At 71.3% G+C, this 57,507-nt stretch carries 49 protein-coding genes and 2 pseudogenes (2 of these 51 only partly in view); 19 read left to right on the forward strand and 32 right to left on the reverse strand.

The window, feature by feature from the left end; all coding sequences use genetic code 11:
* The 4 genes and pseudogenes from ACZ4EF_RS07650 to ACZ4EF_RS07665 all read left to right on the forward strand — a co-directional run.
* Window positions 1-813, forward strand: partial view of a peptidoglycan-binding protein gene (locus ACZ4EF_RS07650; RefSeq protein ID WP_467503299.1) — the 3' portion only. Its footprint begins 645 nt before the window's first position; 813 of the gene's 1,458 nt are visible here — the last part of the coding sequence; its start codon lies off the left edge, out of view; it ends in the stop codon at window positions 811-813.
* Window positions 810-1,496 carry an ABC transporter ATP-binding protein gene (locus ACZ4EF_RS07655; protein WP_355332945.1) on the forward strand — a complete coding sequence of 229 codons (687 nt, stop codon included), beginning with the start codon at window positions 810-812 and terminating at the stop codon, window positions 1,494-1,496. Before ACZ4EF_RS07650 ends, ACZ4EF_RS07655 begins: the two co-directional genes overlap by 4 nt.
* A gap of 158 nt (window positions 1,497-1,654) precedes the next feature.
* The gene (locus ACZ4EF_RS07660) at window positions 1,655-2,833 is read left to right on the forward strand and encodes an ABC transporter permease (RefSeq protein WP_355332948.1); all 1,179 of its coding nucleotides are present in this window, start codon (window positions 1,655-1,657) and stop codon (window positions 2,831-2,833) included.
* A gap of 35 nt (window positions 2,834-2,868) precedes the next feature.
* Window positions 2,869-3,032 (forward strand): annotated as a pseudogene (locus ACZ4EF_RS07665) (diadenosine tetraphosphate hydrolase); the annotation flags it as partial.
* 128 nt (window positions 3,033-3,160) lie between these two features.
* On the opposite strand, the gene ACZ4EF_RS07670 reads toward ACZ4EF_RS07665, so the two are convergent.
* Entirely contained in the window at window positions 3,161-3,700 is a 540-nt protein-coding gene (locus ACZ4EF_RS07670; RefSeq protein WP_401306796.1) for a GNAT family N-acetyltransferase, read from the reverse strand.
* Between the two features lie 135 nt (window positions 3,701-3,835).
* On the opposite strand from ACZ4EF_RS07670, the gene ACZ4EF_RS07675 reads away from it, so the two are divergent.
* The gene (locus ACZ4EF_RS07675) at window positions 3,836-4,081 is read left to right on the forward strand and encodes a hypothetical protein (protein WP_401306793.1); all 246 of its coding nucleotides are present in this window, start codon (window positions 3,836-3,838) and stop codon (window positions 4,079-4,081) included.
* A gap of 67 nt (window positions 4,082-4,148) precedes the next feature.
* Here ACZ4EF_RS07675 and ACZ4EF_RS07680 read toward each other — a convergent pair whose 3' ends face one another.
* Together ACZ4EF_RS07680 and ACZ4EF_RS07685 are read right to left on the reverse strand one after the other, a co-directional pair.
* A complete protein-coding gene (locus ACZ4EF_RS07680; protein ID WP_401306790.1) occupies window positions 4,149-4,928 on the reverse strand; it encodes an SDR family NAD(P)-dependent oxidoreductase in 780 nt (259 codons plus the stop codon).
* Between the two features lie 64 nt (window positions 4,929-4,992).
* A pseudogene (locus tag ACZ4EF_RS07685) lies at window positions 4,993-5,688 on the reverse strand (DUF1731 domain-containing protein); the annotation flags it as partial.
* 146 nt (window positions 5,689-5,834) lie between these two features.
* On the opposite strand from ACZ4EF_RS07685, the gene ACZ4EF_RS07690 reads away from it, so the two are divergent.
* Window positions 5,835-6,275, forward strand: a complete 441-nt coding sequence (locus ACZ4EF_RS07690; protein WP_391046260.1) for a VOC family protein — start codon at window positions 5,835-5,837, stop codon at window positions 6,273-6,275.
* 42 nt (window positions 6,276-6,317) lie between these two features.
* Here ACZ4EF_RS07690 and ACZ4EF_RS07695 read toward each other — a convergent pair whose 3' ends face one another.
* Window positions 6,318-6,890, reverse strand: a complete 573-nt coding sequence (locus ACZ4EF_RS07695) for a TetR/AcrR family transcriptional regulator (RefSeq protein ID WP_401307280.1) — start codon at window positions 6,888-6,890, stop codon at window positions 6,318-6,320.
* 233 nt (window positions 6,891-7,123) lie between these two features.
* Here ACZ4EF_RS07695 and ACZ4EF_RS07700 point away from each other — a divergent pair, with 233 nt between their 5' ends.
* The 5 genes from ACZ4EF_RS07700 (at window position 7,124) to ACZ4EF_RS07720 (ending at window position 14,931) form a co-directional block, all read left to right on the forward strand.
* Window positions 7,124-7,993, forward strand: a complete 870-nt coding sequence (locus ACZ4EF_RS07700; RefSeq protein ID WP_467503303.1) for an urea amidolyase associated protein UAAP1 — start codon at window positions 7,124-7,126, stop codon at window positions 7,991-7,993.
* Window positions 7,990-8,742, forward strand: a complete 753-nt coding sequence (locus tag ACZ4EF_RS07705) for an urea amidolyase associated protein UAAP2 (protein WP_467503305.1) — start codon at window positions 7,990-7,992, stop codon at window positions 8,740-8,742. Before ACZ4EF_RS07700 ends, ACZ4EF_RS07705 begins: the two co-directional genes overlap by 4 nt.
* A complete protein-coding gene (gene uca / locus ACZ4EF_RS07710; protein WP_467503307.1) occupies window positions 8,739-12,335 on the forward strand; it encodes an urea carboxylase in 3,597 nt (1,198 codons plus the stop codon). The genes ACZ4EF_RS07705 and uca overlap by 4 nt, the downstream gene beginning before the upstream one ends.
* A gap of 315 nt (window positions 12,336-12,650) precedes the next feature.
* On the forward strand, window positions 12,651-14,291 hold the full coding sequence (gene atzF, locus ACZ4EF_RS07715; protein WP_467503309.1) for an allophanate hydrolase: 1,641 nt from the start codon (window positions 12,651-12,653) through the stop codon (window positions 14,289-14,291).
* A 76-nt stretch (window positions 14,292-14,367) separates the two neighbouring features.
* Entirely contained in the window at window positions 14,368-14,931 is a 564-nt protein-coding gene (locus ACZ4EF_RS07720) for a hypothetical protein (RefSeq protein ID WP_467503311.1), read from the forward strand.
* Between the two features lie 147 nt (window positions 14,932-15,078).
* Here ACZ4EF_RS07720 and ACZ4EF_RS07725 read toward each other — a convergent pair whose 3' ends face one another.
* The 12 genes from ACZ4EF_RS07725 to ACZ4EF_RS07780 form a co-directional block, all read right to left on the reverse strand.
* Window positions 15,079-17,934 carry a DEAD/DEAH box helicase gene (locus tag ACZ4EF_RS07725; protein ID WP_355332972.1) on the reverse strand — a complete coding sequence of 952 codons (2,856 nt, stop codon included), beginning with the start codon at window positions 17,932-17,934 and terminating at the stop codon, window positions 15,079-15,081.
* Window positions 17,935-18,145: 211 nt separating this feature from the next.
* A complete protein-coding gene (locus ACZ4EF_RS07730) occupies window positions 18,146-19,042 on the reverse strand; it encodes a diacylglycerol kinase (RefSeq protein WP_391046243.1) in 897 nt (298 codons plus the stop codon).
* An 82-nt stretch (window positions 19,043-19,124) separates the two neighbouring features.
* Window positions 19,125-20,054, reverse strand: coding sequence for a twin-arginine translocase subunit TatC (gene tatC, locus ACZ4EF_RS07735; RefSeq protein WP_355332976.1), 930 nt, complete (start codon window positions 20,052-20,054; stop codon window positions 19,125-19,127).
* Between the two features lie 68 nt (window positions 20,055-20,122).
* A complete protein-coding gene (gene tatA, locus ACZ4EF_RS07740) occupies window positions 20,123-20,410 on the reverse strand; it encodes a Sec-independent protein translocase subunit TatA (RefSeq protein WP_188282996.1) in 288 nt (95 codons plus the stop codon).
* 247 nt (window positions 20,411-20,657) lie between these two features.
* Complete coding sequence (locus ACZ4EF_RS07745; protein ID WP_355332978.1) at window positions 20,658-20,861, reverse strand: hypothetical protein; 204 nt, start codon at window positions 20,859-20,861, stop codon at window positions 20,658-20,660.
* 128 nt (window positions 20,862-20,989) lie between these two features.
* Window positions 20,990-21,244, reverse strand: coding sequence for a hypothetical protein (locus ACZ4EF_RS07750; protein ID WP_355332980.1), 255 nt, complete (start codon window positions 21,242-21,244; stop codon window positions 20,990-20,992).
* A gap of 12 nt (window positions 21,245-21,256) precedes the next feature.
* Window positions 21,257-22,183 (reverse strand): helix-turn-helix transcriptional regulator, encoded by a 927-nt coding sequence (locus ACZ4EF_RS07755; protein WP_467503395.1) that lies wholly within the window; start codon window positions 22,181-22,183, stop codon window positions 21,257-21,259.
* Window positions 22,184-22,324: 141 nt separating this feature from the next.
* The gene (locus ACZ4EF_RS07760) at window positions 22,325-23,263 is read right to left on the reverse strand and encodes a helix-turn-helix transcriptional regulator (protein ID WP_355332982.1); all 939 of its coding nucleotides are present in this window, start codon (window positions 23,261-23,263) and stop codon (window positions 22,325-22,327) included.
* A gap of 120 nt (window positions 23,264-23,383) precedes the next feature.
* Complete coding sequence (locus ACZ4EF_RS07765) at window positions 23,384-23,755, reverse strand: FKBP-type peptidyl-prolyl cis-trans isomerase (RefSeq protein ID WP_188282992.1); 372 nt, start codon at window positions 23,753-23,755, stop codon at window positions 23,384-23,386.
* A gap of 39 nt (window positions 23,756-23,794) precedes the next feature.
* Window positions 23,795-24,805 (reverse strand): FKBP-type peptidyl-prolyl cis-trans isomerase, encoded by a 1,011-nt coding sequence (locus tag ACZ4EF_RS07770; protein ID WP_355332984.1) that lies wholly within the window; start codon window positions 24,803-24,805, stop codon window positions 23,795-23,797.
* 205 nt (window positions 24,806-25,010) lie between these two features.
* Entirely contained in the window at window positions 25,011-26,372 is a 1,362-nt protein-coding gene (gene pafA, locus ACZ4EF_RS07775; protein ID WP_355332986.1) for a Pup--protein ligase, read from the reverse strand.
* A gap of 9 nt (window positions 26,373-26,381) precedes the next feature.
* A complete protein-coding gene (locus ACZ4EF_RS07780) occupies window positions 26,382-27,638 on the reverse strand; it encodes an MFS transporter (RefSeq protein WP_401306763.1) in 1,257 nt (418 codons plus the stop codon).
* A gap of 133 nt (window positions 27,639-27,771) precedes the next feature.
* Here ACZ4EF_RS07780 and ACZ4EF_RS07785 point away from each other — a divergent pair, with 133 nt between their 5' ends.
* The gene (locus ACZ4EF_RS07785; protein ID WP_391046236.1) at window positions 27,772-28,836 is read left to right on the forward strand and encodes a LacI family DNA-binding transcriptional regulator; all 1,065 of its coding nucleotides are present in this window, start codon (window positions 27,772-27,774) and stop codon (window positions 28,834-28,836) included.
* 60 nt (window positions 28,837-28,896) lie between these two features.
* On the opposite strand, the gene prcA is transcribed toward ACZ4EF_RS07785, so the two are convergent.
* From prcA to arc, 5 genes are all read right to left on the reverse strand, one after another.
* The gene (gene prcA / locus ACZ4EF_RS07790) at window positions 28,897-29,643 is read right to left on the reverse strand and encodes a proteasome subunit alpha (RefSeq protein ID WP_188282987.1); all 747 of its coding nucleotides are present in this window, start codon (window positions 29,641-29,643) and stop codon (window positions 28,897-28,899) included.
* Between the two features lie 71 nt (window positions 29,644-29,714).
* Window positions 29,715-30,560 (reverse strand): proteasome subunit beta, encoded by an 846-nt coding sequence (gene prcB, locus ACZ4EF_RS07795; protein ID WP_355332993.1) that lies wholly within the window; start codon window positions 30,558-30,560, stop codon window positions 29,715-29,717.
* Window positions 30,561-30,779 carry a ubiquitin-like protein Pup gene (locus ACZ4EF_RS07800; protein WP_188282985.1) on the reverse strand — a complete coding sequence of 73 codons (219 nt, stop codon included), beginning with the start codon at window positions 30,777-30,779 and terminating at the stop codon, window positions 30,561-30,563. It abuts the gene before it with no gap.
* A gap of 144 nt (window positions 30,780-30,923) precedes the next feature.
* Entirely contained in the window at window positions 30,924-32,435 is a 1,512-nt protein-coding gene (gene dop, locus ACZ4EF_RS07805) for a depupylase/deamidase Dop (protein WP_355332996.1), read from the reverse strand.
* A gap of 93 nt (window positions 32,436-32,528) precedes the next feature.
* Window positions 32,529-34,295, reverse strand: coding sequence for a proteasome ATPase (gene arc / locus ACZ4EF_RS07810; protein WP_355332999.1), 1,767 nt, complete (start codon window positions 34,293-34,295; stop codon window positions 32,529-32,531).
* Between the two features lie 236 nt (window positions 34,296-34,531).
* Between arc and ACZ4EF_RS07815 the strand changes: the two genes are divergently transcribed.
* Complete coding sequence (locus ACZ4EF_RS07815; RefSeq protein WP_355333001.1) at window positions 34,532-34,885, forward strand: ferredoxin; 354 nt, start codon at window positions 34,532-34,534, stop codon at window positions 34,883-34,885.
* Window positions 34,886-34,943: 58 nt separating this feature from the next.
* Here ACZ4EF_RS07815 and ACZ4EF_RS07820 read toward each other — a convergent pair whose 3' ends face one another.
* The 3 genes from ACZ4EF_RS07820 to ACZ4EF_RS07830 form a co-directional block, all read right to left on the reverse strand.
* Entirely contained in the window at window positions 34,944-35,510 is a 567-nt protein-coding gene (locus ACZ4EF_RS07820) for a hypothetical protein (protein ID WP_401857685.1), read from the reverse strand.
* Between the two features lie 231 nt (window positions 35,511-35,741).
* Complete coding sequence (locus tag ACZ4EF_RS07825) at window positions 35,742-36,662, reverse strand: tRNA (adenine-N1)-methyltransferase (RefSeq protein ID WP_355333006.1); 921 nt, start codon at window positions 36,660-36,662, stop codon at window positions 35,742-35,744.
* A gap of 100 nt (window positions 36,663-36,762) precedes the next feature.
* Window positions 36,763-38,031 carry a site-2 protease family protein gene (locus ACZ4EF_RS07830; RefSeq protein WP_391161052.1) on the reverse strand — a complete coding sequence of 423 codons (1,269 nt, stop codon included), beginning with the start codon at window positions 38,029-38,031 and terminating at the stop codon, window positions 36,763-36,765.
* A gap of 91 nt (window positions 38,032-38,122) precedes the next feature.
* On the opposite strand from ACZ4EF_RS07830, the gene ACZ4EF_RS07835 reads away from it, so the two are divergent.
* Window positions 38,123-39,007, forward strand: coding sequence for a RecB family exonuclease (locus ACZ4EF_RS07835; protein ID WP_355333010.1), 885 nt, complete (start codon window positions 38,123-38,125; stop codon window positions 39,005-39,007).
* Between the two features lie 19 nt (window positions 39,008-39,026).
* Entirely contained in the window at window positions 39,027-39,698 is a 672-nt protein-coding gene (locus ACZ4EF_RS07840) for a response regulator (RefSeq protein WP_188282977.1), read from the forward strand.
* A gap of 113 nt (window positions 39,699-39,811) precedes the next feature.
* Here ACZ4EF_RS07840 and ACZ4EF_RS07845 read toward each other — a convergent pair whose 3' ends face one another.
* From ACZ4EF_RS07845 to metH, 8 genes are all read right to left on the reverse strand, one after another.
* A complete protein-coding gene (locus ACZ4EF_RS07845) occupies window positions 39,812-41,410 on the reverse strand; it encodes an ABC transporter substrate-binding protein (RefSeq protein WP_355333012.1) in 1,599 nt (532 codons plus the stop codon).
* Window positions 41,411-41,436: 26 nt separating this feature from the next.
* Complete coding sequence (locus ACZ4EF_RS07850) at window positions 41,437-42,789, reverse strand: oligopeptide/dipeptide ABC transporter ATP-binding protein (RefSeq protein ID WP_401721140.1); 1,353 nt, start codon at window positions 42,787-42,789, stop codon at window positions 41,437-41,439.
* Window positions 42,773-43,873, reverse strand: coding sequence for an ABC transporter ATP-binding protein (locus ACZ4EF_RS07855; protein WP_467503320.1), 1,101 nt, complete (start codon window positions 43,871-43,873; stop codon window positions 42,773-42,775). Before ACZ4EF_RS07855 ends, ACZ4EF_RS07850 begins: the two co-directional genes overlap by 17 nt.
* Entirely contained in the window at window positions 43,870-44,913 is a 1,044-nt protein-coding gene (locus tag ACZ4EF_RS07860) for an ABC transporter permease (protein WP_467503321.1), read from the reverse strand. Before ACZ4EF_RS07860 ends, ACZ4EF_RS07855 begins: the two co-directional genes overlap by 4 nt.
* Complete coding sequence (locus ACZ4EF_RS07865; RefSeq protein WP_355333022.1) at window positions 44,913-45,932, reverse strand: ABC transporter permease; 1,020 nt, start codon at window positions 45,930-45,932, stop codon at window positions 44,913-44,915. Before ACZ4EF_RS07865 ends, ACZ4EF_RS07860 begins: the two co-directional genes overlap by 1 nt.
* A 127-nt stretch (window positions 45,933-46,059) precedes the next feature.
* The gene (locus ACZ4EF_RS07870) at window positions 46,060-47,619 is read right to left on the reverse strand and encodes an ABC transporter substrate-binding protein (RefSeq protein WP_467503323.1); all 1,560 of its coding nucleotides are present in this window, start codon (window positions 47,617-47,619) and stop codon (window positions 46,060-46,062) included.
* Between the two features lie 332 nt (window positions 47,620-47,951).
* Window positions 47,952-48,653 (reverse strand): HAD family hydrolase, encoded by a 702-nt coding sequence (locus ACZ4EF_RS07875; RefSeq protein WP_467503325.1) that lies wholly within the window; start codon window positions 48,651-48,653, stop codon window positions 47,952-47,954.
* 155 nt (window positions 48,654-48,808) lie between these two features.
* The gene (gene metH / locus ACZ4EF_RS07880; protein ID WP_355333029.1) at window positions 48,809-52,297 is read right to left on the reverse strand and encodes a methionine synthase; all 3,489 of its coding nucleotides are present in this window, start codon (window positions 52,295-52,297) and stop codon (window positions 48,809-48,811) included.
* 329 nt (window positions 52,298-52,626) lie between these two features.
* Here metH and ACZ4EF_RS07885 point away from each other — a divergent pair, with 329 nt between their 5' ends.
* From ACZ4EF_RS07885 to ACZ4EF_RS07900, 4 genes are all read left to right on the forward strand, one after another.
* Complete coding sequence (locus ACZ4EF_RS07885; protein WP_355333031.1) at window positions 52,627-53,391, forward strand: IclR family transcriptional regulator; 765 nt, start codon at window positions 52,627-52,629, stop codon at window positions 53,389-53,391.
* Between the two features lie 189 nt (window positions 53,392-53,580).
* Window positions 53,581-54,369 carry an MIP/aquaporin family protein gene (locus ACZ4EF_RS07890; RefSeq protein ID WP_391161063.1) on the forward strand — a complete coding sequence of 263 codons (789 nt, stop codon included), beginning with the start codon at window positions 53,581-53,583 and terminating at the stop codon, window positions 54,367-54,369.
* Window positions 54,370-54,439: 70 nt separating this feature from the next.
* A complete protein-coding gene (gene glpK / locus ACZ4EF_RS07895; protein ID WP_402713058.1) occupies window positions 54,440-56,017 on the forward strand; it encodes a glycerol kinase GlpK in 1,578 nt (525 codons plus the stop codon).
* A gap of 8 nt (window positions 56,018-56,025) precedes the next feature.
* Window positions 56,026-57,507 carry the 5' portion of a glycerol-3-phosphate dehydrogenase/oxidase gene (locus ACZ4EF_RS07900; protein ID WP_355333038.1) on the forward strand. 126 nt of this gene lie beyond the right edge of the window, so only the first 1,482 of its 1,608 coding nucleotides appear in the window; it begins with the start codon at window positions 56,026-56,028; its stop codon lies beyond the right edge, outside the window.

The following is a 57,507-nucleotide window of genomic DNA, read 5'->3' on the forward strand; positions in this document are numbered from 1 at the left end:
GACGGCTCAGGACCGGGCCACGGCTCCGGCTCCGGATCGGGTGCGAGCTCGGCTCCCGGCGCCGGCTCGGGCTCCGGGCCGGCATCCGCGACCGCCGGTACGACGGCCCCGCCCGGCGACGGCCCGCCCGCGGCGCCCCCGGCGTCGCCGACGACGGTCGTCGTGCGGCGCGGGGACGGTGTGCTCACCTCGTCCCTCATGGCGGCGCTGAAGCGCTTTCAGCGGACGTTCGGCATTCCGGCCACCGGCACCCTCAGCCCGGGTGACGTGGTGGTGCTGCCCGGCAGGGTCCGGGTCAGCGGAGTGCAGGCGGCCCTCGGGGACCCCGCCGCCGAGCCGCTGATGTCCGTCACCCTGGCCGACAAGACCGTCACCGTGCCCGCCGACCCGGACGCCGTGAGCAGCATCAAGGAGAACGACCGTGTCGTCGTCACCCTGCCGGACAGCTCCACCACGCCCGGCCACGTCGCCACGGTGAGCACCACCGTCCAGGAGCAGGGTTCGGCGGGCGGCGGCTCGGGTGACGACTCCGGCAACGCGCCCCAGCAGAACGTCTCGGTGGCGCTGGACCGGCCGGCCGACGTACGGAACCTGGACTCCGCCCCCGTGCAGGTCGAGTTCACCGGCAAGGTCGAGAAGGGGGTGCTGGCGGTGCCGGTCGGCGCGCTGCTGGCGCTCAGCGGCGGCGGCTACGCGGTGCAGCTGAGGAGCGGCACCCTGGTCGCGGTGCGCCTCGGGATGTTCGCCAAGGGTCTCGTCGAGATCACCGGGACGGGTATCACCGCCGGCACCCGGGTGGTGACGGCCGCGTGAGCCCGGTCCTGGCCGTACGCGGCGCCAGCATGGCCTACCCCGGCGGCGTTCTCGCCCTCGACCGGGTCTCGCTGACCATCGAGGAAGGCGAACTGCTGGGCATCGTCGGTCCCTCCGGCTCCGGCAAGTCCACGCTGCTCAACATCATGGGCACCCTGGACCGTCCCACCAGCGGCGTGGTGGAGATCGCCGGGCAGGACGCGGCGCTGCTCTCCGACCGGCGCCTGTCGGCGCTGCGCGGGCGGTGGCTCGGTTTCGTCTTCCAGCAGTTCCACCTCACCGAGGGGCTCAGCGCCGCCGAGAACGTCGCCACCGGCCTGTTGTACGCGGGGGTCCCCCGGCGCAACCGGCGGCGGCTGGCACTGGAGGCCCTGGCGCGGGTCGGCCTGGCCCGGCGGACCGCGCATCTGCCGCACCAGCTCTCGGGCGGTGAGAAGCAGCGCGTCGCCATCGCCAGGGCGCTGGTCAACGATCCCGCGCTGGTGCTGGCCGACGAACCGACCGGCGCGCTGGACACGGCCAACGGGACGGCGGTCCTGGACCTGCTGGGCCGGCTCAACGAGGAAGGCACGACCATCGCCGTCATCACACACGACCTGGGCATCGCCGCCCGGCTGCCTCGCCGGCTCCAAATCCTCGACGGCCGCCTGGTCGCCGACATCCGGCAGGGGGAGCCGGTATGAGCGGTCCCGACGCGGCCCGCCGACAGCCGCCCCGCCATGGTTCCGGTCTCGGCCTCGGTTCTGACTCGGATTCAGCCGCGGGTCCACCCGCTCGTACGGGGGCCGGGCCCGCTCCCGCGCGGGCCGCACGACCGCCCCTGCGCACGGCGCCGGTCCGATTGGCGCCCTTCGACCTGCTCGGGCTCGGCCTTCTCGGCATCCGCACCCGCAAGCTGCGCGCCGCGCTGTCCGCGCTGGGTATATCCATCGGCATCGCCACGCTCATCGTCGTGACCAGCATCCCGGCGTCCAGCCAGCGATCCCTCTTCAACCAGCTCACCGCGCTGGGGACCAACATGCTCCAGGTCAGCTACGACCCGAACGCGAAACCCGCCGTGGTCCTGCCGCCGGAGTCGGTGGCGATGGTCTCCCGGATCGGCCCGGTCACCATCGCCAGCGCGGTGGCCAACCTCAATCTGCCCGTCGAACGCTCCGACAAGATCCCGGCCACCTACGCCACCGGGCTGACCACACTCGCCACCCAGCTCAACCTGCTGCCCGCCGTCAACGGCAGCATGGCGTCCGGCACGTTCCTCACCGCGGCGACGGAGCGGTTCCCGGTGGCCGTCCTCGGTGCGACGGCAGCCAATCGGCTCGGCTTCCCCGAGGTCCTGACCGGCCGGACACCGCCGCTGATCTTCGTCGGGAAGACGTGGTTCAGCGTGGCGGGCATCCTCAAGCCGGTGCCGCTGCATCCGGACCTCGACACGTCGGTGCTGGTCGGCTGGGACATCGCGGCGACCGAGCTCGGTTTCCACCGCAGCCCCACCGTGATCTACGTCAAGGCCCCGGACGACGAGATCGACGCGGTGCACGCCGTCCTGCCCGCCACCGTCAACCCGCGGCTGCCGGGCGTCGTCCGGGTCAGCAACCCCTCGTCGGTGCTCGCCGCCAAGCAGGCGACCCGGACCACCTTCTCCGCGCTCTTCCTCGGCCTCGCGGCCGTCGCCCTGCTGGTCGGCGGTATAGGCGTGGCCAACACCATGTACATCTCCATCCTGGAGCGCCGCCGCGAGATCGGCCTGCGCCGGGCCCTCGGCGCCAACCGCGGCCAGATCCGCGCCCAGTTCCTCACCGAGTCGGCCGTGCTGTCCGGCATCGGTGGCGCGGCGGGCACGCTGATCGGGGTCGCGGCGAGCTTCGCCTACTGCGCCTACCAGGGCTGGCCGACGGTCATCCCGCCTGCGGCCCTCGCCGCGGGCCTGCTGGGCGCGGTCCTGATCGGCATGATCGCCGGCGCCTACCCGTCGGTACGGGCCTCCCGGCTGACGCCGACTCAGGCCCTCAGCGCCACCTGAGGAGCAGCCGCGGTCCCGCGCGGGTGTGAGCTCACTTGCATGCCCACGTCTGGCCGCGTTCGGGTGGGAGCCGGCCGATCTGGTGGGCAAGCCTGTGTGGCTGTATCCGGGCGACCGGTGGACCGACGAGGGCTTCAGGCTGGGGCCGCAGCATGACGTACTGCGGGACGGGATCGGGAGCGAACTGGATCGGTCGCGTCCGATGGGTGACGTGGTGCGTGTCCCGCAGGGGTCATGCTGCTGGTGGGCGCCGATACGCACGGACGTGAGCGCCCGTCACCGCCGGGCAGGCCCGGCCTCTGACGTGGATTCCGGTGTCTCTCCCGGTCAGCGATGCGCGCCGACCCGTCGGGCCAGCACTTGTCCCGGCCACGTCCCGAACAGGAAAGGATCGGTGGGAACGAATCCGTTGCGCTCATAGAACGCGACGAGTTCGCCGCCGCCGCCCGCCCAGCAGTCGACCCGCAGCAGGTCGACGCCTGCCCGCCGGGTCTCCCGCACGGCATGGGCCAGCAGCGTCGCCCCGATGCCGAAACCGGCGTGCCGTCGGTCGGAGACCAACAGCCGTACATACCGCTCGGGTTCCCCGGCCGGGGCGATCGGCATCTGGGGACTGGGCCCGGAGTCCAGCACCATGGCCCCGACCGGTGCTCCGCCCAACTCCGCTATATGTGGGGCGCCTTCGGTCATGTACCGCTCGACCCGCTCCGCACCACCGGGCTTCTTCGAATACGGTGTCGTGCCCCACTGCTCGGTATTGCCGCGATCGTTCATCCAGACCACGGCGGAGTCGAGCATGTCCAACACGGCTGGTGCGTCGGCCGGGCTGCCCGGCCTGATCCGTATCACACGCGTGTCGTCGCTCATGGCGAAAGCCTATGGGGCGGCGCCGACAGGGGGACGGTTACCGGACTCTTCCCGCGAACGTCCCGGATACCCTGGGCGGCCAATGGCTCAACTCCGCAACTCCGCCGACGCCTTGACGCGGCTTTCGCGTCGAGGATGGTGATGTTCACGGGCTGCGTCACGTGCTCGCGCATCGAACCGGGCTCGCTGTTCACAAGCTTCTTCCGCATCGACGTGGAGCAGTGGCCCTGCCTGCATGTCCGGCGCCTGGCGCTGGCGTTCCGTGACGACCCGGACTATTGCGAGGGGTGGCTGCCGGAACAGGCCCTTCATGTGTCCGGGAGGCTGTTCCGGCAGGAGAGCAGCGAAGAGTGGCCGCCCGTGCGGCCTCCCGGCGCGTGAGCGACCGCACCCGCTCGCACCGGGGCCTACCGCGTCCTGCCAGGGCCCACCCCGTCCTCCCGCCCCGTCAGTGAACGGAGAATCCGCCGTCGACGAAGACCGCCTGGCCGGTGACGTAGCCGGAGGCGCGGCTCGCGAGGAAGACCGCCGCGCCCGCGAAGTCCTCGGGCAGGCCGTTGCGCCCGACCATCGTGCGGGCGGCCAGGGCCGCCACCTTCTCGGGGTCGGACGACAGGCGCGCATTGAGGGGGGTCATGACGAATCCGGGCACCAGGGTGTTGCACGTGACGCCGTACGGCGACCACGCCTCGGCCTGCGAGCGGGCCAGTGACTCCAGCGCCCCCTTGGAGACGCCGTAGGCGCCGCTCTGGACGAAGGCCCGGTGCGCCTGCTGGGAGGTGATGTGGATGATCCGCCCGAAGCCGCGCTCCGCCATGCCGGGCCCGAAGCGCTGCCCCAGCAGGTAGGGCGCCTCCAGGTTGACCGCCATCGTGGTGTCCCACACGTCCTCGCCCAACTCGCCCATCGGGGGCCGCAGGTTGATCCCGGCGGAGTTGACGAGGATGTCGGGTTCGCCGAACGCCTCGGCCGCCTCCTCGGCGGCCACGCGCATGCCGTCACGCGTACTCAGGTCGGCGCTCACCCAGGCCGCCCGGCAGCCGTCGGCCGCCAGCTCGCCGACCGTCGCGGCCAGCTCCGCCTCCCGGCGCGCCACGACCACGACGCTCGCCCCCGCGTGCGCGAGGGCCCCGGCGACAGCGCGGCCGATGCCGGAACTGCCGCCGGTCACCACGGCGACCCGTCCCTCCAGCGAGAACAGTTCGGAGAGGTAGGTCTGTGACGTCATGCCCGGATCCTAAACGGCGGGCCCGCGGCGACAACGACCAGGCCAGCCGCAGGCCCGTGGCCGGTTACGCGGCATCGCCCGATTCACGGACCCGCTTCGTGGCAACGCGCCGCGGCCTGGCCCGCTCCACGAGGGACGTGGCGGCGCTCCCCCACTCGGGACAGGCGAAAGTGAACCCGGCCGCGAGCAGCCGCCCCGGCACCACCCGACGGCTCTTGAGCAGCAGCTCCGTGTCCGAGCGCAGCGCGAACGCCCCCAGCTCGGCCATCCAGCGCGTCGCGGGCAGCCCCAGCGGGACGCCCCAGGCCGCGCGCAGCGCCCGCATGAAGTCGCGCTGGGGAAGGGGGCCGGGCGAGGCGAGGTTCACCGGCCCCTCGATGTCGTCGCGCGCGATCAGGAACTCCACCGCCCGCACGAAGTCCTCGTCCTGGATCCAGGAGACGTACTGCGCGCCACCGGCGACCGGGCCGCCGAGCCCGAGGCGCGCCAGTCGTGACAGCACGTCGAACACACCGCCCCGGTCCGGGCTCATGACCATCGCCGAGCGCAGCGCCACCTTGCGGGTCACGGGGGTCGGCGCCTCGGTCTGCGCGCGCTCCCAGTTCTCGGCGATCGCGACGCTGTACGCCCAGTAGTCCGGCACTCCGTCCTCCGAGCCGCCGATCACTCCGGTCGCCTCGTCGTGTGCCGCGTCGAAGCGGTGGGCGTAGACCGTCGCCGTACTCATCTGGAGCCAGAGGCGCGGTGACCGCGCGGCGGCGCGGCCCCTGCCCGAAGATGTCGAGAACGAGCGATGCCGAGGGCGAGCGATGTCGGGCACGAGAGATGTCGAGAACGAGCCATCGGCTCCGTCCCAGGAACAGCGGCGGTCGCCACCGGCCGCGCGAGGACGAAGGAGAGACCAGCATGGCCATTCAGCGGATGGACAACGTCGGCATCGTCGTCGAGGACATGGACGCCGCCATCGCGTTCTTCGTGGACCTCGGTATGGAGCTGGAGGGCAGGGCCGAGGTCAAGGGCCGCTTCGCCGACCAGTGCACCGGACTCGACGGCGTCCACTGCGACATCGCGATGGTCAGGACCCCGGACGGTCACAGCCGGCTCGAACTGGCCAAGTACCGCAGCCCCGAGGCGATCAGCGGCGGACCGCGCGACCGGCCCCACAACATCCTGGGCACCCACCGCGTCATGTTCGCCGTCGACGACATCGAGGACACCGTGGCCCGCCTGCGCCCCCACGGCGCCGAAGTCCTCGGCGAGATCGCCCGGTTCGAGGACAGCTTCCTGCTCTGCTACGTCCGGGGCCCGGAGGGCATCATCGTCGGGCTGGCCGAGCAACTGAGCTGAGCGGGCAGCTCAGTTCGGCCACCTCCTCGGCGGTCCCCCGGCTCAGGGAGCGGGGATGTCCGCGATGCGCAGGGCCGCGTCGGCGGCGGCGCGGGCGAAGGCGGGGACGGGGCGGCCCGGGGTGGAGCGGTGCACGAGGATGACGCCCTCGATGAGGGCGAAGATCAGGTCGGTGCGGAGGGCCAGTTCGGGGGCGGGCAGCGCGCGCCCCGGGGCGGTGGCGGCCAGCAGGCGGGCGTAGGCGGCCTTGAGGTCGGCGCGGGCGCGGCGGAAGGCGGTGAAGCGCTCGGCGGCGACCTCGGGCAGGAGGTAGAGGGCGCCGAGATTGTACGGCCCCGCGCAGAGGAGTTCTGCGTCGTAGCGGCACAGGTCCCAGAGCCGGGCCTCGGCGGGGCGGGTGTCGTCGGCGAGCAGCGCGCGGGCCAGGTCGAGGGACGGGGTGACCGTGCCTTCGAGGAGTTCGGCGAGCAGATCCTCCTTGCCGCCGACGTAGTGGTAGATCGACGCCTGCCGCATCCCGGCCCGCTCGGCGACCGCCCGCGTGGTGGTGGCGGTATAGCCGCGCGTGGTGAAGAGTTCGGCCGCCGCCGCGAGCAGTTCCTCGCGCACGCTCATGCCGCTGTCCGGCCGCTGCTGGGCGCGCGGCCTGCCGACCCGTTTTCCGCTCGTGCTCACCCGCCGATCGTCGCACGCGGCGACGCGACGACGACGGCGGGCAGTCCGGTGAGGGGCCGGTAACCGGGCGGCAACAACCGGGCAATCGCCGTGAAGCCACCGCCGCCTAATTTCTGTCGAGCGACAGAAATTCGTGTGGAGCAGGAGCCGTGAGACGACGGAGGTGCAGCCCCGTGGCGACAGGGACGACCGGTGGAAGGAAGACCGGCCAGAGCACGGCCCGCAGGACATCCCGCAGGGCCCCGCGCCCGACCGGGACCACGTACGAGGCCAGGGAGCACGCCCGCGCCCAGGAAGGGGCCCGCGCCGCCGCGATGCCCCAAGTGCCCGCGCCCGAGGGCCTGTTGTGGTCGGAGACCGTGGCGGGCGGCGGCTACACCCACAAGGTGCTGGCCCGCGGCAGCGAACTGCGGCTCGCCGACCCGACCGGCGACGCGTGCGCGCACGTCCTGCTCTTCGTGGACGGCCGCCCCTGGGAGCGGCTGAACGCGGCCGACACCGTCAAGGTCCAGTGGAACGCGTATCTCGGCGCGGGCCGCCTCCTGCTGTCCGACCAGGGCCGTGTCCTCGCCTCCCTGGTCTCGGACACCAGCGGGCGGCACGACACGCTGTGCGGTACGTCGTCGGCTGCGCGCAACACCGCGCGGTACGGGGACGGTTCGGCGCAGGGCCGCTCCCCCGCGGGCCGCGAGCTGTTCCTGCTGGCCGCCGCCAAGAACGGGCTGGGGGCCCGCGACCTCCCGGCGTCGCTCTCCTTCTTCCAGGGACTGCGCGTGGAGCCCGACGGGGCACTGGAGTTCATCGGTTCCGCGGGGCCCGGCACGAGCGTGACCCTGCGCGCCGAGCAGCCGCTGACCGTACTGCTGGCCAATGTGCCGCACCCGCTGGACCCCCGACCGGCCTACACCTGCGGCCCGTTGGAGGTACGCGCACGGCCCGGCGCCGCCACCACGCCCGGCGACCCGCTGTGGGACACGACACCCGAGGGCCGCCGCGCCTTCCTCAACACCGCGGAACACCTCACCGCCAGGGGGATCGTATGAACGGCCAGAAGGTGACGGACGACCGGGGCCGTACGGACGACGCGGACGGCGCGGACCGGACCGGCGGCCAGGACCGTACCGAGGGCCCGTCCCCCCGGGGCGGCGCGACCTCCGTGACCGTACCGGCGCGGGCACCCTGGTCCGCGGTGATCCCGGCGGGCGGCCACCTCACCATCACCGACCTGCACGGCAACCAGGCTGTGGACTTCCTGGTCTACGACGCCCACGACACCGCCGTCCGCTACAGCGCGCCCGACACCGTACAGGCCCAGGGCAACCTCTTCCTGACCACCGGCAGCGTGCTGCTGTCCAACGCGCACACCCCGCTGATGACCGTGGTCGCCGACACCTGCGGGCGGCACGACACGATCGGCGGCGCGTGCTCCAAGGAGTCCAACACCCTGCGGTACGGCCACCACACGTGGTCGCAGCACGCCTGCGTGGACAACTTCCTGTCCGAGGGCGCGCGTTACGGCCTCGGCAAACGCGACCTGGTGAGCAACGTCAACTGGTACATGAACGTGCCTGTCGAGGAGGACGGCACCCTCGGCATCGTGGACGGCATCTCCGCGCCCGGCCTTGAGGTCGAACTGCGCGCCGAGACCGACGTGTTGGTCCTGGTCTCCAACTGCCCGCAGATCAACAACCCCTGCAACGGCTTCGATCCGACGCCGGTCCTGATGACGGTCAGGACGCCGGGCCGGGCCGGGGACACCGTCGGCGCGCCGTCCGGAGAGGCGGTCCGATGACCGACGAGCCCGTGAAGCGCGCCCCCGCGCGCTTCGACACCCTGCTGGTCGCCAACCGCGGCGAGATCGCCGCCCGGATCATCCGCACCGCCCGCCGGATGGGGCTGCGCACGGTCGCGGTCTTCTCCGAACCCGACCGCGCCGCGCCGCACGTGCACCTGGCCGACGCCGCCGTACGGCTGGGCCCCGCACCGGCCAAGTCCAGCTATCTGGACGTGGACGCGGTGCTCGCGGCGGCCCGCGAGACCGGCGCGGGCGCCGTCCACCCCGGCTACGGATTCCTGTCGGAGGACGCGGACTTCGCGCGCCGCTGCGAAGCGGCGGGGCTCGCCTTCGTCGGTCCGACCCCGGACCAGCTCGAACTCTTCGGCGCCAAGCACACCGCGCGCGCCGCGGCGGAGGCGGCCGGGGTGCCGCTGCTGCCCGGCACCGGACTGCTGCCCGACGTGGACAGCGCGTTGACGGCCGCCGCGTCGCTCGGCTACCCGGTGATGCTCAAGGCGACCGGCGGCGGTGGCGGCATCGGCATGCGCGCCTGCCACTCCCCCGCCGAACTCACCGACGCCTGGGGCTCGGTGCAGCGTGTAGCGGCGGCCAGCTTCTCCTCGGCGGGCGTCTTCCTGGAACGGCTGGTGGAGAGCGCCCGGCACGTCGAGGTGCAGGTCTTCGGCGACGGCCACGGCCGCGTCCTGACCCTCGGCGACCGCGACTGCTCCCTCCAGCGCCGCCACCAGAAGGTCCTGGAGGAGGCCCCCGCGCCCGGCCTGCCCGACGCCCTGCGGGAGCGACTGGCGCTCAGCGCGCGGGCGTTGTGCGCCTCGGTCGACTACCGCTCGGCGGGCACCGTGGAATTCGTGTACGACGCGGCGCGCGGCCAGGCGTACTTCCTGGAGGTCAACACCCGTCTCCAGGTGGAGCATCCGGTGACCGAGGAGACGTACGGTGTCGACCTCGTGGAGTGGATGCTGCGGCTCGCGCAGGGCGACACACCGCTGAGCACCGGCGACGACACGCCGATTGACCTGTCGACACAGCGAGTGGGACACGCCGTGGAGGCCCGGATCTACGCCGAGGACCCCACGCGCGGCCACCTGCCGAGCGCGGGACGGCTCACCGAGGTGGTCTTCCCGCCGGGGGTCCGCGTCGACGCCTGGATCGAGACCGGCACCGAGGTCACCACCTCCTACGATCCGATGCTCGCCAAGGTGATCGCGCACGGCGCCGACCGGGCGCAGGCCCTCTCCCGGCTCGCGGACGCCCTCGCCGCGACCAGGATCGACGGCATCGAGACCAATCTGGGGCTGCTGCGGGCCGCCGTCGCCGATCCGGCGCTGCACGCCGCGACGCACAGCACCGCGACCCTCGACGCGGTCACCGACCCCACCCGCCGGATCGACGTGGTCCGCGCGGGCACCCTGACCAGCGTCCAGGACTGGCCGGGCCGCACCGGTCTGTGGCACGTCGGCGTTCCGCCGTGCGGCCCGATGGACGACCTGTCCTTCCGGCTCGGCAACGAAGCGCTCGGCAACGACGAGGGCGCGCCCGGCCTCGAATGCACCCTCCAGGGACCGGCGTTGCGCTTCAGCCACCCCACCACCGTCTGCGTGACCGGCGCCCCCGCGACCGTCACGGTCGACGGACACCCGGTGCCGCGCTGGGAGCCGGTCACCGTACCGGCGGGCGCGCTGCTCGACATCGGCGCGCCGGAGGCGGCAGGGCTGCGCACATATCTGCTGGTCGCGGGCGGCCTCGACGTCCCCCGCTTCCTCGGCAGCGCGGCCACCTTCACGCTCGGCGGATTCGGCGGCCACGGCGGCCGGGCGCTGCGCGTCGGTGACGTCCTGCACGGCGGTACGACGACGGAGGCGAGCGGCCCCGTACCGGCCTCGCTGCGGCCGGAGTGGGGGACGCGGTGGCTGATCGGCGCCGTCGAGGGCCCGCACGCCGCGCCGGAGTTCTTCACCGAGGACGACATCCGCGACTTCTACGCCGCCGAGTGGAGCGTGCACTTCAACTCCGCGCGCACCGGCGTACGGCTCGTCGGCCCGAAGCCGCGCTGGGCGCGCTCCGACGGCGGCGAGGCGGGACTGCACCCGTCCAACATCCACGACACGCCGTACGCGGTCGGCGCCGTCGACTACACGGGCGACATGCCCGTACTGCTCGGCCCCGACGGCCCCTCGCTCGGCGGATTCGTGTGCCCCGCGACCGTCGTGACCGGTCAGCGCTGGAAGCTCGGGCAGCTCCGGCCGGGCGACACCGTACGATTCGTGCCGGTCAGCGAGGACGCCGCCGCCGGGCTGCGGCGCGCGCCCGCGACCCTGCCGACGCCATCGCGGCCCGTCATCGCCGACGGGGGTGTCCTCGGGCGCGCCGAAGCGACCGCGACACGCCCGGCCGTGACGTACCGCCGCAGCGGCGACGACAATCTGCTCGTCGAATACGGGCCCATGCAGCTCGACTTGGCGCTCCGGATGCGGGTGCACGCCCTGGCGGAACACCTCGCCGCCCAACGCCTGCCCGGCGTCGTCGACCTCACACCCGGCATCCGCTCCCTCCAGATCCACGCCGACCCGGGCGCGCTGCCCACCGCCAAACTGCTCGACGCCGTGCGCGAGGCCGAGGAGCAACTGCCGCCCACCGACCGGCTCGTGGTGCCCAGCCGGACCGTGCACCTGCCGCTGTCCTGGGACGACCCCGCCACGCGTGAGGCCATCGAGCGCTACATGGCGGGCGTCCGCGACGACGCGCCGTGGTGCCCGTGGAACATCGAGTTCATCCGCCGCGTCAACGGTCTCGACTCCGTGGACGACGTGTACCGGACCGTCTTCGACGCCGAATACCTCGTGCTCGGGCTCGGCGACGTCTACCTCGGCGCGCCCGTCGCCACGCCGCTCGACCCGCGCCACCGGCTCGTCACCACCAAGTACAACCCGGCGCGCACCTGGACAGCGGAGAACTCCGTCGGCATCGGCGGGGCCTACCTCTGTATCTACGGCATGGAAGGGCCCGGCGGCTACCAGTTCGTCGGCCGTACGATCCAGGTCTGGTCCAGCCGCGCCCGCCGACAGCCGTGGCTGCTGCGCTTCTTCGACCGCATCAAGTGGTATCCGGTCTCCGCTGGCGAACTCCTCGACCTCCGGGCCGACATGGCGGCCGGGCGCCTGCCGCTGCGGGTGGAGGACGGGAGTTTCGCCCTCGCGGACCATCAGCGGTTCCTCGCCGACAACGCGGAGTCCATCGCGGCCTTCCGCGCCCGGCAGGGCGCCGCGTTCGCCGCGGAGCGCGACGCGTGGGAAGCCGCCGGTGAGTTCGCCCGCACCGACGACTCGGCCGCCGCCGTCCCGGCCCCCGCCGCCGTCACCGTGCCGCCCGGCGGCCGTACGGTCGACGCCGAATTCGCCGCCGCCGTCTGGCACATCGCCGTCCGCCCCGGCGACTGCGTCGCGGCCGGGCAGCACCTCCTGACCCTGGAGGCCATGAAGATGGAGTCCCCCGTCACCTCCCCCACCGGCGGGACCGTCGCCCAAGTCCTCGTCTCCCCCGGCGACCAAGTCACCCCCGGCACCCCCCTCCTGACTCTCTCCCCCTAACCCACCCCCTTCCGGCTCACGCCGCCTCAATCGCCGGCGGGGCTGATTTGTGCCGCCACCGCCAATCGGCAACTCGCCCCACGTGCCCCCTCACGGGCACCAAAGGCCCGACCAGCCCGCCGGGTGTGCGACGCCAGAAGCAAAAATCAGCCCACAGGCTGAGCGGCAACCCACCCCGCATGCGGCCAGGCGTGTGCGACACGCCAGAAGCAAAAAATCAGCCCGTCCGGCGATTGAGGACTAGCCCCAGCGGCAATGAGCGGCCCCCTGCCACCGCACCCGCACCCGCACCCGCACATCAGACGGAGGAAGCCCATGGAGAGCGCTCAGGACCGCGTGCGGGCCGCGTATCGGCGGATCGCGGAGGTGGACCGCCCGGAGGTGTGGATCGCGCTGCGCGCGGAGGAGGAGGTGCGGGCGGAGGCAGCGGAGGTGGACGAGAGAAGGGCGGCCGGGGAGGCGCTGCCACTGGCGGGGCGGCTGCTGGCGGTGAAGGGGAACATCGACGTGGCGGGCCTGGAGACGACGGCGGGCTGCCCGTCGTACGCGTACGCGCCGAGGGAGGACGCCCCGGCGGTGCGGGCCCTGCGCGCGGCGGGCGCGATCGTGCTGGGCAGCACGAACATGGACCAGTTCGCGACGGGCCTGGTCGGCACGCGAAGCCCCTACGGCGCGGTGCGCAACGCCGTCACCCCGGAGCGGGTGAGCGGCGGCTCCAGCTCGGGCTCGGCCGTCGCGGTGGCACTCGGCCTCGTGGACGTGGCGCTCGGTACGGACACGGCCGGCTCCGGCCGCGTCCCGGCGGCGTTCAACGGCATCGTCGGGGTGAAGCCGACCCGCGGCCTGGTGTCGACGCGCGGCGTCGTACCGGCGTGCGCGAGCCTGGACTGCGTGTCCGTCTTCGCCAGGACACTGCCCGAGGCCCGCCGCGCGATGGCGCTCCTCGCGAGCTGCGAGGCACCGCCGCGCCGCCCTGGACCGTGGCGGGTCGCGGTGGCGGCGCGAGCGCAACTCGGCGAGATGGACGCCGGATGGGCGGCGGCCTACGAGGCGGCGGCGGACCGGCTGGCCGCCGCCGGGGCCGAGCTGCGGACACTGGACCTGACGCCGTTCACGCGGGCGGCGGCGCTGCTCTACGAGGGCGCTTTCGTCGCGGAACGCTGGTCAGCCGTGGGCGAGTTCATCGAGGCGCACCGGGACGCCCCCGACCTGGACCCGACCGTCGCGGCCGTCATCACGGCGGCCCGCGACCTGCCCGCGCACCGCCTCTTCACCGACCAGCGGCGGCTGGCCGCGCTGCGCACCGAGGCCATGGCGCGACTCGGCGACGCCGACGCCCTGTTGCTGCCGACCGCACCAGGGCACCCCACGCTCGCCGAGGTCGCCGCCGACCCGCTCGGCGCCAACGCGCGCCTCGGCCGCTTCACCAACTCGGCCAACCTGCTGGACCTTTGCGCGGTCGCGGTCCCGGCGGGCACCGTCGAGGGCCGGCCCTTCGGCGTGATGCTGCTCGGCCCCGCGCACACCGACGACCGGATCGCGGACGTCGCCGCCCTGCTGGAGCCGCCTCTCCGCGTCGCCGTGGTCGGCGCCCACCTCAGCGGCCAGCCCCTCAACCACCAACTCGTCGCGCTCGGAGGCCGGTTGACGGCCAAGACCACCACCGCCCCCGCGTACCGGCTCTACGCCCTGGACACCGAACCCGCCAAGCCAGGTCTGGTGCGGACCGAGAAGGGCGGCGCCGCCGTCGAGGCCGAGGTCTGGGAGCTGACCGCCGCCGGTCTCGGCGCACTGACCGCCGCCCTGCCGCGCCCGATGGCCCTGGGCAGCGTCGAGTTGTCCGACGGCACCAGTTGCCCCGGCTTCCTGTGCGAGCCGTCGGCCCTCGACAGCGCCGAGGACATCACGGCCTACGGCGGCTGGCGCGCGTACCTCGCCGACCGGTCCGGGGCATGAACCTCGACGGCGAACGCGGAGAAGTCGCCCCACCCGTCCCCCGCCACCCAGCGGCACCCTCCGTACACTGTGCGGATTGTTCACCGACGGGGAGGACCACGGCCGTATGCGCCGCGTCACCGCAATCACCACCGCTCTGCTGACCGTCACGCTCACCGGGACGGCCCTGGCGGGCTGTTCGTCGTCGGACTCGTCCGACGACAGCGCCAAACCGTCCGCGTCGGCCGGGACACCGTCGGCCACGCCGACGACCTCGGCGGTACCGACGAAGACCGCCAACGGCAGGCTGGACTACACCGGGGACACCACCGGGACCGCCCTGTTCACCTCGGCGATCTCCTGCGAGATCGTGGCGGGAAAGCTGGTCGGGGTGACCGCCCCCGACAGGACGGACGCGTCGGCGCCGAAGTCCCCGTCGTTCATCGCGACGACCGGCGGCCTCCAGAAGCTGGCGATGCTCCAGCCGACGGCCACCGACTCGTACTCCCAGCGGTCGTCCGGCAGCGTGACGGCCGCCAAGAGCGCCGGGACCTGGAAGGTGACGGTGAAGGACCTCGTCATCGCGGGCAACCACGGCGACGACAGGAAGTCGATCACCGTCAACGGCTCCCTGACCTGCACCAAGCTCACCGGTCAGTGAGTCGGTGCGCCGGTGCGCCGGTGCGCCGGTGCGGCCGTAATGCCGTGATGCCGTGATGCCGTGATGCCGTGAGTCAACGCGCGGACAGCCCGTGCGGCCCGTCATCCTCCGGGACCGGGCCGCACAGGTGCACGCCGCAGGGGCGGCTCACCCCACCGAGGAGTACGCGACGACCCCGCGTCGCAGCCCGTCGACCGCCCGGCGGGCGTTGCGGCGGACCGGGCTGCCCTCCGGAGCGGCGTCGCTGATCTGGCCCAGGACGTCGATGAGCTGCTTGCACCAGCGGACGAAGTCACCGGCGGGCATGTCGGCGTCGGAGAGGACCGCGTCCAGGCCGTGGCCCGAGGCCCAGCGGTAGGCGGGCCAGGCGAAGCCGAGGTCGGGCTCGCGCTGGCCGACGCCCTCAGCCTGGTTGATGTGGTGGGACTCCTCCAGCGCGTCGAGACGGCCCCAGATACGGACCATCTCGCCGAGGGCTTCCTTCGCGTTGCCGGTCGGCAGCTTGGGCGCGACGGCGTCGTCGGCCTGCCGGGTCTCGTAGACCAGCGCCGAGGCGCAGGCCGCCAGTTCGGCCGGGCCGAGGCCGTCCCAGACGCCCTCGCGCAGGCATTCGCTGGCGAGCAGGTCCAACTCGCCGTAGAGCCGGGCGAGCCGCCGCCCCTCGGGAGTGACCTTCTCGGCCTGGAGATAGCCCAGTTCGGTGAGCAGCGCGCAGATCCGGTCGAAGGTGCGGGCGATGGTGTTGGTGCGGCCCTCGATGCGCCGCTCCAACTGCTGGGTGTCGCGCCGCAGTCGGTGGTAGCGCTCAGCCCAGCGGGCGTGGTCCTCGCGCTCCTCGCAGCCGTGGCAGGGGTGCGCGCGGATCGCGGTACGCAGCCGGGAGATCTCGGTGTCGTCGGCCGCGGCGGCCCGCTGCTTGCGGTGCCGTGAGGGTGCGGCCCAGCCCGCGGTGCCCGCCTTGGAGCGCATCGCGGAGGCGAGGTCGCGCCGGGACTGCGGGCTGCGCGGATTGAAGGACTTGGGGATCCGCATCCGGTCCAGCGCCTCGACGGGAACGGGGAAGTCTATCTGCCCGAGCCGCTTGACCTGGCGCTCCGCGGTGAGCACCAACGGGCGCGGGCCGTCGGCGAATTCCTCGTTGCGATGCGGGTGGCCGTTGGAACGGCCCGCGGGGACACCGGGTTCCAGGACCAGCGCGAGCCCGGCGTATTTACCCGCGGGGACGTGGATGATGTCGCCCGGCTTCAGCTTCTCCAGCGCGTCGGAGGCCGCGGCGCGGCGCTGCATCGCGCCCTGCCTCGACAGTTCCGACTCGCGTTCCTTCAGCTCCCGCCGCAGCCGCATGTAGGCGTCGAAGTCGCCGAGGTGGCAGGTCATCGACTGCTTGTAGCCGTCGAGCCCTTCCTCGTTGCGCTGCACCTGCTTGGAGATGCCGACCACCGAGCGGTCGGCCTGGAACTGCGCGAAGGACGTCTCCAGCAGCTCGCGCGAGCGGTGCCGCCCGAACTGCCCCACGAGGTTGACCGCCATGTTGTACGACGGCTTGAAGGACGACCGCAGCGGATACGTACGGGTGCCCGCGAGTCCGGCGACCGCGCCCGGGTCGAAACCGCGCTGCCAGAGCACCACGGCGTGGCCCTCGACGTCGATGCCCCGGCGGCCCGCGCGGCCGGTGAGCTGGGTGTACTCGCCGGGGGTGATGTCGGCGTGGGTCTCGCCGTTCCACTTGACGAGCTTTTCCAGCACCACGGAGCGGGCGGGCATGTTGATGCCGAGCGCCAGCGTCTCGGTGGCGAAGACCGCCTTGACCAGGCCCTTGACGAAGAGCTCCTCGACGACCTCCTTGAAGGTCGGGAGCATGCCCGCGTGGTGGGCGGCGATGCCGCGCTCCAGGCCCTCGAGCCATTCGAAGTAGCCCAGGACGTGCAGATCCTCGTCGGGGATGGCGCGGGTGCGCTCCTCCACGATGGCGCGCACCTGGGCGCGCTTGTCCTCGGTGTTCAGCCGCAGGCCCGCGTAGAGGCATTGCTGCACGGCGGCCTCGCAGCCCGCGCGGCTGAAGATGAAGGTGATGGCGGGCAGCAGTCCTTCGTTGTCCAGCCGGTCGATGACCTCGGCGCGGCTGGGCGTCCACACCCGGCTGCGGGCGCGCCGCTCCCGCTCGCGGTCGGCCTCGCGGCCGCGCTTGGCCCGCGGGTGGTAGCTGCGCTGGTTCTCCATCCGCGCGAGCCGTTCCAGATCGGCGTTGACCTCGCGGCGGCCCTTGCCGTCGGTGGCGCCGGCCTTCTCCTCGAAGAGGTCGTACATCCGGCGGCCGGCCAGCACGTGCTGCCACAGCGGGACCGGGCGGTGCTCGGAGACGATGACCTCGGTGTCGCCGCGGACGGTGTCGAGCCAGTCGCCGAACTCCTCGGCGTTGGAGACGGTCGCGGAGAGCGACACGAGGGTGACGGACTGCGGGAGGTGGATGATCACCTCTTCCCAGACGGCGCCGCGGAAGCGGTCGGAGAGGTAGTGCACCTCGTCCATCACCACATAGCCGAGGCCGTCGAGGGCGGCGGAGCCGGCGTACAGCATGTTCCGCAGGACCTCGGTGGTCATGACGATCACCGGCGCGTCGCCGTTGACGCTGTTGTCACCCGTCAGCAGGCCGACCTTCTCTGCGCCGTAGCGCTTGGCGAGGTCGCTGTACTTCTGGTTGGACAGGGCCTTGATGGGCGTGGTGTAGAAGCACTTGCGGCCCTCGGCGAGGGCGAGGTGGACGGCGAACTCGCCGACGATGGTCTTGCCCGAGCCGGTCGGAGCGGCGACGAGGACGCCGCTGCCCGCCTCCAGCGCCTGGCACGCCTCGACCTGGAAGGGGTCGAGGCCGAACTCGTACATCTCACGGAACTGGGCGAGGGCCGTTGCGTTCTCCGCTGCGCGGCGACGGCTGGCGGCGAAGCGCTCGGCGGGCGACATCTCATCGAGCGCCATCTCATCTGCGGACTTCTCATCGGTCATCTTGGCTCCGAGCCTACCCGCCACCACTGACACGGCACGTGATCTTTATTGCCGCTATACCCGTCGAGCGGCAGGATCAGGCCCGCCGCGCCGGCCGGATCAAGCCCGCCACGCCGGCCGGATCAGGCCCGCCGCGCCGCCCGGATCAGGCCCGCCGCGCCGCCCGGATCAGGCTCCCCATGGGGCACCGCGCACCCGCGCGGCAACCGGCTCAGACCAGCAGCCGTACGGCCTTCGGCACCGTCTCGGCGACCAGCGGCAGCGGCCCGATCCGCTCGCCGTCCGCGTAGCCGGTCACGCCCTGCGCCGGGTCGACATCCAGCCGGACGCGGGCCGCGCGGTGCACGGTGACGACCGGGTGGCTCGGGTGGGTGCCCCGGTAGACGCGGGGGAAGACCCGCAGCAGGGTGGTGCGGCTGCACGGGCCGACCACGCACACGTCGAAGAGCCCGTCGTCCATCACCGCGTCCGCGCAGATCCGCATGCCGCCGCCGTACGACGAGCCGTTGCCGACGGCTATGAGCGTGGCCTCGATCTGCCGTTCCGGCGCGTCGTCGAAGGTCACCCGGTACGGGATCGGCCGCAGCGCCGCCAGCTCCGCGAGCATGGCAAGGTCGTAGCGGAAGCGGCCCACGGGCCAGCGCATACGGTTGCCGCGGTCGTTGACCCGCGAGTCGAAGCCGGAGGCGAGGACGGTGCCGAACCAGCGCTCCCCGGTCCTGCCCAGGTCCAGCGCCCGGCTGCGGCCGTCCCGCAGCGCCTCGGCGATGCCCCTACCGGCCGCCGCGGCGTCCCGGACCGGCAGGCCGTTGACCCGCGCGAAGTCGTTGCCGGTGCCGACGGCGACCACGCCGAGCGGCGTGTCGGTCCCGGCGACCGCCTGGAGGGCCAGCGAGACCATGCCGTCACCGCCGACCGCGACCAGCGCCCCCGTACCGCTGTCGACGGCCTGCCGGGCGCGGGCCAGCGCGTCGGCCGCGTCCTCGCCCACGACGGTACGGACGCCGTAACCGGCTTCGCGGAGCGCGTGGGCGGCGGGCTGGGCGGCGCGGGCGCCCCGGCCGCGTCCGGCGACGGGATTGACGAAGAGGGTGATCTCGCTGGTCACGCGCGGACCCTACCGGACAGCCGCCCCCCACCAGTAGCGGTGGGGGGCGGCGGTGTCAGGGGCCGGCCGGGCGGTCGGGCGCTCAGGTCGCGTCGTCGTAGCCGTCGTCGACGCGCTCGCCGGTCCGGTCCTCGTACGGCTCGGCGGCGATCTGCTCCGGGACGTGGTCCAGGGTGGACGCCTCGTCCGGGTCGAGGGCGTAGTCCGGGTTCGCTTCGAGTCGGCGCTTGCGGCGGCTGTCGTTGAAGAAGCAGATGCCCATGGCGACGAAGTACAGGAAGACGATCGGCGCGGCCAGCAGGCACATGGTGAGCGGGTCGCCGGTGGGCGTGGCGACCGCGGCGAAGACGGTGATGCCGATCACCATGCCGCGCCACCAACCGAGCATGCGACGGCCGCTGACCATGCCGGTGAAGTTGAGCAGCACCAGCACCAGGGGCAGTTCGAAGGCGAGACCGAAGACGATCACCATGCGGACGACGAGGTCGAGGAAGTCGTCGAGGGCCAGCAGGTTGGTGGTGTCGTCCGGCACGAAGCCGATCATGATCCTGGCGGTCTGCGGCAGGATCGCGTAGGCCAGCCAGGCACCGGCGAAGAAGAGCGGGACGCCCGCGCCGACGAAGCCGAGGGTGTACCGCTTCTCGCTGCGGTGCAGACCGGGCGCGAGGAACGCCCAGAGCTGGTAGAGCCAGACCGGCGAGGCGCAGAGGATGCCCGCCATCAGCGAGACCTTCAGCGCGATGGAGAAACCGCCGAGCAGACCGTTGACGGTCATCTGGGCGCAGGGCTGGCCGTTCTTCTGGTGCGTCGCACCGTCCACACAGCCGACCGACTTGAGGATCGGGTGCTGGAAGAAGTGAATGATGTCCTTGTAGACGAACGCCGCCACGATCGTGACGGCCAGGATCGCCAGGACGGACTTGGCCAGCCTGTTGCGCAGCTCACGCAGGTGGTCCGCGAGGGGCATCCGCCCCTCGGGGTCCTTCTCCTGCTTGCGGGCAGTCTTGAGCACCCACGTCCTCGTCTCGTGCGGCAGCCGCCCGGCTCGCGGTCGGCTTCGTCCTTCAGCAGAGGGTCAGGTCAGGCCCGGGGCGTGCGGTCCGCCGGCTCGGAGACCGGACGGGCGCTCGTGGTGTCGCCGGGCGCGGCCTGGATGGTGCGGGGTGCGGCCTGCTCCTGGGGAGCCGGGGCGGCGGTGGACTCCGCGGTGCCGGAGTCGTCGTTCTTCATCGCCTTGGCCTCGCTCTTGAGGATGCGCGCCGACTTGCCGAGCGACCGGGCCATGTCGGGCAGCTTCTTCGCGCCGAAGAGCAGGACGACGACGAGAAGGATCAGGACGATCTCTAGGGGCTTGAGATTGCCGAGCATAAAATGTCTACCTTCTCACCGGTGGGCGGCGTGTTCCGTGACTGCGAGGGCGTGGCGCTCGCGCGTCCGCTTCCGCAGGTGCACGACGATTCGGGCAGGTGCCCGGCCGCCGCGCTGGCTGTGATCGTATCGTGCACCGGTGAACACCGGGGAATGCCCCGGAATCCGCCGGATTGCGACCCTCGCCGCGCTCGTGAGTACGGGCCGCCCGGTCAGCGTACCCCGCGTTCGCGGCCTCGCGGCAGGCTCAGCTTCTGGAGATCTGCCCGGCACGCTCGCTCAACGGGCGTGCGGCGCGCTGTAGACGGTCGCCCGCGGCGGCCAGCGCGTCGGTGGCCGCGGCCACCTGCCGGGCCAGTTCCTGGACGGCGGCGAAGACCCGGACCGCCAGCACCCCGAGCACCAGGAGTCCCGCGGTCGCCAGGCCGACGCAGAGATAGAGCCACCACATGGGCCGCGAGCCTACCGGTTCCGTTTCCGCGCCGACGCCACCGGTACCGGCCTGTTCCGTACCGGCGTGTTCCGTACCGCCCCCCGTGCGCACCGGCCCCGTCCGCGGCCGCCCGACGTGAACACCCGTCAGGGGGCGTGGAGCCGCATCGTGCGGACCCCGCCGACCGTGAGCAGTTCGACGATCCGCTCCCCCGCCGGTTTGCGGACGGCGGTGTCGCACTCGGGGCAGGTGAAGGAGTAGAAGGTCGTACGCGCCGAGCCGCCGATCGCCAGCAGCAGCGCTCCCGCGGACAGTTCGAAGCTGGTGCGGCAGTGCGGGCAGCCCGCGCGGAAGAGCACGGGCATGGTCATGGGCGCGCAGCCGGACGCCGTGGCCGTCATCGTGATGTCCTCTCACTCCCCGTAGGCGGCGAGCGCCAGCACGGCGGCGTCACGCGCGTCCCCCGCCAGTTCGGGGGGCGACACGATCCGGCCGTCCTTGCCGAGCCGCAGCGCGAGCCGCCGCAGCGACCCGGGGTCGGGGGTGCGCAAGATGATGCGCAGGCCGCCGTCGGGCTGCTCCTCGGCACTGTCGTGCGGATAGTATTCCGCGACCCAGCGCCCGCCGGGGCCCACTTCGATCACTACCTCGGGGTCGTCGCCCGCGGGCTGGACCAGGCCCTGCGACAGGTCGCGCGGCTGGAGCCGCGGCGGGTCGGACGGCTCGTCCAGCAGCCGGATCTCCTCGACCCGGTCCAGCCGGAAGGTGCGCCGGTCCTCCGAGAGGCGGCACCAGCCCTCGAAGTAGGTGTGGCCGACGGCGAACAGCCGGATCGGGTCGACCTCGCGCTCGGTCAGCGCGTCCCTGGCGGGCGAGTAGTAGCGCATCCACAGCCGCCGCCGCTCGGTGATCGCCCGGTCCACGGTGGCGAACACGCTGCCCTCGGACTCGAAGGTCACCGAGAGCTGCGCGCTGGCCCCGGCCGCCTCGCCCGCGGCGGCCTCCAGCTTCGCCCCGGCGCGCAGCAGCGCCTGCCGGTCGCTGTCCCGCAGGCCCGGCAGATTGGCCACCGCGCGGGCGGCCACCAGCAGCGCGGTGGCCTCGTCCGCGGCCAGCCGCAGCGGCTGCGCCACGTCGTCCGCGGTGCCGGGGTTGTGCCACCAGATCCGTTCGCCGTCGGTGTCGATGTCCAGCAGGTCGCCGCCGCGGAAGCTGGTGCCGCACAGCGGCAGCACATTGAGGTCGCCGATCAGCTCGGCCTCGGTCACCCCGAAGGCCCGTGCCACCTCGCTGACCCGTGCTCCGGGCCGCTCCCGCAGATACGTCACCAGGGACAGCATCCTGCGCGTCTGGTCGATCGCGTTGCTCACGCCGCCGTCCCCCGCCTGTTCTTCGCTTCCGTGCCCGCCCGGCGCAAGGCCGCGGCCGTCGTCCTGGTCCGCCGCCCGGCGGCCCCGCGTGCGTCGCTCACGTCGGCCACGTCAGCCCTTCGCCACGGCGCGCAGCCGGTCCAGTACGTCCGTGCGCAGCTCCTCGGGCGCCAGGACGAGTACGTCGGGGCCGAACTCGGCCAGCCAGGCGTCGAGTCCGTGCCCGTACGGGATCTCCAGCTCGTCCCAGTCGGCGTCCACCGGGGTGGTCGTCACGGCGCGGGAGCGCAGCGGGTAGCCGCTGTCGCGGCGCAGCCGGATGCGGGCGGTGGCGGTGGCGCCCTCGCCCGCCCAGCGGGCCACCGCCTCGCGGACGTCGACGTGCGCGGGCACCTCGGTGGTGAAGGCGCCGCGGGCGCGGACCTTGCCGCTGATCCGGGAGAGCCGGAAGACGCGGACGGCGCCGCGGTCGCGGTCCCAGCCCGCCACGTACCAGTGGCCGCGCCAGCACTCCAGCGCCCACGGCTCGATCTGCCGCGGCTCCGGCCGTGCGGCGTTGGCCTTGCGGTACTCGAAGGAGACGGCGCGCCGCTCGCGGGTGGCGAGCATCAGGGCCTCGAAGGCGGGTTCCGGCGTGGGGATGCGCGGTTCGAGGGCGCTGTGGGTGTCCTCGTACGGGACGCCCGCCGCGCGCAGCTTCTGGAGCGCGCCGCTGGCGGCCTCGGCGAATCTGGCCTGCTGCCAGACCTTGGCGGCCAGCGCGAGCGCGGCGGCCTCCTCGGGGTCGAGGGCGATGTCGGGCAGCCGGTTGCGGTCGCGCCGCGCCAGGTAGCCGAACTCGCCGTCGATGCTCTCCACCGTGTCGATGACCAGACCCAGCTCGCGCAGGTCGTCCTTGTCCCGTTCGAACATCCGGTTGAAGGAGTCGTCGGAGGTGACCTCGTGGTACGCCTCGATGGAGCTGCGCAGCTCGCGTTTGCTGACCGGCCGCCGGGTGTTCATCAGGCACAGTGCGAGATTCATCAACCGCTCAGCCTTGGCAATCGCCATCCCGCACCCTTCGTTCGGCTCTCGTCGCCGACCGTACCGCCCCGAGGTCCCGCGACAAAAGCCGAGGAGCCCCGGCCTGGCAGGCCGGGGCTCCTGTGACGGCTGTGCGGACGGGCCCGATCAGACGGCGACGAGGTCGCAGACGAAGATCAGGGTCTCGCCGGGCTTGATCGCGGCGCCGGCGCCGCGGTCGCCGTAGGCGAGGTGCGCGGGGATGATGAGCTGGCGGCGACCGCCGACCTTCATGCCCTGCACGCCCTGGTCCCAGCCGGCGATGACCTGTCCGACGCCGAGCTTGAACTGGAGCGCGGAGCCGCGGTTCCAGCTCGCGTCGAACTCCTCGCCGGAGGAGAAGGCCACGCCGACGTAGTGGACGGAGACCGTGTCCCCGGCCTTGGCGACCGGGCCGTCGCCCTCCCAGATGTCCTTGATCTCCAGGTCGGCCGGCGGCTCGCCGCCCGGGAAGTCGATCTCGGGCTTCTCGATGCTCACTTCAATGCTCCTTGTGCGTTGCGGGCAACCTGGACAGTCTTACAGAATCGCCAGGATGTCCAAGGAGAAGACCAGGGTGGCGTTGGCCGGGATGTTGCTGCCGCTGGGCGGCGTGGCGCCGTAGGCCAGGTCTCCGGGGGTCACCAGCATGACGCGGCTGCCCGCCTTCTTGCCGACCAGGCCCTCCTGCCAGCCCTTGATGAGCTGCGCGAGCGGGAAGGCGGCGAGCTGACCGGCGGTGTAGCTGGCGTCGAACTCCTTGCCGCCGTCCCACAGCACGCCCTTGTACTGGAGCAGCAGCGTGTCGGTGGCCTTCACCGCGGCGCCGTCGCCCTCCAGGATGTACTCGGAGACCAGTTTGGTCGGCGCCTTGACCTTGGGCACCGTGATGCTGGGCGCCTTGCCGTCGGTGTTGGTGCCGACCTTCGGCAGATTCGCGTCGTTCTGCGGGACGGCCTTGCCCTTGGCGGAGCTCTTGGCGTTGTAGGTCGCCAGCACGTCGATCACGAAGACCAGCGTGTCGGTGCCCTTGATGCCCGCCTGGGAGTTGCCCGAGGTGCCGTAGCCCAGGGCCGGCGGGATCGCCATCTCGACGCGGCTGTTGACCTTCTGGCCGACCAGGCCCTTGTCCCAGCCGGGGATGACCTTCCCCTGGCCGATGACGTTGGTGTACGGCGCGCGGCCGTAGGAGGTGTCGAAGACCTTGGCGGTGTCCCAGATCTGGCCGAGGTAGTTGGTCGTGACGTAGTCGCCCGCGACGATGGCGGCGCCGTCGCCCTGGATGACGGTCTTGACGGCCAGGTCGGTGGACGGGGTGCCGGTGCCCTTGGCGACGGTGGGCTTCTCGCCGAACTTGGTGCCGCCGGTGATGTCCGGTACGGGGCCCGCCACGATCTTCGTGCTGGGCGTGGCGGACGCGGACGGCGAGCCCGAGGTCGAGGGGGATTCGGATGCCGCCGGGTCGCTCTTGCTCTTGCTGTCGTCGCTGCCACAACCGGCGGCGGTGAGCATGAGCGCGGGCACGGCGAGCAGTACGGAGCGTCGGCGCACGGATGTCCTCGGTTCGGATCGGGTTCGGGAACGGCGGCTGGATGCCGTCCCACACCCTACGGCGTGCCACAGGCCCCGTACGAGTTCTGCACGGGGCCTGTGTGCTGTCTGTGACGCCGGGTCATGGCGTGCGCCGGTACGTCTAACCGACAGGTCGTACCGGGATGTCACGCCGCCGGTAGGACATATCGGCTCGCGTACCGGCCTACATACCGGCGATGAGCTTCTCCACCCGGTCGTCGACCGACCGGAAGGGGTCCTTGCACAGCACGGTGCGCTGCGCCTGGTCGTTGAGCTTCAGGTGCACCCAGTCGACGGTGAAGTCGCGGCGCTGTTCCTGCGCGCGGCGGATGAAGTCGCCGCGCAGCCGCGCCCTGGTGGTCTGCGGGGGCACCGACTTGGCCTCGAAGATCTTCAGGTCGGTGCAGATCCGCTTGGCCTGGCCCTTGCGTTCCAGCAGGTAGTACAGGCCGCGGCGGCGGTGGATGTCGTGGTAGGCGAGGTCGATCTGGGCGACCCGGGGGTGGGACATCGTGATGTTGTCCCGGTTCCGGTAGCGCTCGATGAGCTGGTACTTCATCACCCAGTCGATCTCGGTGCCGATCCGGGCGAGGTCGCCGCTGCCGATGGAGTCCAGGGTGCGGCCCCACAGCTCCAGGACCTGCTCGATGACACCGCTGCGGATGCCGCGGCGCTCGCAGAACTCGACGGCCTTGGAGTAGTACTCCTGCTGGATGTCCAGGGCGGACGCCTCGCGTCCCGAGGCGAGCCGGACCTTGCGGCGGCCGGTGATGTCGTGGCTGACCTCGCGGATGGCCCGGATCGGGTTCTCCAGGGTCAGGTCGCGCATCACGGTGCCCGCCTCGATCATCCGCAGGACGAGGTCGGTGGCGCCGACCTTGAGCAGCATCGTGGTCTCGGACATGTTGGAGTCGCCGACGATGACATGCAGGCGCCGGTAGCGCTCGGCGTCGGCGTGCGGCTCGTCGCGGGTGTTGATGATCGGACGGGAGCGGGTGGTGGCGGAGCTGACACCCTCCCAGATGTGCTCGGCCCGCTGGCTCACGCAGAAAACGGCGCCCCGCGGGGTCTGGAGCACCTTCCCCGCGCCGCACAGAAGCTGCCGGGTGACGAGGAACGGAATGAGGATGTCGGCGAGCCGGGAGAATTCCCCGTGCCTGGCGACCAGGTAATTCTCGTGACATCCGTAGGAGTTGCCGGCCGAGTCGGTGTTGTTCTTGAAGAGGTACACATCGCCTGCGATGCCCTCTTCGTGAAGGCGCCGTTCGGCGTCCACGAGAAGGCCCTCAAGGATGCGTTCGCCGGCCTTGTCGTGCGTGACGAGTTCGGTGACGTTGTCGCACTCGGGAGTGGCGTACTCCGGGTGCGAACCGACGTCGAGATAGAGGCGGGCACCGTTGCGGAGGAAAACATTGCTGCTCCGGCCCCATGACACGACACGGCGGAAGAGGTACCGCGCCACCTCGTCAGGGGACAGACGCCGCTGTCCCCTGAACGTGCATGTGACGCCGTACTCGTTCTCCAGCCCGAAAATGCGGCGGTCCATGTCTGAACATTACGCCTGATGCGTGGTGCTGAAACGAGGTTCGACCGCTCCGTTTCGATCTTTTTCGGAGGGGCTCCGGAGGTTTGGCGGCGTCAGGATTCGGCCGGTGCACAGCAGGACGAGCATCGCGACCGCGCCGCCCGCGCCCGCGACCCCGAATCCGGCGGCCGTTCCGCCGTGTTGGGCGGCGACTCCGGCGGCGGCCGTGCCGAGCGCCGCGCCGACCCCGGCGGAGGTCACCACCCAGGAGAACGCCTCGGTGACGGTGCCGGCCGGGGCGTGTCGGTCGACCACGAGGAAGCCGCAGGCCAGCGCCGGTGCGAGGAAGAGTCCGGCGAGCGCGGCCAGCGGCAGCATCCAGGGCAGGCCCGGCACCAGCGCCAGCGGCGGGTAGCAGAGGGCGAGGCCGACCGAGAGCAGCCGCAGGCGGCGCTCGGGCACGCCGGACCAGACGCGGGCGCCGTAGGTGAGGCCGCCGACGAGGGCGCCCGCGCCGTTGGCGGCCAGGACGTACGCGGCGACCGGGCCGCCGCCGTGCGCGTCGCCGTAGGCCACGGCGGCCAGCGAGACGGCGCCGAGGGCGATGCCGACGAAGAAGAAGGCGCCGAGCAGGACGGCGAGGCCCGGTGAGCGCAGCGCGCCGAGCCAGTGGGCCTCGTGCGGGACGGCCCGCCACTGCCGGGAGGGGCGGGAGGTCACCACGACGAGGGTGCCCGCGACGCCGAGCGCGCCGGTGACGATCAGGGCGACGGCCTGCGAGGCGGCCGAGACGATGACGGTCACCAGCAGCGGCCCGAGGGTGAACAGCACCTCCTGCGCGGCGGCGTCCAGCGCGTACGCCTTCTGCACCCGCTCCTCGTCGCCCAGCACGGAGGCCCACAGGGCCCGCAGGCCGCCCTCCAGCGGCGGTGTGGCGACCCCGGCCAGGACGACGGCGGCGACGGCCAGCGGCAGCGGGTCGGGGCCGACGGCCGCGAGCAGTCCGAAGCCCGCCGCGGCCAGCAGCGCGGCGGCGGTCATCACCCGCGGCTGGCCGCGCCGGTCGACGGCCCGGCCGAGCAGCGGCTGCCCGATGGCGACGGCGGCGCCGTAGATCGCGGACAGGGTGCCCGCGAGGCCGTATCCGGCGCCCTCGGAGCGCGCGAAGAGCACGATGGCGAGCGCCGCCATGGCGTTGGGCAGCCGTCCGAGGAGGGTCCCGCCGAGCAGCCGTGCGGCGTGCCGTGTACGCAGCAGGTCCCCGTATCCCGCGGTCTGCCCAGCCATCCCGGCTCCTCTCCCCCGGCGGTCCCCGGTGCCTCGCCGCCGTGACCGGCGGGTCACGGGCCGCGACCCGCACCGCGACCCGAAGGCCGCGACCGCTCACGTGTTACGTATAACGTCTACGGTCATACGTACCATGTCGGCAGTCGGCGGGTCCACCCGCAGGAGCGAACGGGAAGGGTGCGGAAGGTTGACGGGGAGTACGCGGCCGACCTCTCGTGACGTCGCGCGGGCGGCCGGAGTGTCGCAGGCGACGGTCTCGCTCGTGCTCGGCGGGAAGTGGCACGGCCGGGTGTCGGAGCGGACGGCGCACGCCGTGCGGGACGCGGCGGGGCGGCTCGGCTACCGGCCGAATCTCGCCGCCCGCAATCTGCGGCTCGGCCGCACCCGGACGGCCCTGATGGTGGTGCCCGCGCTCACCAACGAGTACTTCGCCCGCGTCTACACGGGGGCGGCGCTGGTCGCCGCCGAGCACGGCTTCGGCGTGGTGCTCTACCCGTCACCCGACGGCGTCGGACCGGCCCGCGACCCCTTCGGCTCCGCCCGGGCGGCCATCGACGGGGTCATCGCCTCCTCGATGGCCGCGGACGCCCTGACCGGCATCGGCGGCGGTGAACTGCCGCTGGTGATGCTGGACAGCGGTCCGGCGGCGCCGGGCGGTCCCCCCACGGTCGACCTGGCGGTCGGCGACGGATTCCGGCAGGTGGTGCGCCACCTCGTCGCGCTCGGGCACCGGCGGATCGCCCATGTCGCGGCCGACATCGACAGTTGGACGTTCCACGAGCGCACGCGGACGGTCGCGGCCGAGCTGGCCGCGGTTCCCGGAGCGGAACTCACCTCCGAGCGCTGCTCCCTGGACGTGGACTCCGGTCGCTCCGCCGCCCTGCGCGCTCTGCGCGGGCCGGGCCCCCGGCCCACCGCCCTGCTGTGCGACGACGACATCCTGGCCGCGGGGGCGTGCAAGGCCGCCAGGAGCCTGGGGCTCCGGGTGCCCGCGGACCTGTCCGTCACCGGCTTCGACGATCTGGCGTTGGCCACCGCGCTCGATCCCGAGCTGACCAGCGTGCGGCTGCCCGCCGAGGCGGTCGGGGACCGCGGTATGACCGCGCTGCTCAGCCTTCTCGACGGGGGCTCCGTCGGGCCGGTGGAACTCCCCGTCGAACTCGTCGTCCGCGGCTCCTCGGCCCCGCCGCCGGCCTGACCCCTCGCCAGGTCACCGCCCGCCCCCCGCGGGGGGGGCGGGCGGCGCCCGTGCGGGGCGCTACTCCTCCTCGTCCGAGGGGTCGTCCGTGGTGGCCGTCGAGGCGGACTCGGTCTCCAGCAGGCGGGAGAGCTGGCGGCCGAGGATGCGCTTGAACTTGCGCTGCTGGGGGCGGGTGCGGTCGAGGACGGCGACCTCCAACTGCTCGGCGGTGAGCTGGCGGTCGCTGCCGTTGTTGTCGCGGCCGAGGGATTCGACGGCCAGCGCCAGCGCCTCGGCGAGCGTCATGCCGTCGCGGTGCCGCTGGTCGAGGTAGCTGCCGATCTGGTCGGAGTTGCCGCCGACCGCGACCGCGCCGTGCTCGTCGACGATCGACCCGTCGTGCGGCAGCCGGTAGATCTGGTCGTCCTCGGGCGCCGAGCCGACCTCCGCGACGATCAGCTCGACCTCGTAGGGCTTCTCCCCCACGCTGGAGAAGATGGTGCCCAGGGTCTGCGCGTAGACGTTGGCCAGCCCACGGGCCGTCACGTCCTCGCGGTCGTAGGTGTATCCGCGCAGATCGGCGTAGCGCACGCCGCCGATCCGCAGATTCTCGAACTCGTTGTACTTGCCGACCGCCGCGAAGGCGATCCGGTCGTAGATCTCGCTGACCTTGTGGAGTGCGCGGGACGGGTTCTCGGCGACGAAGACGATGCCGTCGGTGTACTGGAGCACGACGACGCTGCGGCCACGCGCGATGCCCTTGCGGGCGTACTCGGCGCGGTCGGCCATGGCCTGCTGAGGTGAAACGTAAAAGGGCGTGGACACCGGCTAACCGTGCCTTTCTGCTGTCGGCTCTGAGGGATGCGTCGCTTGACCGGTTCTCAACTGACCGGCTCTCAGAGCACTTCGGCCCGCGGGCCGTCGGGGTGCTCCAGACGTCCGTCCAGCACGGCGCGGGCGATCTCGGAGACCTCGGCCTCGCTGAGCCTGCGGAAGCCCTCTTCGGTGATCACCGCGACGATCGGGTAGATCCGCCGGGTGATGTCGGGGCCGCCGGTGGCCGAGTCGTCGTCCGCGGCGTCGTAGAGCGCCTGGATGACGGCGGTGGCCAACTGACGCTCGGTGAGGTCGCTGCGGTAGAGCTTCTTCAGCGAGCTGCGGGCGTAGACCGAGCCGGAGCCGGTCGCGGTGAAGCCCACGTCCTCGCTGCGGCCGCCGGTCACGTCGTACGAGAAGATGCGGCCCTTCTCGCGCTCGGTGTCGTATCCGGCGAAGAGCGGGACGACGGCCAGCCCTTGGAGCGCCATGCCGAGGTTGCCGCGGATCATGGTGGACAGCCGGTTGGCCTTGCCCTCCAGGGACAGCGTCGCCCCTTCGATCTTCTCGTAGTGCTCCAGCTCCAGTTGGAAGAGCTTGACCATCTCCACCGCGAGGCCCGCGGTGCCCGCGATGCCGACCGCCGAGAACTCGTCGGCGGGGAAGACCTTCTCGATGTCGCGCTGGGCGATGACATTGCCCATCGTGGCCCGCCGGTCACCGGCGAGGATGACCCCGCCGCTGAAGGTGGCGGCCACGATGGTGGTGCCGTGCGGGAGTTCGACGGCGCCCTTGACCGGCGGGAGCGACCGGTTGCCCGGCAGCAGCTCCGGCGAGTGGTCGCCCAGGAAGTCCAGGAAGGAGGAGGATCCCGGCGTCAGGAACGCCGCCGGGAGCCGTCCGGTGCCATACGTGCCGGCTGCCACCTACTCGCCGCCCTTCTGCACGAAGGAACGCACGAAGTCCTCGGCGTTCTCCTCGAGTACGTCGTCGATCTCGTCCAGCACCGAGTCCACGTCGTCGGAGAGCTTCTCCTGGCGCTCCTTGAGGTCGTCGGCCGCCTGGGCGTCCTGCTGGACCTCCTCGACCTCCTCCGTGGAACGCGTCGCCTTCTGCTGTCCGCCGTCGGTGTCCTTGGTAGCCATGTCCCTCACCCCGCTATTCCGTGCGCTCGGTTGACTGCCTACAAGATCAGACCCTACAAGCAGGGCCCGACATCAGCGCTCGATTACGTCAACGTACGAGTGCCACTGGGTTGTTTCCCGGTTCTGGACCGTTTCAGCCGCGGATCAGCCGCCGGAAAGGATCCGTACCAGGTCCTCCGCCGTGCGACAGCGGTCCAGCAGCTCCTTCACGTGCTTGCGGGTGCCCCGCAGCGGCTCCAGTGTGGGAACCCGCTGGAGCGAGTCCCGGCCGGGCAGATCGAAGATCACCGAGTCCCAGGAGGCGGCGGCGACGTCGTCCGCGTACTGTTCGAGACAGCGCCCGCGGAAGTACGCCCTGGTGTCCTCGGGCGGCTTGGTGGCGGCCCTGACGACATCGGGCTCGTCCAGCAGCCGCCGCATGCGGCCGCGCTCCACCAGCCGGTTGTAGAGGCCCTTGTCGGGGCGTACGTCGGCGTACTGGAGGTCGACCAGGTGCAGCCTGGCGGCGTCCCAGCCCAGGTTGTCGCGGCGCCGGTAGCCCTCCAGCAGCTCGCGCTTGGCGATCCAGTCCAGCTCGCCCGACAGGCTCATCGGGTCGTTCTCCAGCCGGTTGAGCACGTCCTCCCAGCGGGCCAGCACATCGCGGGTCTGCGGGTCCGCGTCGACGCCGTAGCGCTCCTCGACGTATTTGCGGGCCAGCTCGAAATACTCCATCTGGAGCTGTACCGCGGTCAGCGTCCGGCCGTTACGCAGCGTGACGAGCTGTCGCAGTGCGGGGTCGTGGGAGACCTCGTGCAGGGTGCGGACCGGCTGGTCGACGGCCAGGTCCACCTTGATGAAGGAGTCCTCGATCATGGAGAGCACCAGCGCGGTGGTGCCCAGCTTGAGGTAGGTCGAGATCTCGGAGAGGTTCGCGTCGCCGATGATCACATGGAGCCTGCGGTACTTCTCGGCGTCGGAGTGCGGTTCGTCGCGGGTGTTGATGATCGGGCGCTTGAGGGTGGTCTCCAGGCCCACCTCGACCTCGAAGTAGTCGGCGCGCTGGCTGATCTGGAAGCCGTCCTCACGGCCGTCCTGGCCGATGCCGACCCGGCCCGCGCCGGTCACGACCTGGCGGGAGACGAAGAAGGGCGTCAGGTGCCGCACGATGTCCGAGAACGGGGTCTCCCGCTTCATCAGGTAGTTCTCGTGCGTGCCGTAGGACGCGCCCTTGTTGTCGGTGTTGTTCTTGTAGAGGTGGATCGGCTGCGCGCCGGGGAGCTGCGCCGCCCGCAGCGCCGCCTCGGCCATGATGCGCTCGCCCGCCTTGTCCCACAGCACCGCGTCCCGCGGATTGGTGATCTCGGGCGAGGAGTACTCGGGGTGCGCGTGGTCGACGTACAGCCGCGCGCCATTGGTGAGGATCACATTGGCCAGGCCGATGTCCTCGTCGGTGAGCTGCGTGGAGTCGGCCGAGTCCCGGGCGAGGTCGAAGCCCCGGGCGTCCCGCAGCGGGTTCTCCTCCTCGAAATCCCAGCGGGCCCGCCTGGCCCGGTGCATCGCCGCCGCGTAGGCGTTGACGATCTGGGACGAGGTGAGCATGGCATTGGCGTTGGGGTGGCCGGGGACCGAGATGCCGTACTCCGTCTCGATGCCCATTACTCGCCGTACGGTCATGCGGCCCTCCTTGCCCGGCTCCGGCCCGTGCTGAGCCGGAAACACACCGGCTGCGGGTACCCGCTGTGGGGACCCGCAGCCGGAGGGTAGTGCTTACAGATACTGTCCCGTGTTCGCCACGGTGTCGATGGAGCGTCCGGTGTCCGCGCCCTGCTTTCCGGTCACCAGGGTGCGGATGAAGACGATCCGCTCGCCCTTCTTGCCGGAGATACGGGCCCAGTCGTCGGGGTTGGTGGTATTGGGCAGGTCCTCGTTCTCCTTGAACTCGTCCACACAGGCGGCGAGCAGGTGGGAGACGCGCAGGCCGCGCTGGTCGTGGTCGAGGAAGTCCTTGATCGCCATCTTCTTGGCCCGGTCGACGATGTTCTGGATCATCGCTCCGGAGTTGAAGTCCTTGAAGTAGAGGACTTCCTTGTCCCCGTTGGCGTAGGTGACCTCCAGGAAGCGGTTCTCCTCCGTCTCGGAGTACATCCGCTCGACCACCGACTGGATCATGGCGTCCACGGTGCCCGCCTTGGATCCGCCGTGCTCCGAGAGGTCCTCGGTGTGCAGCGGCAGGGTGTCGACCAGGTACTTCGAGAAGATGTCCTTGGCCGCTTCGGCGTCGGGACGCTCGATCTTGATCTTCACGTCCAGGCGGCCGGGCCGCAGGATCGCGGGGTCGATCATGTCCTCACGGTTGGACGCGCCGATGACGATGACGTTCTCCAGGCCCTCCACACCGTCGATCTCGGCGAGGAGCTGCGGGACGATGGTGTTCTCCACGTCCGAGCTGACACCGGATCCGCGGGTGCGGAAGAGGGATTCCATCTCGTCGAAGAAGACGATGACGGGGGTGCCCTCGCTCGCCTTCTCCCGCGCACGCTGGAAGACCAGGCGGATCTGCCGCTCGGTCTCGCCGACGTACTTGTTCAGCAGCTCGGGACCCTTGATGTTGAGGAAGTAGCTCTTGCCCTGCGGCTGCCCGGTGACCTCGGCGACCTTCTTCGCCAGCGAGTTGGCGACCGCCTTCGCGATGAGGGTCTTTCCGCAGCCGGGAGGGCCGTAGAGCAGCACGCCCTTGGGCGGGCGCAGTTCGTACTCCTTGAAGAGTTCGGCGTGCAGATAGGGCAGCTCCACCGCGTCGCGGATCTGCTCGATCTGGCCGCCGAGTCCGCCGATCTGGCGGTAGTCGATGTCGGGCACCTCTTCGAGGACGAGCTCTTCGACCTCGCTCTTGGGGACCCGTTCGTAGACATAGCCGGAGCGCGGTTCCAGCAGCAGGGCGTCGCCGGTCCGCAGGGCGCCGTCGAGGAGAGGTTCGGCGAGCCGTACCACCCGCTCCTCGTCGGTGTGTCCGATCACCAGGGCGCGCTCGCCGTCCTCCAGGACCTCCTTGAGGGTGACGATGTCGCCGACGCGCTCGAACTCCATCGCCTCGACCACATTGAGCGCTTCGTTGAGCATCAGCTCCTGTCCGCGCCTGAGGTCTTCGAGGTCGACGGCCGGGCTGACGTTCACCCGGAGCTTGCGCCCGCCGGTGAAGATGTCGGCCGTGCCGTCGTCATTCGCCTGAAGGAATACGCCGAAGCCGGCAGGTGGCTGCGCGAGCCGGTCGACTTCCTCCTTGAGGGCCACGATCTGGTCGCGGGCCTCCCGGAGGGTGTTCGCCAGCCGTTCGTTCTGCGCGGACACACCTGCCAGGTTGGTCTGCAGCTCGACGATCCGCTCCTCGAGAATCCTCGTGTGCCGCGGAGAATCGGCGAGCTTGCGTCGCAGGACGGCGATCTCCTGCTCAAGAAAGGCGACCTGGCTCATGGGGTCTTCCGAACCACGAGCGGGTCGGCCGCCACGGTTGTAGTCGTCGTCGTGGGCCGCCACGGTCCTCACCTCCTCCAAGGGGAGCTGGACGTTTCCAGACCCTACCTGGGCCGGTAGGGGTGTAAACCCCTAGATCAAAAAGACGATCGCGGTGTGTCCGATCTTCACCCTTGCGTACGTCCCTCCGCCAGTGAGATACCCACCGAGACCCGCCGATCACCATCGGAAAGCCGCCGGTTGTATCGTCGATCCGGTCAACACCCTGCGAAGGCTGTTGCTTCCTGATGGTGTTGCTGATGAGTTTCCGATGCTTCCTGAACGACGAACGGCAGGCGAGGGTTTCCGTGGGCAACGAGACGGCCGAAGCACTCGAGGTCTGGATCGACCAGGACCTCTGCACCGGTGACGGGATCTGCGTGCAGTACGCGCCCGAGATTTTCGAGCTGGACATCGACGGGCTGGCCTATGTGAAGGGTCCGGCTCCGGAGGGTGAGGAAGCCGAGCTGCTCCAGACACCTGGTGCCACCGTACCCGTACCGCTGCCGCTGTTGCGGGATGTGGTGGACTCGGCCAAGGAGTGCCCGGGCGACTGCATTCACGTGCGGCGCGCGGCGGACCGGGTCGAGGTGTACGGCCCGGACGCCGACTGAGCCGGACGGGCGGCCGGCGGCGGGCGCCGGGCCCGTGCGGCCGGACGGCCGCCCGCGGTCAGATGCTGTTGTTCGCCGGGCCGGGCAGCGCCACGTAGCGGCCGTCGCGCCACTCCCAGGAGTAGTCCCGCTTCAGGTCGGGGCAGCAGCGCGGCGTGGTGTCGCTCGAATAGCCGAGCACGGTGGCCCGTACGGTGCGGCCCTGGAGCCGGAAACCGGTGACGGACCGCTTGTCGGCGGGCCTGACCAGGGTCTCGGCGATCGTCGGACGCCCGCCCGCGGTGGCGGGCGCGGCGAGGACGAAGACGCCGCTGGGCGGGGTGCCGGTGTCGGCCCGGCAGCGCACCACGACGACCGTCTCGGGCCGCCCGTCGCCGTCCAGGTCGCCGGACACGTGGTTCAGGACCTCCACCGGGGCGCCCGCGCAGTCCAGCGGGTACGTGACCGCCTGGGGGTCCGGCGCGGCCACCGGGGTGGCGGGCGCCTTGGCGTCGCCCGATGAGGCGTCCGCGGGCTGTACGAGGGCCCCCGCGGCCACGATGGCACCGAGCGCGGCGGCCGTGGTGATCCAGTGCACCGTGCGGGTGCGGGTGTGCGGGAGGGCCGGGCCTGCGGACGGCTGCACTCGCCTGTCTCCTGGGGTCGAACGGCGGGGGTGGCCAGCATGGTGCCATACGTCACACCAGGGGGGAACGGCGGGGCGGCAGTTGCCCGTGGTACCGCGCGTGCGGTTCGGGGAAAGGGGCACGGACCCGGAGAATCGGACCGCGAAAAAGCCGCCGCCGGTGCCCATCGGAGGGCAAACCGGCGGCGGCCGGATGAAGTTGGCCGAAACGGCGCTGTTGACCGGGTGGCGCTACGAGGCGGCGTCGGCCGGGGCGGAGCCGCCGCTCGCGCTGCCGGGTCCGGTGTAGTCCTCGCCGTAGGCGCCCTTGGCGGGCCTGCGGCGGCGCAGCGGGGGCTCCACGCCGTCCGCGAGGCGGCGGGCGGTGAGCAGGAAGCCGGTGTGTCCGATCATCCGGTGGTCGGGGCGGACGGCCAGTCCCTCGACGTGCCAGGTGCGGACCATGGTCTCCCAGGCCGCGGGCTCGTTGAAGGTGCCGTGCTCGCGGATGGCCTCCACGGTACGGGCGAGCTGCGTGGTGGTGGCCACGTACGCGCACAGGATGCCGCCGGGGACCAGGGCCTTGGCGACCGGCTCCAGGCACTCCCAGGGCGCCAGCATGTCCAGGATGACCCGGTCCACGTCGGTGTCCGAGAGGTGGTCCTGGAGGTCGCCGACGGTGAGCTGCCAGGCGGGGTGCGGGCCGCCGAAGTAGCGCTCCACGTTCTGGGTGGCGATCTCGGCGAAGTCGGCGCGGCGCTCGTAACTGTGCAGCATGCCGTGGTCGCCGATCGCCCGCAGCAGGAAGCTGCTCAGCGAGCCGGAGCCCACGCCCGCCTCGACGACCCGGGCGCCGGCGAAGATGTCGGCCATCGCCAGGATCTGCCCCGCGTCCTTGGGGTAGACCACGGCGGCGCCGCGGGGCATGGACAGGACGTAGTCGGGGAGCAGGGGGCGCAGCGCGAGGTAGGCGACGTTTCCCGTGGTTCGGACAACACTGCCCTCGGGAGCACCGATCAGCTCGTCGTGCGGGAAAGCGCCCTTGTGGGTGTGGAACTGCTTTCCGGCTTCGAGCGTGAAGGTGTAGTGGCGTCCCTTGGGGTCGGTGAGCTGGACCTGGTCCCCGACTTTGAAGGGCCCGCGTCGGCGGGCGGCACCGGTCGGTTCGGACATAAGACCACCCTACCGGCTGTTTTACGGCCGCCTGTTCACGCGGCTTCCGGCCGCCCGTTCACCAGGGCCGCCGACGTGGCCCGATCACGCGTCGGCCTGTTCACGCGTCGGGCCGGGACATCGCCGAGAGGAAGGCGCGTTCGACGTCCACGGTGGACAGGACGCCGTAGATCTCGCCGGTGGGCTCGACCACCAGGTACTCCGTGGAGGGGGCGGCCCGCAGGGCGTCGAGCAGCTCCTCGCCCGACAGCTCGGCCGAGACGCGCATGCCGGGGGTGAGGTCCTGGGCGAGGCCGCTGACGGCGACCCAGGGGCGGCGGTGCTCGGGGATGTTGACGATCGCGGACTCGCGGACCAGCGCGGTCGCGGCTCCCGCGCCGTCCACGACGACCAGGGCGCGCGCTCCCGCCTCGTTGGCCCGGCGCAGCGCCTCGGACAGCGGGGTGTCGGAGGCGACGGGCACGGCCCTGCGGGTGAGGGTGCGGGCGCGCAGTCCCGGCAGCCGCTCGCGCAGCCTGGCCATGCGCAGGCTGTTGCCCGCGCCGGTCCAGATGATGGCGGCCAGGATCGCGGCGAGCAGGGCGTCGGTGAGCGAGTCCGCGCCGCTGCCGTCGCCGTTGTTGCGCAGGCCGCCCGCGTACGACAGCAGGGGCAGGCCGATCAGTACGGCGATGGCCAGGCCCCGGCCGACCCAGGCGGCGGCGACGGTGCCGGTCATCGGCTTGCCGCTGATCTTCCAGACCACGGCGCGCAGCATCCGGCCGCCGTCCAGCGGCAGGCCGGGCAGGAAGTTGAAGATGGCCACGATCAGATTGCTGACCATGAGTCCGGCGAGCAGCACTCCGGGGACGGTGCCGGACTCCACGAACTGCATGCCGCCGAAGAAGACCCCGGCCAGGACCAGCGAGAGCAGCGGGCCGACGAAGGCGAGCACGAATTCGCGGCCCGGTGTCTCCGACTCCTTCTCGATCTCGGAGACGCCGCCGAAGAACTGGAGCTGGATCCGCCGTACGGGGAGCCGGAAGCGGAGCGCGGCGACGGTGTGGGCCAGTTCGTGGATGAGCACGGAGGCGTAGAAGGCGACCGCGAAGAAGAGCGAGACCAGGTAGCGGATGCGGCCCAGCTCGGGCAGCACGGTTTCCAGCTGGCCGCCGAAGACCCAGGTGATCAGGGCGGCGACCAGGAACCAGCTCGGGGCGACGTAGATCGGGACACCGTAGAAGCGGCCCATGAGGATGCCGCCTCCGGGCTCGCGCGGCGGCTTGTCGCTGCCGCCGTCCCGGCCCGGGATGTTGGTGTTCTTGGACGGCGGCCGGCCGCTCTCGCTCACTGGTTCCCCTCGTTCGGATACGGACCCTGAGTCGATCATGCGGGACGACGGGCTCCGCAGCCATGCTATTGCCCCGCTGTTCCGGGCGGGACACCCGCACTGTCGGTGGCAGGCCGTAGGGTCGTCTGCCATGGGCACCAGCACCGAGAGCATCCCGCCGCGACCTCCGTCGTCGCTGTCCCCGTCGCGCGCGGCGGACTTCATGCGCTGCCCGCTGCTGTACCGGCTGCGGGTGATCGACCGGCTGCCCGAGCAGCCGAGCGAGGCCGCCACCCGGGGCACCGTGGTGCACGCCGTGCTCGAACGGCTCTTCGACGCCCCTGCCGCCGAGCGTACGGCCGAGCGGGCCCGGGCGATGGTGCCGGGCGAGTGGCGGAAGCTGCTGGCGGCCCGCCCCGAGCTGGCGTCGCTGTTCCGGGCGGCGGACGACGCGGTGGACGCGGGGGCGCTGGCGCAGTGGCTGGAGAGCGCCGAGCGGCTGGTGGACCGCTGGTTCACCCTGGAGGACCCGACGCGTCTGGAGCCCGCCGAGCGCGAGCTGTACGTGGAGACGGTGCTGGAGTCCGGGCTGACGCTGCGCGGATACGTGGACCGGCTGGACGTGGCACCGGCCAGCGGCGACCTGCGGGTGGTGGATTACAAGACGGGCAAGGCGCCGCGCCCGGAGTACGCGGACGAGCCGCTGTTCCAGATGAAGTTCTACGCGCTGGTGCTGTGGCGGCTGCGCGGTGTGGTGCCGCGCCGCCTCCAGCTCGTCTACCTGGGCAGCGGGGACGTGCTGACGTACGACCCGACCGAGGGCGATCTGCGGGCCACCGAGCGCAAGTTGCAGGCCCTGTGGGAGGCGATCAGGGAGGCGACGGCCAGCGGGGACTGGCGCCCGCGCCGTACGCCGCTGTGCGGCTGGTGCGACCACCAGGCGTTCTGTCCCGAGTTCGGGGGGACTCCCCCGCCCTATCCCCTGGCGGAAATAGCGGGTGCGCTGCCTCTCGTGGGCGAGAATGGCCCGATCTAGCGAAGGCGAAGGAGAACCCGTGGCTATTCGCGTCCTGCTGGTGGACGATCAGCCCCTGTTGCGTACCGGTTTCCGGATGATCCTGGAGGCCGAGGGCGATCTCGTCGTGGTCGGCGAGGCCGGGGACGGCCAGCAGGCCCTTGACCAGGTGCGGGCGTTGCAGCCCGATGTGGTCCTGATGGACATCCGGATGCCCCGGATGGACGGGGTGGAGGCGACCCGGCAGATCACCGGGCCCGACCGGTCGGGCCCGGCCAAGGTGCTGGTGCTGACCACCTTCGACCTCGACGAGTACGTGGTGGAGGCGCTGCGGGCGGGGGCCAGCGGTTTTCTGCTCAAGGACGCGCCCGCCGCCGAGCTGGTGCAGGCGATCCGGGTGGTCGCGGCCGGTGAGGCGATGCTCGCGCCGAGCATCACGCGGCGGCTGCTGGACAAGTACGCGGGCCGGCTGCCGTCCGGTGAGGACGCGGTGCCGCAGCCGCTGCACTCGCTGACCGAGCGCGAGGTCGAGGTGCTGAAGCTGGTGGCCCGGGGGTTGTCGAACGCGGAGATCGCCGCCGAGCTGTTCGTCAGCGAGACGACCGTCAAGACCCATGTCGGCCATGTGCTGACCAAGCTGGCGCTGCGCGACCGCGTCCAGGCGGCGGTCTACGCGTACGAGAGCGGGCTGGTGCGCCCCGGCGCGGGCTGACGTCCCCCGCGGGCGTACGACACGCGCGAAGCGGCCGGCCGCGGTCCCTGAGGTTCGGGACCGCGGCCGGCCGCTTTCGTCGTCGCGCCGTCACCGGACGGCCGGTCTCCGGGTCAGCCGGAGACGCCGCGGCCCAGCTCCCAGAACTGCGTGGTGGTCGAGGAGTTGAGCGCCCACTCGACACCGGTGATGTCGGGGCGCGACGCGATGTACTGCTTGCCCTGCCACAGCGGCAGCATCGGCACGTCCTGCGCGATGAGGTTCTGCGCGGTCGCGAAGTCGGCGCTGGCGGTGCTGCGTTCGGCCTGCTTGCGGGTGGCGGGCAGGATCTGGTCCTGGATCTGCTTGTTCTTGTACGGCAGGTTCAGGAAGTTGTCCTTGTCGAAGAACGGCGCGATGTAGTTGTCGGGGTCCGGGAAGTCCGGGAGCCAACTGATCGCGAAGATCTGGTAGGCGCGGGAGGACGCCTTGGACAGGAAGGCGTTCCACTGCTCGCTCTTGGCCGTGACGGTGAACAGGCCGCTGGCGTTGAGCTGCCGGGCGATCTCCTCGGCCTCCGGCTGGTTCATCGTGCCGCCGGTGTCACGGCGGTAGTTGATGGTCAGCTCGACCTTGTCGTCGATGCCCGCGTGGTGCAGCAGCGACTTGGCGTTGCTGACGCTCGGCACCTGGTACTTGTTGAAGAACGAGTTGATGTGACCGGTGATGCCCTGCGGCACGACCGAGTACAGCGGCTCGGCGGTGCGCTTGTAGACGTCACGGGTGATCGCCTGGCGGTCCAGGACCCATGCCATGGCCTGCCGGACCGCGACATCCTTGAGGTTCGGCGAGTCGGTGTTGAGGAACAGGTAGCGCGCCTCGCCGCCGGGGGCCTCGGTCAGCTTCACGTTCGGGTCGGTGCTCTGGAGCAGGTTGTTGATCTGGTCCGGGTTCAGCGTGCGCGACATCACGTCGATGCTGCCGGCCTTGAGCGCCGCCTCCATCTTCTTGGAGTCGGCGAACAGCTTCAGGTCGACCTTGCTGTTGTTGAGCTTGAGGATGCCGCCGTAGTGCGAGTTCTTGGAGAACACGCCCTGCTTGGCCTGGACGAAGGAGTCCAGCGTGTACGGTCCCGAGCCGACCAGCTTGAAGCCGGTGTACGGCTTGTCCATCTCGTAGACCCGGCTGTCGACGATCGCGGCGGCCGGGGTGGCGAGCTTGGCCGGGAAGGTGGCGTCGGCGGCCTTCAGGTGGAAGATCACGGTCTTGGAGTCGGGCGCCTCGACGGACTTCACGTCCGATATGAGGGACGCCGGGCCGACCTTGTAGTTGATCTTCTGCATGCGCTCGATGGAGAACTTGACGTCCTCCGCCGTGAGGTCGTGGCCGTTGGAGAACTTCTGGCCGTCGCGCATCGTGCAGGTGTACGTCAGCCCGGACGTGTCGTTGTAGTGGCACTCCTTCGCCGCGTCCGGGGTCGGGGTGGTGCTGCCGCGCGGGTAGGTGAGCAGCATCTGGAACGTGTTGTAGAAGATGTTCCAGGTCGCGCTGTCGTAGGAGGTCGCCGGGTCGAGGGGGGCCGGGTTGTCCTTGGTCAGCTCGATACTGTCCGTGGTGCCGACGACGATGGCTTTGCCGCTGTCGCCGCTCCCCCCGCCGGTACCGCCGCACCCAGCGATCAGGGGTGTCATGACGCCCAGCAGGGCGGGCAGCACCAGAAGCTTGCGGTTCATCGTCGTCGTTCTCCTCTTGTTCCCGCTCATGTTCCCTGGGCGCTCGCGGCGTGCTGGTGCAGGTGGCAGGCGACTTGCACGCCGGTCTTCGGAATCAGGTTGAGGCGCGGATCGCGTGGCGGGGCGAACTCCACCACGACCCGGCCGCTTTCGGCACGCATCGTGACCACTCCGCGCCAGAAGGGCTCACGCGGTTCGGCCGCCGATGCTTCCTCGCGCAGACGCCGGAGGTATTCCAGCACATCCTCGGCCGTGTGGCTTCTTCCGGGGGCGATCGATACGTGGCCGAGCCCTGGAGCGGACAGTGAATCGAGGTCCGCGAACAGCGCCTTCTCCGCGGTGCTGTCCTGCGGGGGCAACTCCAGCCAGCGGCGTTCCAGCAGGGCGCGCAGGTCGCGGGCCTCCCAGCCGCACTCGGCGACCGCGACCGGGCAGCGCGGGTGAAAGGCGCAGCCCAGGGGCGGTGCGGCGGCGTCCGGGATCTCGCCGCGCGGCAGTTCGCGCTCCACGGCCAGCCGCGGGTCGGGCTCCGGGATGGCCGCGAGCAGGGCCTTGGTGTAGGGGTGCTGCGGGTCGGCGAAGACCTGTGCGGTCGGGCCGTACTCGACTATCCGGCCGAGATACATGATGGCGATGGTGTCACAGAAGAACTTCGCGCTCGCCAGGTCGTGGGTGACGTAGACGTACGTGAGGTCCAGGTCGCGCTTGAGGTCCAGCATGAGCTGGAGGATCTTGGCGCGGACGCTCATGTCGAGCATCGAGATGGGTTCGTCGGCGACCAGCAGTTCCGGCTCGGCGATGATCGCGCGGGCCAGTACGGCGCGCTGCTTCTGGCCGCCGGACAGGTCGGCGGGGAACTTGGAGAGGTAGCGCTCGGGCGGGGTGAGGCCGACGCGCTCCAGCGCGTCGGTGACCCTGGCGTCGTACTCCTGCTCGCTGTCGACGAGTCGGTGGATGCGCAGCGGGTGGCCGACGGCCGTGCGGATGTCCATCGCCGGGTTGAGGGAGGCGTGCGGGTCCTGGAAGACCATCTGGAGCTTGCGGCGCAGGGGGCGCAGCGCGCGTTCGCCGAGGCCGCCGATCTCCTGGCCGCGGTAGCGGATGGAGCCGCCGGTGGCCTTGTTCAGGCCGATCAGGGTGCGGCCGAGGGTGGTCTTGCCCGAGCCGGACTCGCCGACCAGGCCGAGCACCTCGCCCTTGCGCAGGGTGAGGCTCACGCCGTCGACGGCCTTGACCGCGCCGGCCGCCCGGCCGCCGAAGCGTCCCAGCAGGCTGCCGCGCAGGCCGAAGTGGACTTCGAGGTCGTCGACCTCGACGAGCGCCTCCGCGCCGTCCCCGGCGGCGCCGCCGGAGGGCATCACATCAGGCTTCGTCAGCAACGCTGATCTCCTTCACCGCGGCGAGCGGCTCGCGCCCGCCCGTTCCCAACTCGTCGGCCAGCGAGGGATCGGCCTCGATGGCCTGGTGCCAGCAGGCGCTGCGCACGCCGGAAGGCAGCGTCACCTCGGGCGGCTCCGCCGTCGCGCATCCCGCCATCGCCACCGGACAGCGCGGATGGAACCGGCAGCCTTCCGGCGGTCGCACCAGATCCGGCGGGCTGCCGGGGATGTAGTGCAGTCCCGTGGTGGACAGGGAGATGGTCGAGCGGAGCAGTTCCTTGGTGTACGGGTGCTGCGGGTCGGCGAACACCGCGCGGGCATCGCCCTGTTCGACGATGTGGCCGGCGTACATCACCGCGACGCGGTCGCACGCTTCGGCGACGATACCGAGATTGTGCGTGATCAGCACCAGTGAGGTGTCGAAGTTCTTCCTGAGGTCGGCGAGGATCTTGATGATCTGCGCCTCGACCAGGACGTCGAGGGCCGTGGTGGGCTCGTCGGCGACGATGAACGCGGGCCGCAGCACCAGCGCGAGCGCGATCATGATGCGCTGCCGCATGCCGCCGGAGAACTCGTGCGGGTAGTTCTCGTAGCGGCTCTCGGGGATGCCCATGCCGCGCAGCGCCTCCAGGGCGCGCGCCTTCACCTCGCGCTTGGGGAGGTCCTTGTGGTGGGTGCGCAGGGCCTCCTCGAAGTGCTGGGAGATCCGCATGAGGGGGTTGAGCCGGGTCATCGGCTCCTGGAAGATCAGGCCGAGTTCCGGGCCGCGCAGCTTCTGGATCTCGCGGTCGGACAGTTCGGTGAGGTTGCGGCCCGCGCCGCCCTCGCTGTTCAGCACGACCTCGCCGTCGACCGCGGCGGCGGCCGGGGTGAGGCCGAGGACGCCGCGGCCGAGGGTGGACTTGCCGCAGCCGGACTCGCCGACCAGGCCGAGGGTCTCGCCGGGGCGTACGTCGAAGCTGACGCCGTCCACGGCGCGGACCGGGCCGCGGTCGGTGCCGTACCAGACGCGCAGGTCGCGTACGGACAGGACGGGTCCGGCGGGTGCGAGCCCGGCGGGGACGGGTTCGGTCACGGTGGTCACTTGGCGGCCGTCCCTTCGGGGGTGATGACGGTGCGGCGGCGGGTGTGCGGCGGGAGCAGCACCTTGGAGATCCGGCGGCGGCGCATGGTCGGGTTGAGGACGTCGTTGAGTCCCTCGCCGAGCAGGGTGAAGCCGAGGATCGCGATGACCATGGCCAGGCCCGGGTAGAGGCAGGTCCACCACATGCCCGCGTTGACGTCGTCGATGGCGCGGGAGAGGTCGTAGCCCCACTCGGCGGCGTCGGTGGGCTGGATGCCCAGGCCCAGGAAGCCGAGGCCGGCCAGCGTGGCGATGGCGTCGGCGGCGTTCATCGTGGTGATGACGGGCACCGACTGGATGACGTTGCCGAAGAGGTACTTGCGGATGACGACGGACGGTTTGGCGCCCATCGCGCGGGCGGCCTCGACGAAGGTCGCCTCGCGGGCGGAGAGCGCGGAGGCGCGGACCACCCGGAAGTACTGCGGGATGTAGACCACGGTGATCGACAGGGCGGCGGTGATGATGCTGCCGCCCGCGATCCCGGCGAAGACGAATCCGGCGACGATCGCCAGCAGCAGGTAGGGGAACGCGAAGAGCGCGTCCATCACGAGCACCAGGATGCGGTCGAGCCAGCCGCCGAAGTAGCCGGAGAGCAGGCCCAGCAGGACGCCGATGATCAGCGAGAACACCACGGCGAGCACCATCACCTCCAGCGCGGTGCGGGCGCCGTAGATGGTGCGCGAGAGCACGTCGAGGCTCTGCACGGTGGTGCCGAACCAGTGGTCGCCGTCGGGCGCGCCCTGCTTGGGGAAGCGGGTGCCGCCGGACTGGTACGTGTCGAAGTCGTACGGCGCGATCAGCGGGCCGAAGACGGCCATGATCACGAAGAGCGCGGAGATCAGGGCGCCGGCCCAGAGCATGAACCGCGGTACGCCGCGGGCCTCGCGGATCGCCGCCCAGATCCGCCGCAGGCCGCCGAAGCGGGTCGACCTGGGGGCGGGCAGCTGTGCCTGCGGGGCCTCGGTGGCCGGGCCGGGGGGCATGGGGGTTGTCTGGGCCATCAGTACCGCACCCTCGGGTCGATCAGCGCGTTCACGAAGTCGATCAGCATGCTGATCACGACGACGACCAGGGCGAAGACGGTGACGATGCCCTGGACGGCGACGTAGTCGCGCTGGTTGATGTAGTCGATCAACTGGCGGCCGATGCCGGGCCAGTTGAAGATCTGTTCGGTGAGCACCGCGCCGCCGAGCAGCATGGCGACCTGGAGGCCGAGGACCGTGATCACCGGCACCAGGGCGTTGCGGAAGCCGTGCCGCGCCACGACGTGGCGTTCCTTGACGCCGCGGGCGCGGGCGGCCTCGATGTAGTCGCCCTGGAGCGACTGGATGAGGTTGATCCTGATCATCCGGATGAAGACGCCGACCACGAGCAGGCCGAGGCAGACCGACGGCAGGATCAGGTGCTGGGTGATGTCGCCGACCGCGTCCCAGTCGCCGGCCAGCACCGCGTCCACGATGAGGATGTGCGTCTGGGTGGGCACGTTGAGCTGCACCAGCGGGGAGGCCTGACCGGAGGTGGAGCCGAAGGCGAGCATCAGCAGCGGCGCGGTGACGAAGACGGGCGCGGCGTAGCTGACGGTGCTGAAGAGCCGGCTGGTGACGTCGACCGCGCGGTCCCGGTAGCGGCCCGCGAGCAGGCCGACGGGGATGCCGATGACGGCGGCGAAGACCAGGGCGCCCGCGGTGAGGGTGAGGGTGGCGCCGCCGTTCTCGACGATGATGTCCCGCACGCTGCGGCGGTCGGAGAACGTGGTGCCGAAGTTCAGGGTGCCGACGGACTTCAGGTAGTCCCAGAACTGCTGGTAGATGGGGGCGTCGAAGCCCGCCGCGTGGCGTCTGGCGGCGAGTTCGGCCGCGCTCAGCTTGCCGCCCTGCGAGGCCGAGATGGGGTCGCCCGGCGCCACCCGCATCATGACGAAGACCAGGACCAGCAGGATGAGGACCATGGGCACGGCGAGCGCGATCCTGGTGAGGACGTAGCGGCGCAGCGACCCGGACTGCTTGCTCGTGTTGCTCAACTGAGTGTGTCTTTCTTCAGGAACAGAACAGGCTCAGGTACGGCTCAGGTACGGGCTGGGGTGCGGGCTGGCGAACAGCCGCGGCGGCCGGTCCGCGGGGGCGTCACCCCCGCGGACCGGCCGTCCGTCACTTGGAGCCGAGCTCGTAGAACCGGAACATCGTCGGGTCGAGCGCCTTGTCGGCGCCGGTCACGCCGTCACGGATGACCACGGTCTGCTTGCCCTGCCAGAGCGGGATGATCGGGACGTCGTCGGCGACGATCTTCTGGATGTCGGCGAACGCCTGGTCGCGCACCTTGGCGTCGTCGGTGCCCTGCTCCTTGACCAGGAGCTGCTGGATCTCCGGGTTGTCGTAGCCGGTGCCGAGGAAGGGCTGCTTGCCCAGGAACGGCGAGACGTCGTTGTCGGCGTCCGGCAGGTCGGGGAACCAGCCGATCATGTACGAGGCGTACGTGTCGGACTTCTCGTCCTTCTGGTACTGCTGCCACTCGGTGGAGCTGAGCTTCACCTTGAACAGGCCGGTGGCCTCCAGTTGCCGCTTGATCGCGGTGGCCTCGTCGGCCGCCGCGGCGCCGTAGTGGCTGGGGGTCCAGGCGTACGCGATGTCGACGGGGGCGGTGATGCCCGCGTCCTTGAGTATCGCGGCGGCCTTGGCCTCGTCCGGGGCGCCGTACTTGTCCTTGAAGGCCTCGGTGTGGCCCTGGATGCCGTTGCCGACCATGGAGTAGAGCGGGGCCACGGTGCCGTCGTAGGCGTCCTTGGCGATGCCCTCGCGGTCGATGACCTGGGCGACGGCCTGGCGGACCGCCTTCTGGTCGGACGGCTTCACCTTGGCGTCGAAGACCAGGTAGCGCTTCTCGGTGCCGGTGCCGTCGAGCACCTGGATGCCGGAGGTCTTCTTCAGGTCCGCGGTGTCGGTGGGCGACAGGGTGCGGAAGGCCGCGTTGACCGTGCCGTCCTTGACGGCCTGCTTGAGCGCGGACGCCTCGGAGAAGTACTGGAGCACGAACTGGCCGTTGTTGAGCTTGGCCGGGCCCTTGTAGGTCTTGCTGGCCAGGAACGACGCCTGCTGCTTGGGCGTGTACTTGTCCAGCGTGTACGGACCCGAGCCGATAATCTTCGAGCCGTCGAGGAGCTTGTCCTTCGGGAAGGTCTTCTCGTCGACGATCGCGCCCGCGTCGGTGGCGAGCACCGAGGGGAAGGTCGAGTCGGCGTTCTTCAGGTGGAAGACCACCTGGTCGTCGCCCTTGGCCTCGGTGCTGTCCAGGCTGGCGAGCAGGCTGGACGGGCCGTTGGGCGCCGCGATGCCGACCATGCGGTCGAACGAGAACTTCACCGACGCGGCGGTGAGCTTGTCGCCGTTGGAGAACACCAGCCCCGGCTGGAGCGTGCAGGCGTACGTCTTCGGGTCGGTGAAGGCGCACGACTTGGCCGCGTCCGGTTCCGGCGTGGTGCCGCCGGTCGGGAAGTGCATGACCTTCTGGTAGACGCTGTCGATGACCTCCCAGGAGCCGTAGTCGTACGCTCCCGCGGGGTCGAGTGACGACACCGAGTCGATGGTTCCGACGATCACGGCGCCTTTTCCGCCACCGGCCGACGAGTTGTCCTTCTTGCCACCACACGCGGACGCACCGACGGCCAGGAAGGCCACGGCGGCTGCGGCGACGACACGCTTGTTACGTGACATCCAGTGAATCCCCTTGCTCAAATGCCGGTCGTTCGATTCGGCATTGACCAGCAGGGACACTAGCCGGAGGGACCTACTCCGCTAGAGCACGGCGAAGTTGAGGCGGAATTACATACCGATAACGGGGCTCGGGGCACCGATAAACGGACGGCGGTACGATCCCTCCCCGGTCGGAACATTGCGGACATTCGGCCGCGCCGCACGTCCCGATCTGCGGATCTCATCCAGGCAGGACAGCGCGGTGTCGACCTCCCCGCGCGTGACATAGATCACCAGGAGCCGGATTCCGACCTGTGAGACGCCTCTGGACGGTTCCTATTCAGCAAATACGCTCAGTGAACGCGCGCATTCAAAGCGCGCAGGAAAGGCACGCTCAGCTCTTCGAGCGAGCCGACGACCGTACGCCCTGGAGCGGCCTCGACGGGCACCAGCGAGGGCACCGCGACCACCCGGCAGCCCGCCGCCTCGGCGGACGCCACACCGGTCAGGGTGTCCTCGACGACCACACAGGCGGCCGGGTCCGCGCCCAGCCGGGCGGCGGCGGTCAGATACGGCTCGGGGTGCGGCTTGGTGCGGCTCACCTCGTCCCCCGCGACGGTGAAGGCGAAGTTCTCCGCGCCCAGCGTGCGCAGCATCACATCGATGGTCCGCCGGTGCGAGGCGGACACCAAGGCGGTCGGGACGCCGTACGCGGCCAGCTCGGTGAGCAGCCTGCGGGCGCCGGGCATCAGCGGCGCGCCCCGGGCGATCAGCTTCTCGAAGCGGATGTTGACCGCCAGCATCAGCTCGGCCAGCGTCGCGTCCGCGCCGGTGGCGGTGATCAGGTGCCCCACGCTGCGGGCCATCGGGCCGCCGATCACCACCTCGCGGTGCGCCTCGTCCAGCACGTGCCCGAGGTCCGCGAAGACCTCACTCTCCGCCGCCCACCAGATGCCCTCGGTGTCCACCAAGGTGCCGTCCATGTCGAGGAGCACCGCCTGGAGGGCGGGGCCTTGCGCCATACGGGTGTCGGCGACAGGGATGCTGCTGGTCATACGCCCCACTCCTCGGCTCGCGCGGTTCCCGGTGCCGGTCGGGCCGGCCCGTCCCGTTTCCGGGGGACACAAAGGCCGGTCGCCGCGTCCCGCGGACGGGAAGGCGACCGGCCTGTGCCGGACCGTCAAGTGTACGACTCGCTGGTGAGCCGCGCTCAACGCGCGTTGAAGTACTTGGCCTCCGGGTGGTGAATGATGATCGCGTCGGTGGACTGCTCGGGGTGCAGCTGGAACTCCTCCGACAGCTCCACGCCGATCCTGCCCGGCTCCAGCAGGTCCGCGATCTTCGCCCGGTCCTCCAGGTCGGGGCAGGCCCCGTAGCCCAGCGAGAAGCGCGCGCCGCGGTACTTCAGCGCGAACATGTCCTCGACCTCGTCCGGGTCCTCACCGGCGAAGCCCAGCTCCGAGCGGACCCGCGCGTGCCAGTACTCCGCGAGTGCCTCCGCGAGCTGCACGGACAGGCCGTGCAGCTCCAGGTAGTCCCGGTAGGAGTCGGTCGCGAACAGCTCGTTGGCCGCCTCGGAGACCCGGTTGCCGACGGTGACGACCTGGAAGCCCACCACGTCGGTCTCTCCGGACTCCTCGGGCCGGAAGAAGTCCGCGAGGCAGAGCTGCCGCCCCCTGCGCTGGCGGGGGAAGGTGAAGCGGGTCCGCTCGGTGCCGTCCTCGCGCAGCACGATCAGGTCGTCGCCCTTGGACACGCACGGGAAGTAGCCGTAGGTCACGGCGGCCTCCAGCAGGCCCTCCGACTGCATCCTGGTCAGCAGCCCGCGCAGCCGGGGCCGGCCCTCGGACTCCACCAGCTCCTCGTACGTCGGACCGGTCGAGCGGGCCTGCTTCAGGCCCCACTGGCCCTTGAACAGGGCGCCCTCGTCCAGCCAGGACGCGTAGTCGGCGAGCTGGATGCCCTTGACGACCCGGCTGCCCCAGAACGGCGGGGTGGGGACGGGGTTGTCGACCGCGACGTCGGAGCGGATCTGGCCGAGGTTGACCGCCTTGTCCGGTCCGTCCGGCTCCGGCTGCTCGCGCTTGGGCACCCGGCGCTGCTTCAGCTCCGGCAGCGCCGCGCCCGGCACGCCGCGCTTGACGCCGATCAGCGCGTCCATCAGCCGCAGGCCCTCGAACGCGTCGCGGGCGTAGCGGACCTCGCCCTCGTAGATCTCGTGCAGGTCCTGCTCCACATAGGCGCGGGTCAGGGCGGCGCCGCCGAGGATCACCGGGAAGTCGGCGGACAGGCCGCGCTGGTTCAGCTCCTCCAGGTTCTCCTTCATGATCACCGTGGACTTCACCAGCAGGCCCGACATGCCGATCACATCGGCGCGGTGCTCCTGCGCGGCGTCCAGGATCGCCGAGACCGGCTGCTTGATGCCGAGGTTGACGACGTTGTAGCCGTTGTTGGACAAGATGATGTCGACCAGGTTCTTGCCGATGTCGTGGACGTCGCCGCGCACGGTGGCCAGCACGATGGTGCCCTTGCCCTCGTCGTCCGACTTCTCCATGTGCGGCTCCAGATACGCCACCGCGGTCTTCATCACCTCGGCGGACTGGAGCACGAACGGAAGCTGCATCTGGCCCGAGCCGAACAGCTCGCCGACCACCTTCATGCCGGCGAGCAGCGTCTCGTTGACGATGTCCAGGGCGGGCCGCTCGGCCAGCGCCTCGTCCAGGTCGGCGGACAGGCCGTTCTTCTCGCCGTCGATGATCCGGCGCTGGAGCCGCTCGTCCAGCGGCAGCGCCAGCAGTTCCTCGGCGCGGCTGGCCTTCAGCGACTTGTTGTCGACGCCGTCGAACAGCTCCATCAGGCGTTGCAGCGGGTCGTAGCCCTCGCGCCGCCGGTCGTGGATCAGGTCGAGCGCGACCTCGCGCTGCTCCTCGGGGATGCGGGCGATCGGCAGGATCTTGGAGGCGTGCACGATCGCCGAGTCCAGGCCCGCCTTGACGCACTCGTCGAGGAAGACCGAGTTGAGCACCACGCGCGCGGCCGGGTTGAGGCCGAAGGAGATGTTCGACAGGCCGAGGGTGGTCTGCACGTCGGGGTGGCGGCGCTTCAGCTCGCGGATCGCCTCGACGGTGGCGACGCCGTCCTTGCGGGACTCCTCCTGGCCGGTACAGATGGTGAAGGTCAGACAGTCGATCAGGATGTCCGACTCGTTGATGCCGTAGTTGCCGGTCAGGTCGTCGATCAGCCGCTCGGCGATCCCGACCTTCTTCTCGACGGTACGGGCCTGGCCCTCCTCGTCGATGGTGAGCGCGATCAGCGCGGCGCCGTGCTCTTGGGCGAGCGCGGTCACCTTGGCGAACCGGGACTCGGGGCCGTCGCCGTCCTCGTAGTTGACGGAGTTGAGCACCGCCCGGCCGCCCAGCTTCTCCAGTCCCGCCCGCAGGACGTCCACCTCGGTGGAGTCGAGCACGATCGGCAGGGTGGAGGCGGTGGCGAAGCGCCCGGCGACCTCGGCCATGTCGGCGACGCCGTCCCGGCCCACGTAGTCCACGCACAGGTCGAGCAGGTGGGCGCCCTCGCGGATCTGGTCGCGGGCCATCTCCACGCAGTCCTCCCAGCGGCCCTCCAGCATCGCGTCGCGGAACTTGCGGGAGCCGTTGGCGTTGGTGCGCTCGCCGATCGCCAGGTACGAGCTGTCCTGGCGGAAGGGGACCGTCTGGTAGAGGGAGGCGGCGCCCGCCTCGGGGCGCGGCCTGCGCGGGTGCAGGTCCTGGCCGCCGACCCGCTCCACGAGCTGCCGCAGGTGCTCGGGCGTGGTGCCGCAGCAGCCGCCGACCAGGGACAGGCCGTACTCGCGGGCGAACGTCTCGTGCGCGTCGGCCAGTTCTGAGGCCGTGAGCGGGTAGTGCGCGCCGTCCTTGGTGAGCACCGGCAGGCCCGCGTTGGGCATGGCGGACAGCGGGATACGCGAGTGCCGGGCGAGATAGCGCAGGTGCTCGCTCATCTCGGCGGGTCCGGTCGCGCAGTTGAGGCCGATCATGTCGATGCCGAGGGGTTCGAGCGCGGTGAGCGCCGCGCCGATCTCCGAGCCGAGCAGCATGGTGCCGGTGGTCTCCACGGTCACCGAACAGATCAGCGGCAGGCTCACCCCGGCCGACGCCATCGCGCGGTGGGCCGCGATCACGGCCGCCTTGGTCTGGAGCAGGTCCTGGGTGGTCTCGATGATCAGCGCGTCGGCGCCGCCCGCGATCAGCCCCGCCGCGTTGGCCTCGTAGCCGTCGCGCAGTACGCCGTACGGGGCGTGGCCGAGCGTCGGCAGCTTGGTGCCGGGGCCCATCGAGCCGAGCACCCAGCGCGGGCGGCCGTCGGCGGCGAAGCCGTCGGCGACCTCGCGGGCCAGGCGGGCGCCGGCCTGCGACAGTTCGTGGATCCGCTCGGGGATGTCGTACTCGCCGAGCGCGGAGTGGTTGGCGCCGAAGGTGTTGGTCTCGACGCAGTCCACGCCGACCGAGAAGTACGCCTCGTGGACCGAGCGCACGATGTCGGGGCGGGTGATGTTCAGGATCTCGTTGCAGCCTTCGAGCTGCTGGAAGTCGTCGAGCGTCGGCTCCTGCGCCTGGAGCATGGTGCCCATGGCGCCGTCGGCGACGACCACGCGGGAGGCGAGCGCCTCGCGGAGGGCGGCGGCGCGGGGTGCGTCCATCGGCGACGCGGTCGGGGAGGTACGCGTCGGCGCCGCGTTCGTCCCCGATGGGGAGGAACCGGACGTACCAGACGTAGGGGACGACGGAGAAAGCGAGGCCATGGAACGTGCTCCCTGGGATGCGACGGCTGTCGGCTATGCGTTCCCCGTCGGGGCCGACGGATCGGAGGGCGGCGGGACGCGCACCCGGCCAGCCTAGCGGGCCGCACCGTCCGGGCTCGAAGGCATTCCGATGGGCGGACCGTGGTGCCAGAATCATCTCTGAGATGATGACGGTCGACATTGTCGACCGCTGATCATGACACCCCCCTCTGCTTGGAGTGCCGCCGATGCCAGGTCCCATCCAGTCACTGGAACGCGCGGCGGCGATTTTGCGGCTGCTGGCCGGCGGTGAGCGCCGGCTGGGACTCACCGACGTGGCCTCGTCGCTCGGCCTGGCCAAGGGCACCGCGCACGGCATCCTGCGCACCCTCCAGCAGGAGGGCTTCGTCGAACAGGAGCCGGTCTCCGGCAAGTACCAGCTCGGCGCGGAGCTGCTGCGGCTGGGCAACAGCTATCTGGACGTGCACGAATTGCGGGCCCGCGCGCTGGTGTGGACCGACGACCTGGCCAGGTCCAGCGGCGAGGCGGCGTATCTCGGGGTGCTGCACCAGGACGGCGTGCTGATCGTGCACCACGTCTTCCGGCCGGACGACAGCCGCCAGGCGCTGGAGGTGGGCGCGATGCACCCGCTGCACAGCACCGCGCTCGGCAAGGTGCTGTCCGCCTTCGACCCGGTGGCGCACAACGAGGTGACCGAGCACGAGCGGGCGACGCTCACCGCGCGCACCGTCACCGACATCACCGACTTCGAGGCGCTGCTGGACCTCACCAGGGCGCGCGGCTGGGCCGCCGACCTGGAGGAGACGTGGGAGGGCGTGGCCTCGGTCGCGGCGCCCGTCTACGACCGGCGGCGGATGCCGGTGGGCGCGGTGGGCATCACCGGCGCCGTGGAACGGGTCTGCGACGAGGGCGGCATCCAGGCCCGGCTGGTGGCGGCGGTACGGGACTGCGCCCGCGCCGTCTCCCGCGATCTGGGCGCCGCCCGCTTCTGATCCGCCCCGCCCGTATCCGGCCCCCGACGCCGCGCCCGCGCGGCCCTCTTCCGCGGTTCACCGTCCACTCCTCTTGACCTGCCGCTCCCGGAGAGAAAATATTCGCTGTACGGTCGACATTGTCGAACGCCGGACGCGATTCGGGTCGCCCGTGCCCTGACGTAAAGACACTTGGACAAAGGAGTCGCTGTGTCCAACGGCCATATCTTCATCGGCGAGACCTTCGGCACCGCCGTGCTCATCCTGCTCGGTGGCGGCGTCTGCGCCGCCGTCACGCTCAAGAAGTCGAAGGCCCGGGGAGCGGGCTGGGTCGCCATCTCCTTCGGCTGGGGATTCGCGGTGCTCGGCGGCGCCTACATCGCCAACGGCTACTCGGGCGGCCAGCTCAACCCGGCGGTCACCCTCGGCGTGGCGATCAAGACCGGTGTGTGGCACACCGTGCCCTTCTACCTGATGGGGCAGTTGCTCGGCGCGATGATCGGCGCTTTCCTGGTGTGGGTGGCCTACCTGGGCCAGTTCCAGGCGCACTTGACCGACCCCGAGATCGTCGGCGCGGGCACGACCTCCCCCGAGGGCCCGGAGACCGACCGCAAGGGGCAGCCCGCGGGACCCGTGCTCGGCGTCTTCTCCACCGGACCCGAGATACGGAACCCGGTGCAGAACCTCCTCACCGAGGTCATCGGCACCGCCGTCCTGGTGCTCTTCATCCTCACCCAGGGCATGACGACCGGACTCGCGCTCAACGGCACCGGCATCCTGCTCACCGCGCTCCTCGTCGTCGGTATCGGCCTGTCGCTCGGCGGCCCCACCGGGTACGCGATCAACCCGTTCCGCGACCTCGGCCCGCGTATCGTGCACAGCCTTCTGCCGCTGCCCAACAAGGGCGGCTCGGACTGGAGCTACGCGTGGATCCCGGTGCTGGGCCCGCTGGCCGGCGCCGCGATAGCCGGCGGCCTGTACAAGCTCGCCTTCACGTAGGGCCGCCGCGAGACCGCCACGCCCACTCCCCCGCAGCCACTTCCCCCGCGCAGATCCCGAGGAGCACCACGTGACCGACACCACCGCCGCCGCCGGCACCCACTCGCACGGCACCGGCCCGTTCATCGCCGCGATCGACCAGGGCACCACGTCGAGCCGCTGCATCGTCTTCGACCGGGACGGCCGGATCGTCGCCGTCGACCAGAAGGAACACGAGCAGATCTTCCCCAAGCCGGGCTGGGTGGAGCACGACGCCGCCGAGATCTGGACCAATGTCCAGGAGGTGGTCGAGGGCGCCATCGCCAAGGCCGCCCAGGACAACGAGGGCTTCAGCGCCGCCGACGTCAAGGCGATCGGCATCACCAACCAGCGCGAGACCACCCTGCTGTGGGACAAGAACACCGGTGAGCCGGTGCACAACGCGCTGGTCTGGCAGGACACCCGCACCGACGTGCTCTGCCGCGAACTGGGCCGCAACGTCGGCCAGGACCGCTTCCGCCGCGAGACCGGCCTGCCGCTCGCCTCGTACTTCGCCGGACCCAAGATCCGCTGGCTGCTGGACAACGTCGAGGGCCTGCGCGAGCGCGCCGAGCGCGGCGAGATCCTCTTCGGCACCATGGACTCCTGGGTGATCTGGAACCTCACCGGCGGTGTCGACGGCGGCCGGCACGTCACCGACGTCACCAACGCCTCCCGCACCCTGCTGATGAACCTGCGCACCCTGGACTGGGACCACAAGATCCTGGAGTCGATCGGCGTACCCGCCGCCGTACTGCCGGAGATCCGTTCCTCCGCCGAGGTGTACGGCAGCACGGTCGGCGGCGTGCTGGACGGCGTGCCGGTGGCCTCCGCGCTCGGCGACCAGCAGGCGGCGCTGTTCGGGCAGACCTGCTTCGCCGAGGGCGAGGCCAAGTCCACCTACGGCACCGGCACCTTCATGCTGATGAACACCGGTGAGACCCCGGTCAACTCCTACAACGGCCTGATCACCACCGTCGGCTACCGGATCGGCGACGAAGCGCCGGTCTACGCGCTGGAGGGCTCGATCGCCGTCACCGGCGCGCTGGTGCAGTGGATGCGCGACCAGATGGGGCTGATCAGCACCGCCGCCGAGATCGAGACGCTGGCCTCGTCCGTCGAGGACAACGGCGGCGCCTACTTCGTACCGGCCTTCTCCGGCCTGTTCGCCCCCTACTGGCGCGACGACGCGCGCGGGGTGATCGCCGGGCTGACCCGTTACGTCACCAAGGCGCACATCGCGCGCGCCGTGCTGGAGGCGACGGCCTGGCAGACGCGGGAGATCGCCGACGCCATGACCAAGGACTCCGGCGTCGAACTGGCCGCCCTCAAGGTCGACGGCGGCATGACCTCCAACAACCTGCTCATGCAGACCCTGGCCGACTTCCTGGACGCGCCCGTGGTGCGCCCGATGGTCGCCGAGACCACCTGCCTGGGCGCGGCCTACGCGGCCGGTCTCGCGGTCGGCTTCTGGCCCGACACCGAGGCACTGCGGGCCAACTGGCGGCGCGCCGCCGAGTGGACCCCGCGCATGGACGCGGCCCAACGGGACCGCGAGTACAAGAGCTGGCTCAAGGCCGTGCAGGCCACGATGGGCTGGCTCGAAGAGAGCACCGCAGAGGAGCACTGATTCACCCCATGACCACCTCGCAGCGCGTTCCCGCCCTGGGTTCGCATCCGACCGCAGGCGCCAACCCCGGCAGGGCCGAGACCCGGGATCTGCTCGGCCGTGCCACGTACGACCTGCTGGTGATCGGCGGTGGCATCCTCGGCATCACCACCGCCTGGCACGCCGCGCAGTCGGGGCTGCGGGTGGCCATGGTGGACGCCGGTGACTTCGCCGGGGCCACCTCCTCCGCCTCCTCCAAGCTGCTCCACGGCGGCCTGCGCTACCTCCAGACCGGCGCGGTGAAGCTGGTGGCGGAGAACCACCTGGAGCGGCGCGCGGTCTCCCGTGACATCGCGCCGCACCTGGCCAACCCCCTCACCTTCTATCTGCCGGTCTACAAGGGCGGCCCGCACGGCGCGGCCAAGCTCGGCGCGGGCGTCTTCGCGTACTCGGCGCTGTCCGCCTTCCGCGACGGCGTCGGCCATGTGATCAGCCCGGCCAAGGCCGCGCGGGACGTGCCCGAGCTGCGGACCGACAATCTGCGCGCGGTCGCCGTCTACGAGGACGGGCAGATGAACGACGCCCGGATGGCGCTGATGACGGTACGGGCCGCGGTCGACGCGGGCGCGACCGTGCTCAACCACGCCGAGGTCACCGGGCTGCGCTTCACGCGGGGCCGGGTCACGGGCGCCGATCTGCGCGACCGCGTGGACGGCACCGAATTCGGGGTCGACGCGCGGCTGGTGCTCAACGCCACCGGGCCGTGGGTGGACCACCTGCGGCGGATGGAGGACCCGGCCGCGGCGCCGTCGATCCGGCTGTCCAAGGGCGCGCACCTGGTGCTCAAGCGGCACTCGCCGTGGCGGGCGGCGCTGGCCACCCCGATCGACAAGTACCGCATCACCTTCGCCCTGCCCTGGGAGGACATGCTGCTGCTCGGCACCACGGACGAGGTGTACGAGGGCGATCCGGCCGATGTGCGGGTCACCGAGGCCGACATCGCGCAGATCCTGGACGAGGCGGCCTTCTCCGTCCGCGACCAGCAGCTCTCCCGCGACCTGATCACGTACTCCTTCGCGGGTCTGCGGGTGCTGCCCGGCGGTCCCGGCGACACCTCGAAGGCCAAGCGGGAGACGGTCGTCACCGAGGGGACCGGCGGCATGCTGTCGGTGGCGGGCGGCAAGTGGACCACCTTCCGGCACATCGGCCGCACGGTGATGACCAAGCTGGCCGAGCTGCCCGGGCATCCGCTGTCCGACGACATGGAGCCGATGTCGTCGCTGCCGCGCCGGGCCCCGCTGCCCGGTTTCGCCAGCCCCGACGCGGTCGCCCACCGGCTGCTGATCGACGGCGACGCGCCGGGACCGCGCATGGCGGCCGACACCGCCAGGCACCTGGCCACCCACTACGGCTCGCTGGCCTTCGACATCGCGCGGCTGGCCAACGAGGACCCGGAGCTGGCCCGGCGCGTGCACCCGGACGCCCCGGAGATCTGGGCCCAGGTCGTCTAC

This window comes from Streptomyces sp. NPDC025721 (genome assembly GCF_055558595.1).

Coding starts and splice junctions, on each gene's coding strand:
- ACZ4EF_RS07680 (WP_401306790.1), bottom strand. CDS start 4,928: ATGACGTCACAGACCTACCTCTCCGAACTGTTCTCGCTGGAGGGACGG.
- ACZ4EF_RS07675 (WP_401306793.1), top strand. CDS start 3,836: ATGGTGATGTTCACGGGCTGCGTCACGTGCTCGCGCATCGAACCGGGC.
- ACZ4EF_RS07745 (WP_355332978.1), bottom strand. CDS start 20,861: ATGTGGTGGCTCTATCTCTGCGTCGGCCTGGCGACCGCGGGACTCCTG.
- ACZ4EF_RS07825 (WP_355333006.1), bottom strand. CDS start 36,662: ATGTCCGAACCGACCGGTGCCGCCCGCCGACGCGGGCCCTTCAAAGTC.
- ACZ4EF_RS07835 (WP_355333010.1), top strand. CDS start 38,123: ATGGGCACCAGCACCGAGAGCATCCCGCCGCGACCTCCGTCGTCGCTG.
- ACZ4EF_RS07800 (WP_188282985.1), bottom strand. CDS start 30,779: ATGGCTACCAAGGACACCGACGGCGGACAGCAGAAGGCGACGCGTTCC.
- ACZ4EF_RS07845 (WP_355333012.1), bottom strand. CDS start 41,410: ATGAACCGCAAGCTTCTGGTGCTGCCCGCCCTGCTGGGCGTCATGACA.
- ACZ4EF_RS07785 (WP_391046236.1), top strand. CDS start 27,772: ATGTCGGCAGTCGGCGGGTCCACCCGCAGGAGCGAACGGGAAGGGTGC.
- ACZ4EF_RS07830 (WP_391161052.1), bottom strand. CDS start 38,031: ATGATCGACTCAGGGTCCGTATCCGAACGAGGGGAACCAGTGAGCGAG.
- atzF (WP_467503309.1), top strand. CDS start 12,651: ATGGAGAGCGCTCAGGACCGCGTGCGGGCCGCGTATCGGCGGATCGCG.
- ACZ4EF_RS07670 (WP_401306796.1), bottom strand. CDS start 3,700: ATGAGCGACGACACGCGTGTGATACGGATCAGGCCGGGCAGCCCGGCC.
- ACZ4EF_RS07870 (WP_467503323.1), bottom strand. CDS start 47,619: ATGTCACGTAACAAGCGTGTCGTCGCCGCAGCCGCCGTGGCCTTCCTG.
- ACZ4EF_RS07695 (WP_401307280.1), bottom strand. CDS start 6,890: ATGAGCGTGCGCGAGGAACTGCTCGCGGCGGCGGCCGAACTCTTCACC.
- ACZ4EF_RS07860 (WP_467503321.1), bottom strand. CDS start 44,913: ATGGCCCAGACAACCCCCATGCCCCCCGGCCCGGCCACCGAGGCCCCG.
- ACZ4EF_RS07725 (WP_355332972.1), bottom strand. CDS start 17,934: ATGACCGATGAGAAGTCCGCAGATGAGATGGCGCTCGATGAGATGTCG.
- ACZ4EF_RS07705 (WP_467503305.1), top strand. CDS start 7,990: ATGAACGGCCAGAAGGTGACGGACGACCGGGGCCGTACGGACGACGCG.
- tatA (WP_188282996.1), bottom strand. CDS start 20,410: ATGCTCGGCAATCTCAAGCCCCTAGAGATCGTCCTGATCCTTCTCGTC.
- dop (WP_355332996.1), bottom strand. CDS start 32,435: ATGACCGTACGGCGAGTAATGGGCATCGAGACGGAGTACGGCATCTCG.
- ACZ4EF_RS07760 (WP_355332982.1), bottom strand. CDS start 23,263: ATGGCGATTGCCAAGGCTGAGCGGTTGATGAATCTCGCACTGTGCCTG.
- pafA (WP_355332986.1), bottom strand. CDS start 26,372: ATGGACCGCCGCATTTTCGGGCTGGAGAACGAGTACGGCGTCACATGC.
- ACZ4EF_RS07690 (WP_391046260.1), top strand. CDS start 5,835: ATGGCCATTCAGCGGATGGACAACGTCGGCATCGTCGTCGAGGACATG.
- ACZ4EF_RS07750 (WP_355332980.1), bottom strand. CDS start 21,244: ATGACGGCCACGGCGTCCGGCTGCGCGCCCATGACCATGCCCGTGCTC.
- ACZ4EF_RS07875 (WP_467503325.1), bottom strand. CDS start 48,653: ATGACCAGCAGCATCCCTGTCGCCGACACCCGTATGGCGCAAGGCCCC.
- ACZ4EF_RS07780 (WP_401306763.1), bottom strand. CDS start 27,638: ATGGCTGGGCAGACCGCGGGATACGGGGACCTGCTGCGTACACGGCAC.
- uca (WP_467503307.1), top strand. CDS start 8,739: ATGACCGACGAGCCCGTGAAGCGCGCCCCCGCGCGCTTCGACACCCTG.
- ACZ4EF_RS07755 (WP_467503395.1), bottom strand. CDS start 22,183: ATGCTGTCCCTGGTGACGTATCTGCGGGAGCGGCCCGGAGCACGGGTC.
- metH (WP_355333029.1), bottom strand. CDS start 52,297: ATGGACGCACCCCGCGCCGCCGCCCTCCGCGAGGCGCTCGCCTCCCGC.
- ACZ4EF_RS07815 (WP_355333001.1), top strand. CDS start 34,532: ATGAGTTTCCGATGCTTCCTGAACGACGAACGGCAGGCGAGGGTTTCC.
- ACZ4EF_RS07885 (WP_355333031.1), top strand. CDS start 52,627: ATGCCAGGTCCCATCCAGTCACTGGAACGCGCGGCGGCGATTTTGCGG.